This window comes from Marivita sp., assembly GCF_022763305.1.
GTDB lineage: Bacteria > Pseudomonadota > Alphaproteobacteria > Rhodobacterales > Rhodobacteraceae > Marivita.
The window spans coordinates 112,549-170,219 of the sequence record NZ_JALEGT010000041.1; the positions used below are offsets into that span (position 1 = coordinate 112,549).

Genomic DNA, 57,671 nt, shown 5'->3' on the forward strand with positions numbered 1-57,671 from the left:
CCAGCGGGTCAAGAAGCAGTTGCGCACCATGCACTTGTCCATGAAAGCGAATTGCGAGTAGTCGTCTTCGCCCAGGAAAAAGGCCGGGCAGCTGCCCGGCCTGTAGGTGTCAGCCACGATGCCTTAGATGCTCATGCAGACATATTTCATCTCGAGGAATTCCTCGATGCCGTGATGGCTTCCTTCGCGGCCCAGACCGGACTGTTTGACGCCACCGAACGGGGCCACCTCGGTCGAGATGATGCCGGTGTTCACGCCGACGATGCCGTATTCCAGCGCCTCGGCGACCTTGTACACGCGGCTGAGATCCTTGGCGTAGAAATAGCTTGCCAGACCGAAGATCGTGTCATTCGCCAGTTCGATCACGTCATCCTCGGTCTCGAACTTGAAGAGCGGGGCGAGCGGGCCGAAGGTTTCCTCGGTCGAGAACGCCATGTCGCGGGTGGCTCCGGTCACGATGGTCGGCGCGATGAAATTGCCATCGTTGCTGCCGGACTCGTCGCCCAGAATGACCTGCGCGCCCTTGGATTTGGCATCGGCGATATGCTCGCGCACCTTGTCGAGGGCTTCGGGGTTGATCAGCGGGCCAAGATCGGTGTCCGCCTCAAGCCCGTCGCCGACCTTCATCTTGGAGACCCTGTCCTTCAGTTTCTGCGCGAAGGCGTCATAGACACCGGCCTGCACGTAGATGCGGTTCGCACATACGCAGGTCTGGCCATTGTTGCGGAACTTGCACATGATCGCGCCGTCGACCGCCGCATCGAGATCGGCATCGTCGAACACGATGAAGGGCGCGTTGCCACCCAGCTCCATCGAACACTTCATCACCTGATCGGCCGCTTGCCGGAGCAGGATGCGGCCCACCTCGGTGGAGCCGGTGAAGGTGATCTTGCGCACTGCCGGGTTCTCGCACATCTCCTTGCCCACTTCGGAAGCCGAGGACGAAGGCACGATGTTCAGCACGCCCGCCGGGATGCCCGCGCGTTCGGCCAGCACACCCAGAACAATGGCCGACAGTGGCGTTTCCGCCGCGGGACGCGCGACAAAGCTGCACCCGGCAGCCAGCGCCGGACCCGCCTTGCGGGTGATCATCGCGTTCGGGAAGTTCCAAGGTGTGATCGAGCCGACAACGCCGATGGGCTGCTTCATCACCATGATGCGCTTATCGCGCTGGTGGCCGGGGATGGTTTCGCCGTAGATGCGCTTGGCCTCTTCGGCGAAGAATTCGATGAAGGATGCGCCATAGGCGATCTCGCCCTTGGCCTCGGCCAGTGGCTTGCCCTGTTCGGCAGTCAGGATTGTTGCCAGATCGTCCTGGTTTTCCATCATCAGGTCGAACCACTTGCGCAGAACGGCAGAGCGTTCCTTGCCGGTCCACTTGGCCCATTCCTTCTGCGCCTTTTCGGCGGCGGCAATCGCATCGGCCACCTGGGCGCGGGACAGGTCGGCCACTTCGGCAATCGTGTCGCCGCGCGCCGGGTTGTCCACCGGGAAGGTGCCATCATCCCCGTCGATCCAAGCGCCGTTGACATAGGCGCGGGTTTCCAGCAGCGATGGATCCTTGAGAAGGCTGGCAAGGTTTGTTGTCTGGTCGAGCATGGAGTCCCTCCGGATTAAGTGCTGACAAAGGTGGAACACTTGCTAGATGCAATGACAAGTGCAGATCTTTCGGAGCCGTGACGTGGAATTGGACGACGCCTACGCCAACAGCAAGCATATCCCCAACGGGGACGGGTTCCCAGCCATCTGGCGGGCGGATGCGGATTCCTATCGTCAAAGAATGTCGGTGCTGGGCCGCGCCAGGCTGGGGGTCATGTACGGACACGGAACGCGCGAAATCGTCGATCTGTTCCTGCCGGATGGCGTGCCCAAGGGGCTGGTGGTGTTTGTGCACGGCGGGTTCTGGCGGCAGACCGAAGGGGCACTCTGGTCACATCTGGCGCAGGGCGCGGTGGACAGTGGCTGGGCCGTGGCAATGCCGACCTATGACCTGTGCCCACGGGTGCGGATTTCCGACATCACCCGCCAGGTGGCCACCGCCATTTCCGTAATCGCGCGCGAGGTGTCCGGGCCAATCCGTCTGGCCGGGCATTCTGCGGGCGGGCATCTGGTGGCGCGGATGCTGGACTCCGGCGTTCTGCCCGAGGATGTGCGGGCGCGCATTGCCCGATGTGTGCCGATCTCGCCCCTGTCCGATCTGCGCCCGCTGCTGCGCACTTCGATGAACGCTGACTTTAAACTGGACGAGGCGCAGGCCCTCGCCGAAAGCCCGGTTGCGATGGCCCCACCGGACATTCCGGTGACGGTCTGGGTCGGAAGCGACGAACGCCCCGCCTTTCTGGATCAGGCGCAATGGCTTGCCGATGCGTGGGGATGTCCCATCGTCATCGACGCGGGCACGCATCATTTTGACGTCATAAATGGCATGACCCGGTCGGACAGCCCCCTGATGCGGGCAATTCTCGACACCCCGTCTTGACACTTCCCGGATTTCGGAAAGAGCTTCCGACGCGAAATGTCTTTTTCGGACCTCGATTTGACTGAAAAAGGCAGGCTGCGGTGCTGAACCCCGTGCGAGTGTCGCCGGGAAGGAGTCGATGGACATGCGCTATTCTGGATTTCGGGTCATCAAGGAAGCCCTGACCGGCCATCGCGGCTGGGGGCCTGCGTGGCGCGACCCTGACCCCAAACCCGACTATGATTACGTCATCATCGGTGGCGGCGGGCATGGCTTGGCGACGGCGTATTACCTTGCCAAGGAATACAAGCAGGCGAGCATCGCAGTGCTGGAAAAGGGTTGGATCGGCGGCGGCAATGTCGGGCGGAACACCACGATTGTCCGCTCGAACTACTTGCTCGACGGGAACGAGCCGTTCTACGAATTCTCGCTCAAGCTCTGGGAAGGGCTGGAGCAGGACCTGAACTACAACGCCATGATGAGCCAGCGCGGGATCATCAACCTGATGCATTCCGACGCCCAGCGCGACGCCTATATCCGGCGCGGCAACGCGATGATCCTGAACGGCGCGGATGCGCAGCTTCTGGATCAGAAGCAGGTATTGGAAAAGTACCCGTTCCTCAATGTGAAGAACGCCCGCTTCCCTGTCATGGGTGGCCTCTTGCAAGCGCGTGCAGGCACCGCGCGGCATGATGCGGTGGCGTGGGGCTATGCTCGCGCGGCGGACCAGCGCGGCGTGGACATCATCCAGAATTGCGAAGTGACCGGGTTCAGGATCGAAGGCGGCAAAATCCTCGGGGTCGAGACTTCGCGTGGCTATATCGGGGCGAAGAAGGTCGGCGCCTGCGTTGCCGGATCGTCGTCCAAGGTCATGGCCTATGCCGGGATGCGCCTGCCCATCGAAAGCCATGTGCTTCAGGCCTTTGTGTCCGAAGGTTTGAAACCGGTGCTGCCCGGTGTCATCACCTTTGGCGCGGGGCATTTCTATTGCAGTCAGTCCGACAAGGGCGGGCTTGTTTTTGGCGGCAATATCGACGGCTACAATTCCTACGCCCAGCGCGGCAACCTGCCGATGGTCGAGGACGTGATGGAAGAGGCGATTGCCATGTTCCCGATGCTGGGCCGCGCGCGTCTGCTGCGGTCCTGGGGCGGGATCATGGACATGTCGATGGATGGCACGCCGATCATCGACAAGACCCATATCGACGGGCTCTATTTCAACGGCGGCTGGTGCTATGGCGGGTTCAAGGCAACCCCTGCGTCGGGCTTTGTCTATGCCCATCTTCTGGCCACCGACACACCGCACAAAACCGCCACAGCATTCCGACTGGACCGGTTCCACACCGGGCACATGGTCGACGAAAAAGGGATGGGCAATCAGCCCAATCTGCACTGATGATCATCAACCATCCGCTTCTGGGCCCCCGCGATTCCAGCGAATTCGTCTATCTGGGCGATGCGTGCCTGATAAACCGTCCTGACTGGCAGGCCGACGATGCGCTGGACCAGTTCATCGAGTATGGCCACACCCGCGACAACCCGGCGGGGCTTCACCGAGAGCTTTGGTATCACGAACAAGGGGACCGTTCGTGGCTGGTGGTGACCCGCAACACCGTCACGCATGAGATCACGCAGGTGGAACTGGCCCGCGACGTGGCCCGGGCAGAGGGGCGGTCGAAATGAGCCAGAAGAACCGTTTGGACGGCGGGCTGATCGACCGGTCCGAAACATGGTCGTTCGGCTTCGACAGCCAGTACTACAAGGGCCACAAGGGCGACACGCTGGCCTCGGCCTTGCTGGCAAATGGCGTGCGGCTGATGGGACGGTCGTTCAAGTACCATCGCCCGCGCGGGCCGATGACCGCCGGGTCGGAAGAACCCAACGCGATTGTCGAACTGCGCGAAGGCGCGCGGAAGGAACCCAACACGCGGGCGACAACCATCGAGCTTTACGACGGGCTGCGCGCCAATTCACAGAACCGCTGGCCGTCGCTGAAATTCGACGCGATGGAGGTAAACGACCTTCTGTCCAACTTCTTTGCCGCCGGGTTCTACTACAAGACCTTCATGTGGCCCGCCGCGTTCTGGGAAAAGGTGTACGAGCCGATCATCCGCCGCGCCGCCGGTCTGGGGTCGCTCAGCCTTCAGGATGACCCGGATGGCTATGACAAGGGATTCCTGCATTGTGATCTGCTGATTATCGGCGGCGGCCCTGCTGGTCTGGCGGCGGCGCTGACTGCTGGCGAAAGCGGCGCGCGGGTGATCCTCTGTGACGAGGATTTCCTGATCGGGGGTCGTCTGAACCTTGAGACCTATGCGGTCGGCGGCATGACCGGCGCGGCTTGGGCGGCGGAAACCGTCGCGCGCTTGCAGGCGATGCCGAATGTCCGCGTGATGCCGCGCACGACGGTGATCGGCGCGTTCGATCACGGCATCTACGGCGCGGTGGAACGGGTGAGCGATCACCTTGCGGTGCCGGAAGACGGCAAGCCCCGGCAGATCCTGTGGCGCATCACCTCCAAGCGCGCGCTTCTTTGCGCCGGGGCCACGGAACGCCCGATCGTGTTCGAGAACAACGACCGCCCCGGCATCATGCAGGCCAGCGCCGTGCGCGCCTATGCAAACCGCTGGGCCACGACGCCCGCGCAGCAGGTGGCGATCTTTACCAACAACGACGACGGGCACCGCACCGCCTCCGATCTGGTGGCGAAAGGTGTTGAGGTCGTTTCAGTAATCGACACCCGCGTCGATGCGCCGACCTCGTCGGACTATGACGTGATCGCAGGTGGCGTGATCGACCAGACATGGGGGCGGCTGGGCCTCACGCAGATCGAGGTGAAGATGCCCAAGGGCGGCATCCGCCGGATCAAGTGCGGGGCGCTGGGTGTCTCTGGCGGTTGGAACCCGAATGTGCATCTCACCTGCCATCAAGGCGGTCGGCCCGTCTGGAACGAGGCGCTTGCGGCATTTGTCCCCAGTGGAACTCTGCCGCCAGGCATGACCGTTGCGGGTGCTGCAGATGGCGTCTTTTCCACCCATGGCGCGCTGCAGTCCGGCGCAGACGGGGCCAAGGCGATCCTTGCCGATCTTGGTATCAAGGCCACCGACCCTGCCCTGCCCGAGGCCGAAGACACTCCGGTCAAAATCACCCCGTTCTGGCACGTCAAGACCGCCAAACGCGCATGGGTGGACCAGCAGAACGATGTGACCGCCAAAGACATCAAGCTGGCGCATCAGGAGAACTATGTCTCGGTCGAACACCTCAAGCGCTACACGACGCTGGGCATGGCGACCGATCAGGGAAAGACCTCGAACATCGCAGGTCTGGCGATCATGGCCGAGGTTGCGGGCAAGGCGATCCCCGAAGTGGGCACCACCATGTTTCGTCCGCCCTATACGCCAACGGCGATGGGTGTCTTCGCAGGCCGCGCATGGGGCATGGAAACACGTCCGACGCGCCTCACACCCAGCCACGCATGGGCCAAGGAGCAAGGCGCGGTTTTCACCGAAGCCGGGCTCTGGCTGCGCGCGCAGTGGTACCCGAAACCGGGCGAAACCCATTGGCGTCAAAGCTGCGACCGCGAGGTGATGCAGACCAGCAAATCCGTGGGCGTCTGCGACGTGACTTCTCTGGGCAAGATCGACGTGCAGGGCGCGGATGCCGCAGAGTTCCTCAACAAAGTCTACTGCAACGGCATGGCCAAGCTGCCGGTCGGCAAGGTGCGCTATGGCCTGATGCTGCGCGAGGACGGGATTGTCATGGATGACGGCACCGCCGCGCGGCTGGCCGAGGATCATTTCGTCGTCACGACCACCACCGCCAAGGCGGTTCCGGTCTATCGGCACCTCGAGTTCGTACGCCAGTGTTTATACCCCGATATGGACGTGCAGTTGATCTCGACCACCGAAGCCTGGGCACAATTCTCGGTCGCCGGGCCGAATTCCCGCAAGCTTTTGGAAAAGATCGTGGACGACGGCGTGGACCTGTCGAACGAGGCGTTCCCCTTCATGGCCTGCGCGGAAATCACCATCTGCGGCGGCCTGCGCGCGCGGCTGTTCCGCATCTCGTTCTCGGGCGAGCTGGCTTATGAAATCGCTGTGCCGACCCGCTATGGCGACGCGCTGGTACGGCGGTTGATGCAGGCCGGCGAAGAATTCGACGTGGTCCCCTACGGCCTTGAAGCGCTGAATGTCATGCGCATCGAGAAAGGCCACGTGACCGGCAACGAGTTGAACGGCACGACCACGGCGCTGAACCTTGGCATGGGCCGGATGGTATCCAAGGCCAAGGACTCCATCGGATCGAAACTGTCGGAACGTCCGGGCCTGAATGAACCCGACGCGCTGAAACTGGTGGGGCTGAAGCCGGTAAACCCCGAGCACAAGGTGCCCGCAGGCGCGCATCTGATGACCAAGGGCGACAAGGTCACAGCGTCCAACGATCAGGGCTATGTGACCTCGGCCTGCTACTCCCCGAACCTTGGCTGCCACATCGCGCTTGGCTTCCTGAAGTCCGGCGACTCGCGGATCGGAGAAACCATCCGCCTTGTCAGCCCGCTGACCGGCGTCGATCACGAGGTCGAGGTAGTCAGCCCGCATTTCTTTGACCCGGAAGGAGAGCGGCTCCGTGCATGATCTGGCCCCCCTGTGCGCCCTTGGCGGCGCAGAACCGCACACCGATCAGGTGGCAGGTGTCACCCTGACCGAGACCCCCGGTCACGCGCTCGCCTCTGTCGCTGCGCGACTGGGACAGGAAACCGCCTGCGCCGATCACCTTGGCACGCTGCTGGGCGCAGATGCGCCGGGCGTGGGGGCCTGGGTACGGTCGGACCCGATCTCGGCCTTCTGGATGGGGCCGGATCAGTGGATGGTCATCGCCCCCGTCGCCACACACGAAGACCTTGCCGCGCAGTTGATCCAGCGCTTCGGCACCAGCGCGTCGATCACCGAACAGACCGACGCCTGGGTGTGGTTCGACATGCAGGGAGACGGCATCGAACAGGTGATGCAGCTTTGCGCCAATATCGACATCGAAAAGATGCCGGTGGGGGCCGCCGCACGCAGCGTGATCCACTACATGGGGGTCTATGTTCTGCGCAGCGCGCCGGATGCGCTGACGATCCTTGGCGGGCGCTCGTCCGCCGGGTCTTTGCACCATGCGCTGTTGACGGCGATGAAATCCGCGCTGTAGCCACGGCGGAACCTTTTCCAACGTATCGCGTTCCCGTCCCGAACAGGAACAACGGTGCGTTTCGGAAAACATCATGCCCATTCGGCCAGCGTCGGCCTTTGCCTCTGGCGCCGACAGCCTAGCCCAGCGTGCCCGGCCACGGGTTGTTGGACTCACCATTGCAAAGCACGCCCTGATCTTCGTGATCCTCTGCGCACCGCCCGCCATCTGGGCCGCGATCGAGCACGCCTGGGCGATGCTGATCGCTCTGGCTGTGCCGTCTTGCTGCGCGATGGCGATCTTTGCCGCAACCTATCGCATCGCGCTCCCCGAGGACCTGAGGCGGATCGAAGCCATCGTGACCGTTGCCCTGATCCTGCTGATCGGTGCCTTGCTGGCCGTTCCTGCCTTGCTGACGCTCGGCATGCCGTTTCACGCGGCCTTTTTCGAGTCGATGAGCGGTGTCACGACAACCGGGCATTCGGTGGCGAGCGGAACGCAGGATTGGCCTTTTGCAGCGCATTTCCTGCGCGCCTGGCTGCAATGGTGCGGCGGGCTTGTCATGGCAACGGCAGTTCTGGCCCTGCTCATCCCGGCAGGTGTTCCGGCCCAGAGACTGGGACGGGCCGGCATCGACCAGGGGGATCGGATCGCATCGACCCGTGTGCAGGCGCGGCAGTTGCTGACGGTGTACCTTGGTCTGACCGTCATGATGGCTCTGCCCACCATGCTGATCATTCCGGACTGGCGCGAAGGTCTGGCCCTGACGCTGTCGGCCATATCGACAGCGGGCTTCGCACCTCGCCCGGACAGCCTCGCTTCCTACAGCGCGGCGGGTCAGGGCATCGTGATGCTGACCTGCGTTCTGGGGTCTGTGTCCTTGCTGACCTTCGTCCTGATCGGACAGAAGAAATTCACCGAAGCCTGGTGGCTGGGATCGATCCGACGCGTGATGACCGCGCTCGTGTCTCTCTGCGCAGCCTATGCGGTGATCCTGCTGGCGACCGGGATTTCCTCGCCAGCGACGATCTACGCCGAGATGTCCAACCTGATTTCAGGAATGACAACCGCCGGCTTTTCCACCGGACCGATGCCGGCTTATGGACCAGCCCTGATCATCTTCCTGCTGGCCATGCTGCTGGGGGGCGATGTCGGTTCAACGTCGGGCGGGTTCAAGATTGCCCGCTTCGGGATCCTGTTGCGGACCGTGATTCATGCGATGCGCGACGTGCGTCTGCCAAAGCGGGCAGTCAATCCACTGATGGAGAATGGCAAGAAGGTCGATCCGGATGCGCTGATCAGCCTTCTGGCGCTGTTGATGCTGTATTCCGTGACGATGATCCTGCTGTGGCTGCAATGCCTTGCCCATGGTCTACCGGCGCTTCCCGCCCTCTTCGACATCATCTCGACCCTGTCCACCGTCGGTCTGTCGAGCGGCATCGTGAATGCCGATCTGCCGCCTGACCTGATCGTGACCCTGACCTTCGCGATGTGGCTGGGCCGACTGGAATTCATCGCGGTGCTGGTGCTGCTGGCCCCGTCCACCTGGCTGAAAAGGAGCTGACCGATGCGTGTGGTCATTCTGGGGGCGTCGCGGTTCGGCGCTGCCATTGCCGAGAAACTGATCGAGGAAAACCACGAGGTCGTTCTGATCGACAAGGATCGCGACCGGCTGGAAAAGCTGTCCGAGCGACTGGATTGCGGCATGATCGAAGGCGACGGCACCATGCCTTCGGTGCTTGAGGACACCTATCGCGACGAAAAGGATGCCTTTGTCGCTGTGACGAACGCCTCCGAAGACAACATTCTTGCGGCTCTTGTTGCGCGGTCCATCGGCTTTGGCCGCGTGATCCCGCAGATCGTGTCATCTCAGCTGGTCAATGTCTGTCGTCAGCTGGAACTGCATGACGTGATCAACCCGCATGCAACCGTCGCCGAAAGCATTGCCGACGCGCTCGAGGACAAGACCGCGCTGGATCAGGAAGCGGTGCTGCAGAACGAGCTGAGCCTCAAGCGGATCATGGTGCCCGAACGGCTTGAGGGCACTCCTTTCGGCGAGATCGACCTGCCGGACGGTGTTCGCGGCATTGCAGTCATCAGGGGCGAAAGCGAAAGCCTCTTGTCGAATGACCATGAGCTGTCGTCACAGGACTGTCTGCTCTTTGCCGTGGAACGGTCGCGGCTGGAGGTCCTGAACGCGCTTTTCGACGTGACAGGAACGTGAGATTTCCGCTTTGGAACGGTCTGCCGGAACAGGCGTTGGGCGGGTGAAAGGAGACACCCATGACAGCAGAATTTCTTGTACCGCTTCTGGCCCTCATGACCATGCTCGCGTTCATCGTGTTCGCGCTGGTCAGCAAACATCGGACCGAACAGAAACTCGAAGACCCGCACGCGCCAAAATCGCGCCTTGCCGAGGACGCGCCCAACTCCTGAGCGGCGAATTCCAGACCTGAATGCAAGAAAGCGCTCCGACAGTCCGGGGCGCTTTTTTCTTGCGCATGCTAGTCCGGCGAGAATGGCTGGTAGTCGAAGGTAATCGTGACGCCGTGCCGATCATCTTCATCGATCTGGGTCAACTCGCCGTCCAACTGGCTCGCAAAGGCAAGGATGAGGCGCTTGCCAAGCCCCGTTCCGACCTCGGTCCGGGCATCGGGATCCACGCTGTTCTCGATCGTCAAACGGACGCTGGTGCGATCTTCTGTGGTCGTTTCCTTGAGATGCACCTTGAGCCAGAACGTGCCATCCGGCCCAGGACCACCGTATTTGAACGCGTTCGAAAGCGCTTCCGTCGTGACCATGGCAAGCGGGCTGGTCTGGTCGGGCAAGAGCGTCACGGGATCGAGATCCAGTTCGATCTCCACAGGCCCCTGATCGGCAGAGCCCACCGCGTTGACCTGCGCCACGAGATCCCCAAGCAGCACATCAAAACGGATACGCGTCAGGGACGGTTCCTGGTACAGGGCTCGGTGCACCGACGCGAGGCTCGTGACCCGATCCTGAAACTGGCGCAAGGCGGCGACGGCTTCGGGGCTGGCCACCTGGCGGACCTGCATGTTGATGATCGACGAGATGAGCTGAAGGTTGTTCTTGACCCGGTGATGGACCTCTTTGAGCAGCACTTCGCGCTCGAACACCGCGTTTTCGAGGTCGGCCTCATCCCGCAAAAGCTGGTCAGCCATCGCCTCGAACGTGCCGTTGATCGTCTGAATCTCGCTTGGCGCATCGTCGATCCGCTTGGAAGTTTCGACATCCCGATAGGTGGCGAACCGGCGCATCCTGCGGCCAAGATCACTGATATGGCGCAGAACAAGGCGGTTGAGCGAGATCACCGCGACGATGATCCCGACCAGCCACATCAGAAACGGAAACAGAAGCGTCGAAATCGTGAACCACGGTGCACTGGTCCGTTGGAGCGCGGCCCGCCCCCAGCTGCCAAGTGCGTAGACCTCGCCGGGCAGAATGGGAACGACAGAAATCAGACGGGTCTCTCCGGACCGTGCAGTGGCGGTAAAAAAGCTGCCGGCACGGTCCACGAACCCCTCCAGCGCCAATCCCTCGGGCAGGTAATCCTCAAGAGGTCCTTCCGGCGTAAAGCTCGACAGAGTGTCACCGAACTTGTTGAAGGCCACGAGCGCGACATCACCGTTCTTTCCCGTGGCCGAGTCGGACTGGAGAAGCGGTGTCGTTTCGAACGAGATGGTCACAAAACCCTTGAGCGTGTCATCCGGCGCAAATGACGGATAGGCCACGATGATCACCGGAAGGTCCGATGCGGACCCCTGCGGATTGAAGGTGATATAGGGTTGAGGATTGGCGAACAGTTCTTCCGAACGTTGGTCGGGCAGAAAATCGAAGGTGCGGCCCATGCTGTTGCACCGCGACACGGAACCGGCTTCGAGCAACCCGGCGAAGGCCAGTCTCGGATCGGTTGCGCGGACCCTCTGCATGATGACGGTGCAGTCCTCGATGCTCAGATTGGCGGCTCCCAGCGAGTCGGCCAATGTCTGAGCGGTGCCGATCTTGGTAAACAGGGCGCGCCGCTCGGGTTCGACCAACTGGCTGGTACGGGCATGAATGGACGCTTCGATATTTTCGTTCGTGATGTGCAGGGCGCGCCAGCTTTGACCCATCGCCACGAGACCAATCGGCAGCAGCGCCAGAGACAGCAGAAAGGCAATCCGCACGACAAGCCGCTGGCGAAGAGATTTCACCACGCTCTCTCGACTGTCCGAGACTGCGGTATCAGGGTCAGGTGCTGACATGCAGATTATGTCACCGCAAGGCTGTCAACATCCCGGTGCCAAAGGCCTCCGGGGTGCCCGGTTGGTCCCGTGATCGCCGTGTGCAAGGTCCATGGCATGTCAAGTCCGCCCGAGTGCTGTGTGTTTGTTCCCGGAGGCGAACGCCTCACAGGCCGAGTGGTTCCTATCAGATGGGCATGATTTCCGGAATTTCCGTTAAAAAACGGGATTGTCCCGCAGATGGGTGGAAAATGCCACAATCGCTGTCAGACTGGTCATCCGACGTCAGTCTCTCTAACACATGTGTCGACACTTGGACGATCACGGGGTGATCCTTGGCCAAACTCACGCAGAATCCGCATCGCACGTCCGGCAATCAGGAAAAGGTGCTTGAGGTCGCCATCGGGCGTGCCGTGCGGTCGTTCCGCAAGCAGCAGAAGCTGACCGTGGCGGACCTGTCGAAACAGACCGACATCTCGGTTGGCATGCTGTCCAAGATCGAAAACGGCAACACATCCCCGTCGCTGACCACGTTGCAGACGCTCGCCAATGCGCTCTCTGTGCCGCTGACCGCGTTCTTTCGCGGGTTCGAGGAAAAGCGCGAAGTCGTTCACACGCCCGCGGGGCAAGGCGTCACCATCGAACGCGAAGGCACGCGCGCCGGGCATCAATACAACCTTCTGGGCCATATCGGTGCCAACACCAGTGGCGTGATCGTGGAGCCGTACCTGATCGTGCTGACCTCGGAATCCGACACGTTTCAGACGTTCCAGCATGACGGGATCGAGACGATCTTCATGCTCGAAGGCGCGGTCGATTATCGGCACGGATCGAGGATCTATCCGCTGCGCCCCGGTGACACCCTGTTCTTCGAGGCCGACGCGCCGCATGGGCCGGAAACGCTTGTGGAACTGCCCGCCCGGTATCTGTCGATCATCAGCTACGCCCAAAGCTGAAAAATTAGGCACTCGCGATATTCCTGAGGGGAATATTTCATTCCTCTTGTTGTCGGCTTTCACAGGCGGTGCTATCCAGTGCCATCGTCTTGAACCCCGACAAACCAGAAGGAACGCGGGATGTGTGGAATCGTCGGATTATTCCTCAAGGATCGTTCGCTTGAACCGCAGCTTGGGTCGATGCTGACCGACATGCTGATCACCATGACAGATCGCGGCCCCGACAGCGCGGGGATTGCCATCTATGGCGAGGAAAACCCCAATATCTCCAAGCTGACGGTGCAATCCGACACCCCAGATCAGGACTTCGCCACGCTCGAAGCCGATCTTGGCGCCGCTCTTGGCAGCCCGGTGCATCTGCGCCGCAAAGACACGCATGCGGTGCTGCATATCCCGCGCGGTCAACTGACCGCCGCACGCGCGGCCCTTGGCACGGTGAACCCGAACATCCGCGTGATGTCTTCGGGCGACACGGTGGAAATCTACAAAGAGGTCGGACTGCCCAAAGACGTTGCCGCGCGGTTCGACCTGCGGTCCATGTCCGGCACCCACGGCATCGGCCACACACGCATGGCAACCGAGTCCATGGTGACGACAATGGGCGCGCACCCGTTCAACACCGGGCCGGACCAGTGCCTTGTCCACAATGGATCGCTGTCCAACCACAACCGTCTGCGCCGCAAGCTGCAGCGCGAGGGAATCCACATCGAAACCGAGAACGACACAGAGGTCGGCGCGGCCTACCTCACATGGCGCATGCAGAACGGTGCCACTTTGGGCGAGGCGCTGGAAAGCTCGCTGAACGATCTCGATGGCTTCTTCACCTTCCTTGTCGGCACAAAGGATGGGTTCGGTGTGGTCCGTGACCCCATCGCCTGCAAACCCGCCGTGATGGCCGAAACCGATCAATACGTGGCCTTCGGCAGCGAATATCGCGCGCTGGTCAGCCTGCCGGGCATCGAAGACGCCCGCGTTTGGGAACCGGAACCCGCGACCGTCTATTTCTGGAGCCACGATCACACCTCAACCCCAACCGAAAAGGCCGCCTGAGATGCAGACCATCGACATGGCCACCACCCCCCTGCGCGACCTGAACGCCACGCTTCAGGCGCAGGCCGAGGCGACCAACCAGACCGCATGGGAAATCGTGAACCCCAAGGGCAGCCACGCCATCGCGGTCGGGCTTGATGCCCCTATCGAGGTCACGGTGAAAGGCTCGACCGGCTACTACTGCGCCGGGATGAACAAACAAGCCACAATCACCGTCAACGGATCGGTCGGGCCAGGTGTTGCGGAAAACATGATGTCGGGCACGGTCATCATCGACGGCGATGCCTCTCAGTATGCAGGGGCCACTGGCCATGGCGGCACGCTCATCATCAAGGGAAACGCCTCGTCCCGCTGCGGGATTTCGATGAAGGGCATCGACATCATCGTGCATGGCAATGTCGGCCACATGTCCGCCTTCATGGCGCAGTCGGGCAATCTGGTGGTTTGTGGCGATGCGGGCGATGCGCTGGGCGACTCGATCTACGAGGCGCGACTCTTCGTGCGCGGCTCGGTCAAATCGCTGGGCGCGGACTGCATCGAAAAGGAAATGCGCCCCGAACATATCGCGCTCTTGGCCGACCTGCTGGAACGCGGCGGCTGTGACGCCAAACCAGAAGAGTTCAAGCGCTACGGCTCGGCCCGACAGCTTTACAACTTCAACATCGACAACGCGTATTGAGGGCCGGACCGATGAAAGACGACCACAGCAGCGCCCCGCGCACCGTTCCGATCCAATCCGCCACCTTCTCCAACCCGGTCAACGCCGAAATCCGGCGCGCTGCGGCGACCGGCATCTACGACATTCGCGGCGGTGGGGCAAAGCGCAAGGTGCCCCATTTCGACGACCTGCTCTTCCTTGGCGCGTCAATCTCGCGTTACCCGCTCGAAGGCTACCGCGAGGCGTGCGACACATCTGTCACCCTCGGCACGCGCTACGCGAAAAACCCGATCAAACTCGACATTCCGATCACCATCGCAGGCATGTCCTTCGGCGCGCTGTCCGGCGCCGCCAAAGAGGCGCTTGGCCGCGGCGCGACGCTTGCCGGAACATCCACCACCACCGGCGATGGCGGAATGACTCCCGAGGAACGCGGGCACTCCAAGACGCTGGTCTACCAATACCTGCCCTCGCGCTACGGCATGAACCCCGACGACCTGCGCAAGGCGGACGCCATCGAGGTTGTCGTCGGTCAGGGCGCAAAGCCCGGCGGTGGGGGCATGCTGCTGGGTCAGAAGATCACCGACCGCGTTGCCCAGATGCGCAACCTGCCCAAAGGCATCGACCAGCGGTCCGCCTGCCGTCACCCCGACTGGACCGGGCCGGATGACCTCGAGATCAAGATCCTTGAACTTCGGGAAATCACCGGCTGGAGAGTACCGATCTACATCAAGGTCGGCGGCGCGCGCCCCTATTTCGACACAACGCTGGCGGTCAAGGCAGGCGCCGATGTGGTGGTGATCGACGGGATGCAGGGCGGCACCGCCGCCACTCAGGACGTGTTCATTGAACATGTCGGCATGCCGACGCTGGCTTGTATCCGCGAAGCGGTCCGCGCGCTTGAAGACCTTGGCATGCACCGCGAGGTGCAACTGATCGTGTCGGGCGGCATCCGCACCGGGGCTGACGTTGCCAAATGTATGGCACTTGGCGCGGATGCCGTGTCCATCGGCACCGCTGCCCTGATCGCGCTGGGCGACAACGACCCGAAATGGGAAGCCGAGTACCAGAAGCTTGGCACCACCGCCGGGGCCTATGACGACTGGCACGAAGGCAACGATCCGGCAGGCATCAGCACCCAGAACCCGGACCTCGCCGCGCGCCTTGACCCGGTCGAAGGCGGGCGTCGCCTGCGCAACTACCTCAAGGTGATGACGCTCGAGGCGCAGACCATCGCGCGGGCCTGCGGCAAGAACAAGCTCCACAACCTCGAGCCCGAGGATCTGTGCGCCCTGACGATGGAGGCGGCGGCGATGGCCAAGGTGCCGCTTGCAGGAACCGATTGGTGGCCCGGCAAGCCCGGCACGACATTCTAGAACACACCCAAAGGCGCGGCCCCGATGCTGCGCCTTTTTCAATTCAGAAACAGACAACGGGGAACAGATCGCATGACCACGGATCTCGCCAAATTCGCCGCAGACAAGGGCGTCAAATATTTCATGATTTCCTTCACCGACCTCTTTGGCGGCCAACGCGCCAAACTGGTCCCGGCGCAGGCGATTGCCGACATGCAGCAAGACGGCGCCGGCTTTGCGGGCTTTGCCACATGGCTCGACATGACGCCCGCGCACCCCGATATGCTGGCCGTTCCAGACCCGTCCTCGGTCATCCAACTGCCTTGGAAGCCAGACGTCGCCTGGGTCGCATCCACCTGCGTGATGGAGGGCGAAGAGGTCGCCCAGGCCCCGCGCAACGTGCTGCGCCGTCTGATTGCCGAAGCGGCGGACGAAGGCCTGCATGTCAAGACCGGAGTCGAGGCCGAGTTCTTCCTGCTCACTCCCGAAGGCACCCAGATCAGCGATCCCTTCGATACGGCCGAAAAACCCTGCTACGATCAACAAGCCGTTATGCGCCGCTATGACGTGGTGCGCGAGATTTGCGACTACATGCTCAATCTGGGCTGGGGCCCCTACCAGAACGACCACGAAGACGCGAATGGCCAGTTCGAGATGAACTGGGAATTCGACGATGTGCTGAGCACCGCCGACAAACATTCCTTCTTCAAGTTCATGGTCAAATCGGTGGCCGAAAAACACGGCTTCCGCGCGACCTTCATGCCCAAGCCGATCGAAGGGCTGACGGGCAATGGCTGTCACGTCCATGTCTCGGTCTGGGACGCGCCCGGCGACAAGGCGAAGACCAACGTCTTTGCCGGGGACGGCGACGGCCCGACCGGAGAGGTGGGGCTGTCGGAACGCGGCAAGCATTTCTTGGGCGGCATCATGAAACACGCCAGTGCGCTGGCCGCGATCACCAACCCGACGGTAAACAGTTACAAGCGCATCAACGCGCCGCGCACCATCTCGGGGGCCACATGGGCGCCCAACACCGTCACATGGACCGGCAACAACCGCACCCACATGGTGCGCGTCCCCGGCCCCGGCCGGTTCGAGCTGCGTTTGGCAGATGGCGCGGCGAACCCCTATCTCTTGCAGGCGGTGATCATCGCGGCGGGCCTGTCTGGCATCCGCTCCAAGGCCGATCCGGGCAAGCGCTACGACATCGACATGTATGCCGAAGGCCACAAAGTGCGCGGCGCACCGCAGCTTCCGCTCAACATGCTCGACGCGCTGCGCGCCTATGACAAGGACAAGGACTTGAAAGCGGCGATGGGGGATGAGTTCTCCACTGCGTTCCTGAACCTCAAGCGGCAGGAATGGAATTCCTACGTGTCGCACTTCACCCAGTGGGAGAAAGACAACACGCTCGACATCTGACTTTCAGCTTGCCGAAACGCTGAATTCGGGCATTGTGCAGGGTGAATGCATACGATTGCAAAAAGGCCCGCCATGCCCGGCTTCCACTCCGAAAAACAGCTTGTCCGCGACTACTATGCCGCTTTGTCGGGGACCGAAGACAGCGCCAGCGTGGTGGCGCGGTTCTGCCACCCCGACCTGATCTGGCGCGGCTATCATCCCGTCGGCCTCCTGACCGGACCCGAGGCTGTGGCGACGCAGTTCTGGACGCCGATCAAGACCGCGCTGACCTCTCTGCAACGCCGCACCGACCTCTTCTTCGCCGGGCGCAACCACATGGCCGAAGACGGTGCAATCTGGGTCGCGTCGATGGGGCATCTGATGGGCCTGTTCGACCAGCCGCTCTGGGGCATCCGCCCCACCCGCAAGATCGCCATGCTGCGCTTTAGCGCATTCCATAAGGTCGAGGGCGGCCGGATCACCGAAGAGGTGATGTATTTCGACCTGCCCCATCTGATGATGCAGGCCGGGCAAAACCCCTTCGGTCCGCAGACCGGCGCGCATCTGGTGCAGCCGGGGCCGATCACACATGACGGGCTGCTTTACCACGACGCGCCCGAAGCCGAAGGCGTCGCGACCCTGCACGCCATCAACGCGATGGTGGGCGATCTGGGCGACTGGAACCTTGGCCTGCCCTTGGAGGAAGAACTCCGCCGCACCTGGCACGAGGATATGATCTGGTGGGGGGCCGCCGGGATCGGAGCCACCTACACCATCCCGCGATATGCCGAACAGCATTCCGCACCGTTTCGCAAAAGTTTTACCAATCGGTCAAAAACCGGTCACCTCTGCCGGATGGCCGAGGGGCATTTCGGCGGGTTCTTCGGCTGGCCCAACTTCACCGCCGAATTCACCGGTGGATTCATGGGGATGCCTGCCACCGGGAAACGCGTGGAATTCCGGGTGATCGATTTCTACCGCCGCGAGGGGGACAAACTGGCCGAGAACTGGATCTTCATCGACCTGCTGCACCTCTGGGCGCAGCAGGGTGTGGATTTGCTCGACCGTACGGTTCGGATAGGCTGACCGTACGGGTGGGGGCGGCACGACATTTCGGAATGTCGTGCCACGTGTTTTCGAAAACACGTGGCACCCAGCCTTACTGGACCGGGAAATAATCCTCGCACTCGCCATCCCGGTAGACATCCGCCGTACAGCAATGCAGGCCGCCGCCGAACGCATAGGCGTCGCGCAGATCGACCGGGATCACTTCCATCCCCAGCTTGTCCATCTGCTCCATCTGGTAGACTTCGGACGCCTCGACGCAAACCGTCTTGGGGTCAAGCACCAGCACGTTCATCGACAACCATGTGGACGAATAGCACAGCGGCGGCGGCGTGTTGTGCGCGGGCTGGGCCGCGTCGACGATTTCCCAATCGTTCTTCTTGAAGTATTCCCTCTGTTCCTCAGGCAACCGGCGGTTCGGGTTGTTCAGGATCAGACCGGGACGCAGCGGTGTGAAGGTCGCGTCGATATGGATCGGGTACGGGTCACCCGGGAAATTCACCGCGCGGACGCGATGGTCGGGGAAGTGACGGCGCAGCCATTCGATGCCCTTGAGGTTCGTGGTGAATCCGTGCTGCACGATCAGGTCCTTGCCAAAGCGCAGCACGTCGGCGGCGTCGAAGAGAGGTTCTTCCTCAGTGGTGACAAAGAACTTCTCGGCCGTCCACTTGAGGCGCTTTTCGATGCCGATCTTCTCGGACAGGTAATCGGCGTGATAATCCGCATCCGTCAGGCGCGGTTTGGGCGCTGCTTCGTGACGGAAACTCACGTCTTCTTCCCAATATTGCTGCATCAGCGGGCGATAGCAGAGGTATTCGAACCAGCGGCAGCGATAGGACATCGTCGCCTCGAGGATCTCGTGCCCCACGGTCAGCAGCACATCGCGCGGCGGCATGCAGCCGAACTGGCTGTCTGTGTGGAAATCCGGGGTTGTCACGGGCTTTGAGAAATCCGTCGGCGTCGGGCGATCCACCCGAACCCCGCGCTTGCGCAGCATGTCGGCGAAGTTGTCCAAGAGCTCGTTCGCGCGGTCGATGGTTTCCTGCGGACGGCGGCCCCACTGGCCGCGCATGTCGCTGTCCTCGGGCACCTTCGCATCCAGCGCGGGTTCTTCCGGCGGGATATGGCAATCGTCGGCGCGGCCCACGATCACGTGGCGCAGCGTGTCCCATTCGTTCCAGCTTTTGACCTGGGTCTTGTCGGGCGACCAATTCATTCGGTTCTTCCTTGATTGGGGGGTTACGTCCGGATCACGTATTCCTTGCGGGTAGTTTCGATGACCTTCCATGACCCGGAAAAGCCCGGGCGCAGGATGAAGCTGTCACCCGCCTTCAGCTCGTATTCGGTGCCATTGGCATCGGTGATGATCGAATGGCCGGAGAGGATGTGGCAGAATTCCCATTCATCATACGAGATGCGCCAGTGGCCGGGTGTGGATTCCCAGATGCCACAGTAAAGACCGTCGCGGTCTTCGTGGTTCCATGTCGTGAATCTGGGCGTGCCCGAAATCACACGGTCGGCGGGTGGCGCGTCTTCTTCGGGTTCGACCGATGTCAGGACGCGCAGGAACAGATCGGACATGTCAGGCTCCCGGTATATGATTGCGCTAGGGATGCGCGAGGCTTGGCACAGCGGCAAGCCCAAAGACGACGAAAGGCGTCGCAGAGGGACGCCTTTCGGGTTTTTTACCGGATGGTCAAATTCCTCAGTTGCCGAAATTCGACAGCGCGTCGAAGTCGATCGCCTCCATCGCCTGCATCATCAGCGCCTCATCGCCGCCTTCGACTGTGACCAGGATGCGATTGTTGACCAGCGCCATCGCCTGACCGTCATTGATCGCAACGCGCTGACGGCCCACCCGTTCGACCTTCATGCCCATGGCGGCCGCATTGGCGACCATCGCGCCCATGCTGGCCACCATCGCGTTGTCGGCCATCATGGTGATCGAATAATACTGCGAGCCGTCCGGCGCACGGTATTCCGCGCTCGCCCCCATGCCGCCGCCCATCATGGCAAGACCGGCCTGCATTTCGGTTTCCACGTCACGGGTCCAGCCATCAGGCGCCGGCGGCAGGAATTGCTGGAAGGCCTCGGCGCGCAGAGCCATCAATTTCTGGCGCACGAAATCCAGTTCTTCGAGGGCATAGGTGATATCGCCATCGTTATAGGCTTCGATGGCCGATTGCAGCGTGTCGGAAATCTCGTCGGCCTGAGCAGAGAGCGGCAGAGACAGAGCCGCGACAAGGGCGCAGGTTGTAAATCGTTTCATGTCAAAGTCTCCATTCGGATGTCTTGGCGACCCGGCAAAGCGCCGCGCCTTGCACACCTTTAAGCGCGATCTTCGCTTCCCTTTCAACCGGGGTTTTGCGATTGTTCCGGCAGACCCGGTTCGGCGCGCCCAACTTGCCATTGATGTCGGCCCGGATGGATTGATTGGAGGATTTGGAATGGCGGATTTCGACACACAGGTGCGCCAAAGCCAGGCACAGGTGGCCGAAGCACAGGCCAAGATCGCGGAGTTGACCAGCCGCATCGAAACGGCCCGCGCCAAGATGAAGGATGGCTCGGATGTCACCTTCGACATCGAGAACGCGACGCTGGAAGATGTCCATGCTCATACAGATGTGATGAACGCGAATATCGCGGAACTGATCATGGGGCTGGATGACGTGACCGCCGCGTTTTCCAAGGATTTCGACGAGATGCGGTCGAAGACAGGCTGGGAAAGTTTTGTCGGCATCTTCTCGAAGGGCAAGTCGGAATCGATGCGGCAGGAGCGGATGAAGACCGCGTCCATCGACGACAAGCTGCAGGATCTCATCGCCAAGTCGGACGTGATCGTGACCTTGCTTCAGGGCCAGTTGAACCTGCTGAACGAGCAGAAGGACAAGGTCGAGGTGAACCTAGCCGAAACTTTGGACGAGCGTGAAGCGACGGTTGGGGAACTGGAGACCGTGCGGGCCGAGATTCTGGCGATGGACCCCAAGATCATCGAGTTGGAAAACAAGATCAGCGTCGAACAGGATGCCGCTACCCGCACCAAGCTCGAAACCGAACTGGCCGAGTTGAACGCCGCCTATAACGCGATGGTGCAGGACGAGCAGGTCAAACTGGCCAAGAGCCAGACGCTGGAGCGCTATATCGAGAAGGGCAAGACCTGGATCGACAGCCTTCAGAACCAGGCGGCGACGCAGATGGTTCTGATCAACAAGCTCCAGACCGACACCAAGCAGCGCGTGGTCCTTTATGATGCGCTGTCGAAGTCCTTGAAGACCGCCCAGCAGCAGGACATCGCGCACCGGATCAACGAGATCGGGGTAAAGACCGATCAGGAGGCCCAGACCGCGATGGCCGGGATCGGGGCGGCGACCAATCAGAAGATGGCCGACATGCTGGAAAGCCACGAAGACCACATGGTCTTTGCCCGCGAAGTGCTTGAGGCCAAGGCAAAGGCGGATGAACGCTTTGCCCGCCGGTTCCAGGCGATTGTCGAGAAACACGACAAGAACCTGTATGGGGCGTAAGTGAAGCGCGTCTTCGATCGGCTGATCTATCTTGTAATCCTATGCCTGATTGTATTGAGCGTAGCGTTTGCACTATACCATGACGGCATGATTTCTCCGCATGTCGGAACGGTCATTGAAGTGGCTTATGTACCATCTTTCTTAGTATTCCTTGCGCTCCTTGCGATTAATGCTCTCCTGAAACTCTTCGCAAGACCAAAAGTACGCACCAAGCGACCATCAGATGAGAACAACGCACGTCAGAAACCGTTTCCGGCGCAAGAAGAGGTCGTCCTTCCTATTTGGGTCGATGCTTTTAAGTTTCTACGATGGGGGTTCATCATAATCGGAGTAGGTTTTTCATTCTCGCTGCAAAACAATTATCCTCTGATGCTAGGGCTGGCGTGTTTTATTGCGACCAGCTGGTTCGCCAATAGAGCTTCACGGAAAGCAGACCCAGCCCTGGCAAATACCGTGTTTCCAAACGAGAAAAAGAGCCGTATTGCGGTCTGCTGCGGACGGGGAAATGATAGCGGGGACGGTGGTGACTGATAGCACAAACGACCATCGCGGGATTCCTGACACCCAGGCCAGCCGCCGGTATTTTGCGAAGTTCGAGACCATCCTCGCCCATCTGGGCCGGGTCGCGGCGATGCTGCATGTGGAAAAGCGGCTGACCAAGACCGAGGTCGAGGTGCTGACGCGCTATGTGATTGCGCTCAATCTGACCTTCCGGGCGCTGTCGATGAAGTACCTGCTGGTCGGGCGGGACACCGGGCAGTTTTTCGGCTCCCTGACCATGGATGTGAAGGACAGCGGGTTTCCAACGGCGACGGAATTGCTGGTGATGGCGAATGACGCCGCGCAGGCGGATCAGCATTTGCGGACCATGCCGTCGGTCGATGCGTTGAAGGACCAGATGGTGACCGAGATCATCGGCGATCAGGCGATCCCGACGCGGCTGCAATTCACTCTGAGCCAGCGGCTCTACTATGAAGAACTGACACGCGGGAAGCTGTTCTGGGCGAGGAACGATCCGCAATGCCTGTGGCTGTCAGGGACCGAGCCAAGGCGGCGGTATCTGCTGCATTGGGGCGTGTATGACAGCCAGGTGAACCTGCCGACGATCTACCTGATGGAGGTCGAGGACAGCGGGCGCGAAGCGCTTCCCAAGGACGACCGGCGCTGGCCCGAGGTGCAGGCGCATCTGATGGCGCAGTCACTTGGGGGGCTGAAGCTGCTGACCATCGCGCAGGGGTTTGACGAGACATTTGACGACCTGCACCCGAAACGGCTGCGGCGGTTCCATATCGGGCCGATGTATTCGCAGACCTTCACCCAGCAATCCGGGCCGATCCATGATGTGCTGGAACAGGCCCGCGCGCCCGAGGGGCAGGATTGGGCACTGGCCTGGACGCTGGAAGAGCTGGAAAGCGAGCGGGTGCGACAGGAGAAATCGGGTTGGTTCTCGAAGGTGGACCGCGAGGTGTTTGCGCTGGACCCGTTTGCAGGGCGCGGGGCCGAGACCGGGACAACGGCGACCGAACGTATGGTCATCCTGCCGGAGCGGCCGTTTCAGGCGCTGGCGGAATTGAACCCGCCGGGCTTTGCCAGCGTGCGGAAGTTCGTCGTGAACGATGCGGGGCGGGTGTTGAGTTATTGACCGTCGCGCTTGCGTTTGCTGCGGGAGCCTCCGGCGGGAGTTTATTTGGCAAGATGAAGCATAGGAGCGTCGCAAGATGTCCGTAACGTCCGATTTGATGGAGCTGCGCGAAGAGGCGATCCGCAAGAATTATGCGACGGCCAATGCGATGCTTGAGGGGTTCGATCACACGCCGCGGGTGGCGACAGCGTCGGAGCCTGCGGCGGTGGAGCGGTCATCAGGGATTGGCACACGGCGGCGGTTTCGCTCGACCACGCCGGGGTTGGTGACACGGTCGACGGCGCGGCCCGAGGGGGTGCATCTGCTGGAGCGGATCGCTGGAGCGGACGGGGATGACCCGCTGGTGTCACCCGCGCAGGCGGCGGTGATGCATGGGCTGCGGCGGGCATTGGGGATTGCGCTTGCGGTGGGGGAGGCGTTTTCCGACGCGACGCCCTTGGGCGAGATGAAGCGGGCGAATTTGCAGGGGTCGTTGGGCGCGGATCGGAAGGCGGAGTTTTCTGCTTTGCTTGAGGGGGAGGCGCTTGCGGTTGGGTATGTCTTCGCCAATGCGACGGCGTTTTTGCTGGCCGCGCAGGCGTCGGAGGTGACGGTCGATGTGGGCGAGGTTCATGAGGTTCTGACCGACAACGCGCAGCTTGCCCTGCATGGGGCGTTGTGGGAATTGGATCAGAAGCTGGCACTTCATGCGTCAGATGAGCCGCGCATGGTGGCGACGGTGTTGGCCTTTGCCGAGCAATTGATGGAGCGGATCGCGTTGCGCGCCCAGAACGGGGCGCGGACGGGGGCGTTCACCTCGGCCAATTGGCGGGTGGAGGCGGATGATCTGACGCTCCGGGGCTTCACGCCTGCGACCAAGGCCAAGGGCACCACGCTCACCATGCAGTTCAAGAAACCGCATCAGGTGGTGGGCAACCATATCGCCAAGTACCAGGCGATGCGGCTGGCGAAGATGCTGATGGCCTATGACTTCGAGCGGCGGTTAAACCCGTTTGCCGAGCTTGGCGGCTTCATCTTCACCTTCATGGGGGACGGCGCGCCGGGGACGGGGAAGACGACGCTCATCCAGATGATGACGGGGATGATCCACGAGTATTGCCAGAACGCGGGTTACACGTTCCGGTACCAGAACTTCGGCATCGACAATATCGACAGCTATCAGGGCAAGTCGGGGCAGAACGCGAAGGCGTTCATCAACAATATCCTCGACCCCGGCGTGATCGGGTTCGGCACCATCGACGACATCGACCAGATCGCGGGCAAGCGGGGGGATCGGCAGTCCAGCGCGGGTCAACAGGAGGTCACGGCGGTGTTCATGGAGGCGTTTGCCGGGGCCAATACGGTGGTGCGGGGGAACTGCACCTTCGGGATGTTCTCGAACTTCCCCGAGAACGTGGACGATGCACTGCGGCAGCGGGCGGGGGCGCGGTTCCTTGTGGACGGGCCGCAGACGCGGGAGGATTACATCGACATCCTTGCGCTGCTCATGGGCAAGAAGCACGACATTCCGCTGGGGGACCACGAACTCTACGCCGCGCAGCAGATCCAGAAGGCGGTGGCGGCGTCGTTCGAGTCTCACAACCGGCCCAAGGAACCGGGATTGATGGAGGTGTTCGACCGGGTGTCGTCGCAGATCGGCGAACTCAATACGATTGCCAAGATGGGCACCTACCTCAAGGCCATTCAGGAGGCCGATCCGCGCTTTACGGGGCGCGCGATCAAGAACATCACCGACGCGGTGAAGGTCCGCGCGATGGATTTCGAACTGCCGGACGAATGGATGGAGCAGCCGGAGCTGTTCCTGTTCCAGCCCTATGATCGGAAGGCGGCAATGATCGAGGAGCTGCGGCGGCCGATCACGGTCGAGATGGTGATCCAGGAGATCAACCGCTACGCGGATTCCGAGTTCAGATACGCGGACAAGTCGGATGAGGTGGCGATCGAGGCCATGGTGCGCGACTTTGGGCGGACGGAAGAGGCGAAGCGGCGGTATCTGAAGGCGAAGGGGTGACGCTGTTTTCCATTTTCACGTTTGCCCTGATACTTGGCCTTTGCTTTGCTCTGCCTTCCGCCCTCCCGGTGCCTCATGACACAGCATGGAAAGGTTTGAAACGCTTTGCTGTCAGCGCACTTGCGATTGGGATTATACTTGGACTTGCAAACTGGACGTATTTTCGTATTTCGGTCGAGCCAGTTTTGGGACGTAGTTTCTCGTCCAATATGATCTTCACTTGGGTCGGAACTTCCATACTTTGGGTGCCTCTCCTCACTGTTCGCGTCATCCAGATTGCTGTTCGCGAAAGGCAAAGCTTGGAGGGAAACGGGTGAGGCTGACCAAATTTTTTGCCCTTTTGATCGTTCCACCCGTTCCCGTGGCGTACGCCATCTCCGGGAGCATATGCCAACGATGGTCGTTTGAGGCGCAAAATTGCTTACATGCGAGCGATCAATTTGGTGAAGTTTTTGGGTCCTTCCTTCTGATCTTTGGTTTCATTTGGTTGCTATTTCTATCGGCTTTTCTTTTGGTAAATTTTTTGGTTGGAAAGATGAGAAAACGTTAAAAATGATTTATTTGAATGAATGGGAACATAGGACAGTAGCGCAAAACGCGGCGAAGCCGCGACGCGCCCGACCCGCCCCCCAGGGCGGGCGCGTTCCGCACCCACCCTCGGGCCGGGCGCATCGCTTTGTGCTGTATGGTAAAGGCATCAAATGACTGTTGGGTTTATCATCGCGTCTGTCGCTTGGGCGTCCTTGGGGACGCTCTTCGTATGTTGGAGTGTTTCCCGCAGCCTGCCTGTGCCTGACGGCGCGTTGACCTTCATTCGTTTCGTTTTCTGGTGGAGCATATCTGCCTTTGTCGCTTGGGCAGTGTATCTGGCGACATCTCTCGTTCTTTTGCCTGCCGGGCTTCTTAGCCAACTGATGAACACGTCTGAGGGTATAAGCATCTTTGCGGGAGGTTTGCCTGTAATCGCAGGTCTCGCATACGGAATCTATCGCCAAGCGTTCGCACGTCACAGGAGCGGAGTAGAACCATGAACCGCCTCATCCAATCCGGCCTGATGTTCGGCAACCTGATCCATGTCGCCTCACCGGCGCTGGTGGAGCGGTACAACCGCGCGCTCAAGCATCTGACGGACAAAACCACGGCCCAGACCGATTTCCACATCGACATTTCCGGCTTCTCGCCCGAGATCGGGGACGAGTTGGACGATCCGCTCTACCTCAACCACAACGGGGTGAACCGGCAGTTCATTCTGCTGACGACGCAGCAGAAGACGGCGCCTCTGCTCGATGCGAAATTCTCGACCTCGCGGGATATTCTGCGGCAGTTCATCGAGGCGAATGAGAGCCAGTTGTTCGCGCTGACCGCCAAGGATGCGGTGGCGGGGGAGTTGGTGAACACGGTGTTCGACGTGTCGAACCCGGAGCGGCTGTTCGATATTCACACGATCCGGATCGAGGCGGACACGACGAGCGGCACGGTGCGCGATGCGGAAAAGCTCGGCGCGCTGGTGGATCGGTTCAAGACAGAGCCTGACGGCTGGCACGATGATGTGCTTATTGCGGAGATGATCACCCTCGCGAAACGCACGGGCGATGTGGTGCGCAATCCGGTGCGCCTGCGGCAGATGGAGTTCCGGCAGGAGAACTTTCACACCAGCCATTTCGGCGGGATCTATGTGTTCCGGCAGGTGGAGCATCCGGCAGCGATCTGTGCGGGGAACGTGGTGCCGGGCATGCCGATTGCCTATACGTTCGGGCTGGAGCAGCGGAACAAGGTGGCGAAGTTTCTCGACTTGAACGGGTTAGTGGAGCCCATCGTGAAGGCGCGGGGGATCGATGCCTCGGCCATTCTGCGGCAGAAGATGGATTTCATCGTGGTCGACATCGCGCAGGAGGCGGAGATCGACCTGACGGGGGCCACACGGCGCGACATTCGCGGGCTGGCGCGGCGGTATTCCGAGCGGCTGCCCCCCGAATGGCACGCCCTGAACCAGCTGGTGCAATGGGCGGATGGGGATGCGAAATGGCCCCGGATCGCAAGCGACCATCCGGCCTATTTCTACACGCTGCGGGCCAGTGACACGAAGGACGCCACACTGGTGAACATGCTGCTGTCCAAGCTGTCGCCCAAGGACATCCGGCAGCTTTACATCTGCCACAAGGAGGCGTTCTACGCCGCCTATCGCGGTTGGACCGACACGAAACGCGCCTATGTGGTGGATTTCCTGACGCGCGAATACGTCGCCGACAAGGCAGGCGCGCGCGAGGCTTTGTTCGGCCATGACGCGCCGCTTGAAGAACCAAAGCCCGTGCGCGAGGATGTCATCGCGCGCGTCGGACCCTGGGGCGCGGTTCGGAGGTAACGCATGTTTGCACTCGCACGGTTGCTGGTGATCGGATTTCTCGTCCTGAGCGTGGTCTATATCTGCCTCTCGCTCTATTCACGGGCGGTGCGGCGCGACAAGCTGGAAAAGGAATGGGACGAGGAGATCCAGCAGGGCGACCGCGACGCCTTTGTCGAGGCGGGATTGCGCGAATACGACGGGTCGCTGCGGCGCAAGCTCATTCTGGGGGTGTATATCGTGCCGCTGACGGTTATCTCTGTCATCATCTACTTGACGAATTTCCACTGAGGGGACGACGCCGTGGGGTATATCAAATGGGCCTTCATCCTGACCTTCTGGGTCCTGTTCGCGTCTTTCCTGCATTACACGCTGCCGCAGCATGACATCGCGCGGATCACGGAAACTGATGTGCGCCGGATCGATCCGGGCGAAAACCGCTGGTTCTGGGCGCAGGCCGACATCGGCAGCGACGGCACATTGGGGAACCGGGACGTGTTCTTCATCTCGACCGTGCGCGACAACGGGCGCGTGATGGTCTACCGCAACGAGGACACCGGCTGGAGCTGGCCGCCCTATTTCAAGTTCGACACGTCGAACCTGCAGGCCGAGGCGGCGGACCTGCGCAGCACGGCGGCGAACCCGCAATGGGTGGTGATCAAGCATTACGGCTGGCGGAACGAGTTCTTCACCATCTTCCCGAACGCGATCAGCGTGCGGCCCGTGGACGGGCCGGATGTGCGGATCATCCCGTGGATCAATATCGTGATCCTGACGACGTTGGCCGCGCTGTTCTGGGCTGTCTGGGTGCGCTGGCGGCGGTTCCGCATCGCGCGGATCGACCCGGTTCTCGAAGACGTCGAAGAGGGGTTCGAGTCCGTCGGTGATGGCATCGCACGCCGCCGCAGCGGGTTCCGGCGGTGGCTCGACAGCTGGAAGTCCAAGTAACGCGCTTGCCAAAGCGGTGCGGTTTCGGTCAGTCTCGTGCAAACGCATGCAGTGAGGAATGATGGCAGGCGCGCGACCCGAACAGGCGGTTCTGACCCGCGATACGGACATGTCCAAGACCGAAGAGACACGTCGGGTCATCGAAGGCATGGTCGATTTCCCGCATGTCCTGGCGCAGCTTGGCGTTGACGTGTTCGGTGGCGAGGGCTGGGAAGCCTATGATCGCGGGGAAAAGACCCCGCCTGCCCCATGACGACGACGCGCAAGATCACCTCTCTGGATGTGGCGAAACGCGCCGGGGTCAGCCGGTCTGCGGTAAGTCGGGTGTTCACGCCCGGGGCTTCGGTCAGCGAACGCACGGCGTCCAAGGTGCGCGAGGCGGCCAATGCCTTGGGCTACAGGCCCAATGTCCTGGCCCGCGCGATGCTGACCGGGAAGAGCAAGATCATCGGGCTGGTGGTGGCCTATCTCGACAACCATTTCTACCCGACCGTGCTGGAACTGCTGTCCGAGGCTTTGGAGCGCGAAGGCTATCACGTGCTGGTTTTCATGGCCGCCCACTCTGCGGACGATGTCGAGGACGTGGTGAGCCAGATCCTCGATTATCAGGTCGACGGGCTGATCCTTGCCTCCGTGTCCCTGAGTTCCGATCTTGCCAATCGCTGCCGCGCGTCCGGTGTGCCGGTGGTGCTGTTCAACCGCAAGCTCGAGGCCGAGGGCGAATTGGCGGTGGTGTCGGACAACCGCATGGGCGGGCGTCTGGCGGCGGAACATCTGATCTCGCTAGGGCGCACCCGGATCGGGCATATCGCGGGCTGGGAAGGCGCCAGCACGCAGCGCGACCGCGAGGCCGGGTTTATGGAAGGCCTGCGTGCTGCCGGGCTTGGCCTGTTTGCCCGCGAAGTCGGCGACTACCGCTTGCCGCGCGCCAAAGAAGCAGCACGGCGCATGTTCGACACGCTGGACAGGCCCGATGCGGTGTTCGTGGCGAATGACTACATGGCCTTCGGCGTGATGGATGTGCTGCGATCGGAACTGGGTTTGCGCGTGCCGGACGATGTGGCGCTGATCGGGTTCGACGATGTGCCCAGCGCCGCTTGGCCCGCCTATGGCCTGACCACCATCCGACAGGATGCCGAAGCGATGGTGACAACGACGGTAGAGGCTTTGCTGTCGGAAATCGGCGGGACGGATGTGACATCCCCGGCCCCGTTGCCTGTTACTCTGGTGCGCCGCACCACGGCGTAGCGGTCAGAGATCACCTGTCGCCAGCAGGATCTGTTTCCAAATGGTCGTCTCGTCGATCAACGTCCATTCACGGCGCAGGCCGTGTCGACCGAATTCGGCATGAGTGATGCCCATGATGTAAACCTCGGCTCCGGTGGGTGTGCCGAACATGCCCCAGCCGGAATGCTTGCCGTGCAGAGACCAGCGGACCGCAGCACGGGGCGCACAAAGGGGGTCTTCCATCCCGATCCGATGATCGACGGAAAACCGCGCGTCCGGGAAGGCCGCGTGCAGTTGCATCCAGAACCGGTCGGCATCCGTCCAGCCCGCGCCGGTTACATGTCCGGGATAAGCCAGTTCAGCTGCGCGGTCATAGCTTTCAGGGATCACGGAGAATTCGGCATTGGCGATCCGCGTGAGGATATCTGCCAAAGCATGACCCCAAACGGAGTCATTGCCGCGGCCGGTGTAGGGACCGGGTTGGTCATTGGCCGGGGTCATCGGTTTGACGCAGGCTTCCGGCCCGCCTTCCCGCGCGATGAGGTCTCGGGTCCAATCGACCACATCCCGTCCCATCTGGCGGACAATCGCGCCCTGATCCCGCACCAGCCATTCATCATGGACACCGTTTTCGCGGCACCAACAGTCCGCAAGGATGCGATAGGCCAGTTTGCGCCCCGTCGGTGCGCCGTACATGCCCGGACCGTCATGTGTGGCGGTGCAGTAGAGCCGATGCGAGGACAGAAAGCTGTCCTCGCCGGTGGCACACCAGATCACCTCCTCGCCCAGAAGCTGGCGATCCGGAAATTCGGCCAGCGTGGCCTTGGTCGCAGCGATGATCCCGGTATTACCCTTGATCACAGAGGCTGGGGACCGCACCACAAGCTCTGGGCCGTAGTACCGGTGCAGCGTGTGAATGCCGCGGTCTTCCCAGATGTCCTTGGTGATCCCGAGAATGTAATCGGGAACATCCTTCCAGCGCGCATCAAACCCCGGAAGGAATGGCATGGATCACCGCATCCCGTAATAAAGGCCGACAACGTGTTCCGCTTCTGCAAAGAACAGCCAGCGGGAGACCAGAACGCCGGCGATATGGCTGATCAGGGCCAGCAGGCCGAAGATATGCGGATAGGGCAGCAACAGCAGGAAGACGGGAACGACCAGCATCAGCACCAGTGCGATCATCCGCAGCTTCTGCGCATGTCTGCGGCCGACGGTGTAGACCATCTCGTTCAGCAGGTAGTTGGTGCCGGTATGCGGCGGCTCGAAGGCGCGGACCTCACCGATATTGCCAAGGCCGGTCGCGGTCTTGAGATCGGTGCCGCTTTCCTTGAACCGCGTGTCGCCGGTTTTCCACCAGAGCGCCTGCAGGCCGCCCGCCACCAAGAGCAGGACCAGACCGATGGTGACCCGACCCGAAAGCAGCGCCCCGCCTGCAATCGACAACGACAGGAACAGGGCCGAGGTCAGCGCGGTGTTCCAACGCGGCACGGTCTTGAGCTGGGCGTAGATCATCGAGGTGGTGTAGACGGTCGCCAGCGAAAAGGCCGCACCGATCCAACCGAGGATGGACACCTGCGTATCGAAGAATACCAGCAGGAAGGCGTAGATCCCCATGATCACCAACGCCGCAACGGCGCACCACGCCTCGCGGCTGAGCCAGCTTGTCTGCCATTGAGTGAACGCCTTGATCGCCCGCTCGGGACGGCCAAGGTGGAAGGTCGAGGAGATCAGACCTCCGACCGCCAAGGCATAGGCAATCGCGAAGAACGCGAAGGCGACCCAACCGGTTGGCGCTGTGGGGTCGATGCCAAGCCAGAAGAGCAGACCCAAGCCCAGACCAGAGAACGTGCTGAAGGCGATGATGGACGGAGCCGGGTGCATCAGAGTTTCTCCAGCGTCTTGTCGAGCCATCCAAGAAAGCCCTTCGGCTCTTCCACCACGGGGGCAAGAAGCGGGGCGAGGATGTCGATTTCTTCGTTCAGCCGGTCCTTGGGACGCGGCGGCAGGTATTTGTTGACGGGCTTGGTGCCCTGTTCCGGCATCAGGTCCATCCCGCCGCGTTCGGCAACAAGCTGGCTGACCTCACTATCCGGATCACCCAGATCGCCGAAGTGACGGGCATTCGACGGGCAGGTGCGCACGCAGGCGGGCACGCGGTCTTCCTCGGGGAGGTTCTCGTTATAGATGCGATCCACGCAAAGGGTGCATTTCTTCATCACCCCCTCGGCCTTGTCCAACTCACGGGCACCATAGGGACAGGCCCAGGCACACAGACCGCAGCCGATGCAGTCTTTCTCGTTCACCAGAACGATCCCGTCCTCGGTGCGTTTGTAGCTGGCCCCGGTCGGGCAGACGGTCACGCAGGGCGCGTCTTCGCAATGCAGACAGGATTTCGGGAAATGGATGAGCTGTGCTGGGCCGCTTTCCGGCTGGACCTCGTAGGAATGAACCCGGTTGAGGAAGGTGCCGGACGGGTCCGCGCCGTAGGGATTCTGATCCGACAGGGGCGCGCCGTAGTTTTCGGTGTTCCAGCCTTTGCAGGACACGACACAGGCATGGCAGCCGACACAGGTGTCGAGGTCGATCACCAGACCCATCTTGCGCTCGGTCTTTTCGGGAAGCTGCGTCATGCGGTGCGGTCCTCCGTGATCGTGATGATGGGTGCTGGCGCGAACCCGATCGGCTGTTCGGCCTCTTTGTCCCAGGTTGCGACGAACCAGATGAACGATCCTGCCATGCCGATCAGCACGACAGCGATGGCCAAGAGCGTGGCTTTCACGGCAGTGCTCATGACTCCACCTTCCAGCGCAGTTCGTCTGGTCCCTTGCCGACTGGAGATTTCAGTTCATCGAACACCGGGTGGGATTCAGACGGGCCATCGACCTTTTCGATCTTCACCCGCAGGTCAAACCACGCCGCCTGCCCGGTGATCGGGTCTGAGTTCGCCCAGCGCAACCCATCGCCTTTCGGCGGCAGCAGTTCGTGGATCAGGTGATTGAGCAGGAAGCCCTTGGTCGCCTCGGGCGCATCCTTGTCGAGCGCCCATGCGCCTTTGCGTTTGCCGATGGCGTTCCACGTCCAGACCGTGTTTTCGTTGAGCGCCGCCATGTGCGCGACGGGCACAGTGATATTGCCATGGGCCGAGGTCACACGCGCCCAGTCGCCAGTGTTGAACCCGCGCTTTTCCCAGAGCTTCGTCGGCAGATAAAGCGGATTTCGGCCATGGATCTGGCGCAGCCATGCGTTCTGCGTGCCCCAGGAGTGGTACATCGCCATAGGCCGTTGGGTCAGCGCGTGGATCGCGAATTCCTCGGTATCGACGCGGCTGTCCTCGAACGGGGCGTACCAGATCGGCAGCGGGTCGAGCGTTTCCTTGATCCGCTCACGCAGATGATCCGGTGGCTGGCGGTCGCCATGCCCTTCGGCGGCCAGTTGGAACTTGCGCATCGGCTCAACGTAAAGCTGGAAGATGTAGGGCGCCGCCGCATCGTAAAGGCCGATTTCCACCGCCCAGTCCTGATAGGCTTTGTTCCACGGTTTGTAGTACAGCCCCTCTTCGGGCACATGCGCCATCCAGAACCCGCCATTGGCGATGTAGCTGTCAAGCTGCGCCTCGTTCACGTCGCCGCGCCCGCCGGTCAGACCGTTCTCGCCCATGCGCCACCCTGCAAGCGGGCCAACACCGGGGCGGCGCTGGTGATTGGTGATGTAGTCGGCGTAATCGGCGTATTTCTGACTGCCGTCCTCGTTCACGAAACCGGGCAGGTCGAGCTTTGCACCCAGTTCGCACAGCACGGATTGGAACCCGCGCACATCGCGGTCCGGCTCCACCACAGGCCAACGGATCGCATCCGCTGCCGCGTCCGCCTCGCAGATCGGACGGTCGAGGAGCGAGATGCAGTCGTGCCGTTCAAGATAGGTCGTGTCGGGCAGGATCAGGTCGGCATAGGCGACCATCTCGGACGAGTAGGCATCGGAATAGATGATGCGCGGGATCACGTAGTCGCCGTTCTCATCCTTGTCGGTAAGCATCTTCATCACGCCCGACGTGTTCATCGTCGAGTTCCACGACATGTTCGCCATGTACATGAACAGCGTGTCGATCTTGTAGGGATCGCCTGCATAGGCGTTCGAGATGACCATGTGCATCAGGCCATGGGCGCTCATCGGGTTTTCCCATGTGAACGCTTTGTCGATGCGTGCAGGCGTGCCGTCTTCCTTGAGGCAGAGGTCATCCGGCCCATGCACAAAGCCCAGATGCGGCCCGTCCAGCGGCTTGCCCGGCGTCACCTTGCAGTGCGGCTTGGGATGGGCTGTTGCGGGCTTGGGGTAAGGCGGTTTGAAGCGGAACCCGCCGGGGGTTTCGACCGCACCCAGCAGGATTTGCAGCACATGCAGCGCCCGGCAGGTCTGGAAGCCGTTGGAATGCGCGCTGATCCCGCGCATCGCGTGGAAGCTGACCGGGCGACCCAGCATCTTGTCATGCTTTTCGCCCCGGAAATCCGTCCATGGCTGGTCGATCTCGATGGCCTCGTCAAAGGCGACGCGGGCAATCTCGGCCGCGATGCGTTTGATCTTGGTGGCGGACACGCCGCAGGTTTCTGCCACAGCCTCAGGCGCGTATTGCGGATCGAGATAGCGCTCGGCCATCAGGTGCATGACGGTCTTGTGCGTGATCCCGGCATGGCGGTAGCTGGCGGCAAGGTCGGGTTTGACGCCGGGCTGATCGAACGGGGTCAGCTTGCCCGTCACCCGGTCCATGACCAGCGGCTTGCCGTTGTCATCCTTGAGGAACAGCCCGTGTTCCGGCGATTTCGTGTCGCCATTCACCAGAACCGGCGCGTTGGTGTAGCGGGCAAGGTAGTCGAGGTCGATCTTCCCGGCCTTCATCAACTCATGCACCAGCGACAGGATGAACAACCCATCGGTGCCCGGCGTGATGCCAACCCAGTCATCGGCAATCGCGTTGTAGCCGGTGCGGATCGGGTTGACGCCGATTACCTTGGCCCCGCGTGCCTTGATCTTGCCAAGGCCCATCTTGATCGGGTTGCTGTCGTGATCCTCGGCCACGCCGAAAAGCATGAACAACTTGGTGTGGTCCCAGTCGGGCTGACCAAATTCCCAGAACGCGCCGCCCATTGTGTAGATACCGGCGGCAGCCATGTTGACGGAACAGAACCCGCCATGGGCTGCATAGTTCGGCGTGCCGAAATTCTGCGCCCAGAAGCTGGTGAAGGATTGCGACTGGTCGCGCCCGGTGAAAAATGCCAACTTTTCGGGGGCTGTGTCGCGGATCGGTTTGAGCCAGTCTGTTGCGATCTGCAGCGCCTCGCCCCATGAGATCTCTTCGAACTCACCCGATCCTCGCGGGCCCACGCGCTTCAACGGCGCACGCAGGCGAGATGGTGCGTTGTGCTGCATGATGCCCGCGCTGCCCTTGGCACATAGGACACCCCGGTTCACCGGATGGTCCCGGTTGCCTTCGATATAGGCGACCTTTCCGTCCTTCATATGCACGTTGATCCCGCAGCGGCAGGCGCACATGTAGCAGGTGGTCTTGCGCACCTCATCCGAGACTTTCGGTGACAGGTTCAGCTCTGGCTGGACGTGGCCCATATCTATCCTCCCTGATCCGCCGGGTGTCGCCCCGGTCGGAGTTGGCGACAGTGTTCATGTTTCTGCGCCGATGGTAAAGGCGCATTATGCAAGCGCTTACATATCCGTCTTATCGGGCGTCAAGAGGCACCCAATCGCGCGGCTCCGGCCCGTTGTAGAGCGTGAGCGGACGGATCAGGATATTGCCGCGTTGCTGTTCGATGCACTGGATCACCCAACCCGGCATCCGCCCGATGGCAAAGATCGGAACGTAAAGGTCCATCGGGATGCCGTGCAACTGGTAGATCACCCCGGAATAGAAATCCACGTTCACGTTCAGCCCGTGGCGGCTGTAGGGCTTCATCGCCTCGACGACCGCTTGCAGGATCTCATACCATTCCGGCGCGCCCATCTCTTCGCCCAGCTTGCGGACCCCTTCGCGCATGTGGCGCGCACGGGGGTCTTCGGCCCGGTAGACGCGGTGGCCGAAGCCGGTGACAGCCTCGCGATTGGCGCGTTTGGTCTTGACGTACTCCGCCGCTTTGTCCGGAGTGCCGATCTCCTTGACCATCTTCATCACGTCTTCCGCAGCACCGCCATGCGCGGGACCCGCCAGTGTGCTGAGCGCGGTCACGATGGCCCCGTGCAGGTTCGCCTCGGTCCCGACCGTCACCCTCGCGGCAAAGCTGGAGGCATTGGCCCCATGTTCGGCGTGCAGGACAAAATCCACATCGGCGAGACGCGCTGCATCCTCCGAAGGCTTTTCGCCCTTGAGCATCCAAAGCCAATTGGCGGCATGGCTCAGGCTGTCATCCGGTGCGACGGGATCACGTCCATTGCGGATCGCCTCATGCGCCGCGACCAGCGTGGGCACTTGTGCGGTCAGTCTGATGCCGTTGCGCAGAAAGGCCTCTTCCCCGGTCTCCTGACTGTCCGGCTCCAATGCCGCCAGCGCCGAGACTGCGGTGCGCAGCACATCCATTGGATGGCCATCCTTGCACACGCGAATGATGTCGAGAACCGCATCCGGCACCGACCGCGCCGACCGCATCTCGGCATCGAAGGCTGCAAGCTCTGCCGCGTTTGGCAACTCGCCCTTCATCAACAGGTGGCACACTTCTTCGAACGTGGCATGTGTGGCCAGATCGTGAATCGAATAGCCGCGATACTGCAGGGTACCGGCTGCGCCGTCGATGTCGCTCACACCTGACCGTTCGAAATAGACCCCCTTCAAACCACGGTTGATCTTGACGTTCTCGGTCATTGAAGGCTCCTTTGCGGCCGGAAGTGGGAGAGAGATATGAGCGTTCTGGACACGGCGCGTGCCATTGCAGCAGGTTCGAAGACACGGGTGGTGTTTCCTGAACTGGACGATCCCCGTGTTGCGGATGCAGCGCAGCGTCTGAATGACGACGGGCTGTGTTCCGTGTTGGATGTCTCGGCTGATCCAACAGAAGCGCAGGTTGCCGCCCTTGTGGCCGCCCGCGGGATGAAAGAGGCGATGGCCCGCAGGCTTTTGCAGAAACCCCTGTATCGCGCGGCGGCCATGGTCGCGGCAGGCGAGGCCGACGCGATGGTTGCAGGGGCCGACAGCCCGACGCGGCGCGTGATCGAAGCGGCCAGCATGGCGATCGGTCTGGCCGAGGGCGTGACAATCCCGTCGTCGTATTTCCTGATGGTCTTCCCGGATGGGCGCGAATTCGTGTTCGCCGATTGCGCAGTAAACGTGGCACCGGATGCAGCGGCGCTGGAAGCCATTGCGCGGGCTTCGGCTGACACGGCAAAGGCGCTGTTGGGTGACGCGCGGGTCGCGCTCTTGTCGTTTTCCACCGGAACCAGCGGCGCAGGCGACAGCGTGGACCGCGTGCGCGACGTGGCCGCGGCCACCGGCTTTGTCGGACCAGTGCAGGCCGATGCTGCCTTGAACGCAACGATTGCCGCGAAGAAGGGGCTGGGCAGCGGCGATGCCAACGTGCTCGTCTTTCCGTCACTCGACGCGGGGAACATCGCATACAAGCTGTGCCAGGAATTGGCGGGCGCGCAGGCCATCGGGCCCTTCCTGCAGGGTTTCGCGAAACCGGTCTGCGACCTCAGCCGGGGTGCCACGGTGGATGACATCGTCGCCTCCACGCTGGTGACCATCGCCCTTGCGCAGCGCACCTGACACGTGAATGTCATGCGGCCTCCAACAAGGCCACGGCATCCAGCGCGATCATGCGCTCTTCTTCCGCCGGGATGACCCAGACCGAGACCTTGGAGCTGTCCGCATGCAGGCGCGGACCCGAGCGGTGGTTGAAATCCGGATTGATCCGGACACCGGCCCATTCCAATCCGCGCAGGATGCGCGCCCGAACCCCAACCGCGTTTTCGCCGATGCCGCCGGTGAACGCGATGGCGTCGAGACCCTCCAGGGCCGCGATCAACGACCCGGCATGGCGCAGCGTCCAGTAACAGAAATGCTCGACCGCAAAGGCGCTTTCGGCAGACGGATCCAGCATCAGCTTGCGCATGTCGGACTTACCACCGGACAGACCCAGCAAACCGCTTTCGTGATTCAGGATCGCCTTTGTGCGCTCCAGCCCATTTTCCTCGACCAAACGCAACACAGCGTTCGCGTCGATCCCGCCGGAACGGGTGCCCATCGTCAGGCCATCCAGCGGTGAATACCCCATCGTGGTGGCAATCGACTGTCCGTTGTGGATTGCGCAGAGCGACGCACCGTTGCCGAGATGAAACGCCAGAAGGCGCGAGGGCAGCGCCTCGCCGGACACTTCAGGCAGGCGACGCACGAGAGATGCGTAGCTGAGACCGTGGAAGCCATAGCGGCGGATGCCCTTGGTCTCCATCATCTTGGGGATGGCATAGCGCGTGGCCACGTTCGGGTTGGTCGCGTGGAACGACGTGTCGAAGCTGGCGAATTGGGGCAAGTCGGGAGCAAGGCGCGACAATGCCTCCATCGGGGCAAGGTTGTGCGGGTTGTGCAGCGGCGCCAGCGGCGTGCAGTTGGCAATCTCGGCGCGAACCTCGTCGGTGACGCGCATCGGCCCGGTGAGCTTGCGACCACCATGTACCACGCGATGCCCCACCGCGCGCAGGGTCTCGGGCGTGATCCCGCGCTCTGACAGCGCCTTCAGGATCGCCTCCAACGCCGCGCGATGATCAATCAACGGAACATCGCGCGTTTCGTCACCGATCCGCAGGGTGGACGCCCCGCCGATGGCCTCGGCCATGCCCGACAGGGTCTCGTTCAGAGCGTCATCGAACAGCGCAAACTTAATCGAGGACGACCCCGCATTCAGGACCAGAATTGGTCCGTTTTCTGCGGGGTCGGTCATGTTACGCGACCTTCTGCGGGCGCATGTCTGCCGGGTCGATGCCAGCGACGGCCACGGGTGTTTTCATCGCATCGCGGCGGAACGGCTCGCCCAGTTCTTGGTTGATCATGGCTTCGATCAGCGTGGTCTTGCCGTTTTCCATCTGGTCCTTGATCGCGGTGTTCAGCGCATCCCGCAGCTCGTCCATCGTCCGGGCGACAACACCTTGCAGGCCACAGGCCTTGGCGATGGCAGCATAGCTGACGCCCTCATCCAGTTCGGTGCCGACGAAGTTGTCATCATACCAGAGTGTCGAGTTCCGCTTTTCCGCACCCCACTGATAGTTGCGGAACACGATCTGGGTGATCGCGGGCCATTCCGGGCGACCGATGGCGGTCAGTTCCGTGACCGCGATGCCGAACGCCCCGTCACCGGCAAAACCGACCACCGGAACATCAGGGCAGGCAATCTTGGCGCCGACGATGGAAGGCAGGCCGTACCCACAGGGGCCAAAAAGACCCGGCGCAAGGTATTTGCGGCCCTCTTCAAAGGTCGGGTAGGCGTTGCCGATGGCGCAATTGTTGCCGATGTCGGACGAGATGATCGCCTCTTTCGGAAGAGCGGACTGAATCGCGCGCCATGCCATGCGCGGGCTCATCCAATCCGGCTTGGCCGCACGGGCGCGTTCGTTCCACGTGGTGCCCGGATCATCCTGTTCGTGATCCATGCTGGACAGCTGCTGCGCCCAGGTCGATTTCGTTTTCGCGATATGGGCTTTTCGGTCCTCACGGCCCTCATCGCCCGCAGTGTCGGACAGGCGTGCAAGAATGCCCTCGGCCACTTTTTTCGCATCGCCGACGATGCCGACGCTGACCTTCTTGGTCAAACCGATGCGGTCCGGGTTGATGTCGACCTGGATGATCTTGGCGTCCTTGGGCCAGTAGTCGATCCCATAGCCCGGCAAGGTCGAGAACGGGTTGAGGCGGGTGCCGAGGCACAGGACGACATCCGCGCCCGAGATCAGCTCCATCGCGGCCTTCGAGCCGTTGTATCCCAGCGGACCGGCGAAGAGCGGATGCGAGCCGGGGAAGGCGTCGTTGTGCTGATAGCCGACACAGACCGGCGCGGTCAGCCGCTCTGCCAGGGCCATCGACGCGGGGATGGCACCGGCAAGGACGACACCGGCGCCGTTCAAGATGACGGGGTTCTTGGCGGAAGACATCAGGTCAGCGGCCTGCTGGATCGCGGCATCACCCCCCGAGGGGCGCTCGAATTCAACAACTTCGGGCAATTCGATGTCGATCACCTGGGTCCAGAAATCGCGCGGCATGTTGATCTGCGCAGGAGCCGAGGCGCGCTTGGCATTCAGGATCACACGGTTCAGCACTTCGGCAACGCGCGAGGCGTCGCGCACTTCTTCCTGATAGGCGACCATGTCTTCGAACAGCTTCATCTGCTCGACTTCCTGGAAGCCACCCTGCCCGATGGTCTTGTTGGCCGCCTGCGGCGTGACCAGCAGAAGCGGTGTGTGGTTCCAGTAGGCAGTTTTCACTGCTGTCACGAAATTGGTGATCCCCGGGCCGTTCTGGGCGATCATCATCGACATCTTGCCCGACGCGCGGGTGTATCCATCGGCCATCATGCCGCCCGAGCCTTCATGCGCGCAGTCCCAGAAGGTGATTCCCGCTTTCGGGAAGATGTCGGAGATCGGCATGAAGGCCGAGCCGATGATCCCGAACGCATGTTCGATCCCATGCATCTGGAGGACTTTGACAAAAGCTTCTTCGGTGGTCATTTTCATGGTGGCTCTCCCTGGGAAGGGCGCGGGACAATTGCCCGGCGCGGTTGGGCGGACAGTAACGGTGAACACCCCTTACCAATAGGGCCACTTTGGAACACGACTTATAGCCAATTCACCAGTCCATTGCGGATTTCCATGCAGCCCGGACAGGGACGGAGACATCTATTTGCTGCATTCCGGCGCCATTTGTGCCGTTATTTGATTGCAGTATCCGGTGCAAACCCGGATATCGGAAACGTCACTATCCGCACAGCACGGGACATGCGGATCGGATCACACGCCCGACAGGGCGGCAAAGGCAAGGCACGGAATGCCAAACGCGTTGGCACTACTCGCACTGGTCGTCTGGCCACTGGTGACAGTTGTTCTGTTTCAGAAACTGCCGCCCGGGCGTGCCGTGATCGCGACGCTGCTCATGGGATTTCTGTTCCTGCCTGAACCACCGGCGGGCTTCGACTTTCCACTCTTGCCGCCGTTGACGAAACACACGATCCCCGCGCTGAGCGCGTTTTTCATGTGGTATTGGATGTACCCGCACGACTTCAGACCGTTGCCCCGGTCTCCCGTCGCGGTCAGCCTGCTGCTACTCTTCATTTTCTCGCCGATCATCACCGCGCTGACCAACATGCATCCCGTGGTCTGGGGGGATTTCGTCATACAGGCGATGACCATCAAGGATTCCATCGGCTTTGTGATTCAACAGATCCTGCTGGTCATTCCATTCCTGCTGGCGCGCCGTTTTCTGACGCGGGCCGAGGACCAGCGCGACCTGATGTATGCTTTCATGATCGGCGGGCTTGTCTATTCCTTTCCGATGCTGGTGGAGATCCGCCTGTCGCCACAACTCAACCTGTGGATCTATGGCTATTATCAGCATGATTTCGTCCAGACGATCCGCTTTGGTGGCTTCCGACCGATGGTGTTCCTCTATCACGGGATCACTGCCGCGTTCTTCCTGTTGCTGTCGATCCTTGCCGCGTTCGCATTGTGGAAAACGCAGAAAATCAAGTCAAAATGGATGCTATTCGGCGCTGCGGTCTACCTCACGGGGGTTCTGGTGCTGGCCAAGTCTCTTGGCGCTTGGCTGTTCGCAGCGGTGCTGATCCCCAGCATCGTTGTGCTGGGCACCCGCTGGCAACTGCGTCTTGCCGTGTGCATCGCCGCGTTCGCCATCACTTATCCCGCACTCAAGGGTGTCGGCCTTGTGCCCGAGACAGCGATCCTCGAAGCAGCGGCCAGCATCGACCCGGACCGGGCTGCCTCGCTCGAGTTCAGGTTCATGAACGAGAACCGACTGTTGGACCGGGCGCAGGAGAAACCGCTGTTCGGATGGGGCAACTACGACCGAAACCAGATCATGAACCCGGCAAACGGCGTGATTGAAACGATCACGGATGGTCGATGGATCATTGTCATTGGCCAGTTGGGATGGCTTGGGTTTCTTGCCGAATTCGGCGTGCTCGTCCTACCGGTCTTCCTGCTTTGGCGCGAGGTCCGGCATCGGGCTGCGGATGATTATTCGCTCCTGATTGCGCCTCTGTCGCTCATGCTTGCCGTGAACGTGTTCGAACTGCTGCCCAACGCGACGCTGACTCCATTGACATGGCTGATGGCCGGCGCCCTGACGGGATATGCCGAGGCCCTGCGCGATGGGCGCGGCGCCTATGAACCGAAGGAGCGCCTGGCCTGGCGCACGGTCCTTTAAAAATGCGCGACACCATGACCACCGGATCATCACATCGGCCCAGAGTCCTGGCCATCGCCGAGGCAGCGAACCCCGAATGGGTAAGCGTGCCGCTGGTCGGATGGTCTCTGGCACAGGCTTTGCGCGAGGTCGCGGATGTCCACCTCGTCACGCAGATCCGCAACCGTGACGCGATCCTGCGGGCAGGGCTGGTAGAGGGTCGGGATTTCACGGCCATCGACTCCGAAGCAGTGGCGCGTCCACTCTGGGCGGTGGCCGAAAAGCTCCGCATGGGCGAAGGCAAGGGCTGGACGACGCTGCAGGCGTTCAATGCGCTGATGTATCCATGGTTCGAACATCTGGTCTGGAAGCAGTTTGGTCCGGCGATCAAATCAGGCCGATATGATATCGTGCACCGGATCACTCCGTTGAGTCCCACAATATCATCCCCCATGGCCCGCAAGGTGGACCGCGCGGGTGTGCCGTTCATTCTTGGTCCGCTCAACGGCGGTGTGCCCTGGCCGAGGCAGTTCGACGCGGAACGGCGCGCCGAAAAGGAATGGCTCAGCTATCTGCGGAGCGCCTACAAACACCTGCCCGGTCGCGTCAGCACGCTGAAACACGCCTCGGCCATCATTGTCGGGTCACACCACACCCGAAGCGAGATTCCTTCCTCGTTCCAGGACAAGACCGTCTACATCCCGGAAAACGGGATCGACCCGGCACGCTTCAACCAGACCGCCCAGCCAACCGGAGATGTGCTGCGCGCCTGTTTTGTCGGGCGGCTTGTGCCCTACAAGGGCGCGGACATGCTCATCGCGGCGTCTGCAGACCTGTTGCGCTCCGGGCGCATGACGCTCGATATCATCGGCGATGGGCCCATGCTCGACAGCCTGATTGCACTGGCGGAGCGTCTTGATTGCCGGACCGGGTTGACCTTTCATCGCTGGATTCCCCACGCCGAGGTGCAATCCATCCTCAGCCGGTCGCATATCCTCAGCTTTCCGTCGATCCGCGAATTCGGCGGCGGTGTCGTGCTTGAAGCCATGGCGCTGGGTGTTGTGCCCGTGATCGTGGACTATGCCGGTCCGGCCGAACTTGTGACCCCGGAGACTGGGTTCAAGGTGCCCTGTGGCAGCCGGGATGAGATCATTTCCGCGTTCCGCGAGACTCTGACCCGTCTGTCGGCCAACCCAGCCGCGCTGGCCCCGATGGCGCGGACGGCCAAATCGCGCGTGGAAGATTACTTCCTGTGGTCGCGCAAGGCCGCACAGGTCGAACATGTCTACAATTGGACGCTAAACAGCCGGATTTCCGAGAAACCGGACATTTTCAGGGCGGAATTGCGACAGGTTCCCGCAACAATCACCGGGACCACGTAACACACTGTTTCCGGATTCCCGATTGCTCCGGATGGCACTTAAGGGGTACAAGAACAGAACGGTGGGGGCCGTTGCTGCAGAAGTCTATCACCGTGCCAAGCCGCTCGCGCCTTCGACTGTCCGATGTTCTTGTGTTCAAGGACTCGGAATCCGCGCGTTCCGAAATGCGGCAGTTTCTTCTGGCCATGGCCTGCTTCGCCTTCGTCCTCGCCGCTCTGGGCGCAGGACAGGTGGGCACGGATGCGTTTGCCAAGGACATCATCCTGGTCTTCTGCGGCGGTTGGTGCGCAAACCAGCTGATCCGGGGACCTGACATTTTCAAGTCTCAGGTGATCTGCGTCCTGCAAGCTTTCTTTGTCGGGGTTCTTTGCTGCGCCGTCGTGCTGTTCATCGTGGGTTGGATGATCTTCCTGCCCGAAGAATACGAGCACTTGGGCCAAGCGCTCTTGATGGCTGCGACATTCAGCACGAATTTCGGTTTGGTGTTCTTTCCATTCGACACGGGCATGCGCTTCGATGGCCTGTTCGATCACCTTTGGATCCCCGCACTCATCGCACAGTGCGGCCTGATCCTGACCCTGATCCACCGGTTCCTGTCTCACAAACCGATTCAGCTGATGGTGGCCCTGAGCGGTCTGGCGGGGGTTTCGCTCGTCCTGTCGCTGATCGAAAGTCCGATGGTGCAGATCCTGCCGATTGGCGGGTTGTGGGCATTTCTGTTCGGCGCTTTGCCCTTCATCATCACGAACCGGTTTCGCGTTCTTGAATTTGCGACTTTGATCGGGGTCATCAACTTCGTGGCCGGTGTTCTGGCGATCACCGCTGCGGGCGACACGTTGCTCGCCCGGGCACTCGTGGCCATCGGGCTGGCATTTCTCTACCTCGGAAGCCGCCCACGCACATCGCATCCAGAGATGTCGGACTTGCGGCGCCGGTGGTTCGGGATGGTGCTCCATTCATTCCTCTGGGCTGTGCCACTGACGCAGCTCTACGGCGCACTCAACGTCTCGGACCAAACGTCTGGAGGCAATGTTCTCTTGCTGATCATTCCGTGCCTGCTCTTCTCGATCTTTTCCTGGACGGTTTGGCAACATATCGAAGAGCGTCGAGGCTCAAATCAATGGGTGATCAGTGCTGCGGTCGCCACTGTCCTGTTCGTCAACGGGCTGATCGGACTGACCACACAAGGCCTCCAGGTTCGGTTTCCGGATGGGGCGCAGGCCTACATCCATGCACTGGAAGGCAGCGATCCGGCTTTCAGGTGCCCGCGCGACATCGACGGCCCTCTTGCTGGCCTTCCCGTCTGTCGGCTTGGTCCAGACGGTCCACCCAAGGTCCTTGTCTGGGGAGATCACCAGCTCGACGCCATTCGAAGCGGCTATGCCGAGGCCGCGCGCCGGGCTGACGTACCGATCTTGCTGATTGCCCAGAACGACTGTGTGCCCCTTGATGGCCTTCAGAGCCGCTTTTCCGCCGGTATCGGGTTCTCAGGACAGGATTGCGACCAACAGACCGCGCAGGTTCTGCAAGCCTTGTCACATCTGAGGTCAATCCGGCAGGTCACCTTGGTTGCGGACTGGGCCTATTATCTCGAAACACCGCGCACCGAGCTGTTTGATCGCGCAACGGTCCGCCTCGGCCCCATCGACGGCAGCCCCATCGATGTGACACGTCAGTCAGAGTATGTGGCAAATGCGGCAAAACGCACGCTGACGTCACGGACCGACAGAGGTCTTCGGGTGTCGGTTCTGCGGCAGGTGCCATCCCATCCGCAATTCGATGCCGAGATGGCTGCACGGGCCAGCCTGCCCGGTGTCGGTCTCTATCTTGGGATGCCGAAACTGACGACATCGGTGTCCCTCGACGATGCAACGCGACGGCATTTCGACATCGATGCCCTGTTCCGCGGGTTCGCGACCAAGGGGCAGATGACCTATGTGGACACGTGGGATGCCTTTTGTTCGCACACTCGGTGCGACGCACGTGGTGGACTGTCGAGCGATTACATCACGTCGACCCGGCTCAGCCAGAGCGGTGCCTTGTCCCTTGCTCCGATACTCGCGACCGATCTTGAGCGCGCTCTGACGCACGCCCCGTACAGGCGCGGCGCAGGCAGCTGATCAGGCCGCCTGCGGTGCCATCAACTCTTTCCAGCGATGACAGGCCACATCATGGCCGGTTGCATCGCTTTCCAGCTTCGGTTCGACCTGCTTGCAGTGGTCAATCGCAAACGGGCAGCGCGTGTGGAACTTGCAGCCCGAGGGCTGATTGGTGGGTGACGGGATTTCACCCTTAAGCTTTTGCGCCGATCCCCGATCATCCGGATCAAGCGACGGAATCGCCGAAAACAGCGCCTTGGTGTACGGGTGGCGCGGCGCTGCAAACAGCTTGCGCGTCGGTGCCGTTTCCACCAACCGACCCAGATACATGACCGCGACGTGGTCGCAGGTATGCGCCACCACCGACAGGTCGTGGCTGATGAACAGGAATGTCAGGCCCATGTCCGACTGGATTTGCTTGAGCAGGTTCAGCACATCCGCCTGAATTGACACGTCCAGCGCCGCGACGCTTTCATCCGCCACGATGAACTTGGGTGCCGAAACCAACGCCCGAGCAATCGAAATGCGCTGCCGCTGCCCCCCGGAAAACGCGTGGGGAAAGCGCCGCAGGTGTTCGAGGTTCAACCGGCATTTCGCGGCGATCTCGCGCACGCGGGCGTCGGTTTCCTGCCGGCTCTTCGTCAGCTTCATCACCTCGAGCGGCTCGGCAATGATGTCGCGCACGGTCATGCGCGGGCTGAGCGCGGCGTAGGGATCCTGAAAAATCAGTTGCGCGCGTTTGCGGTAATCCCTGAGCTGGTCCTTGGTGATCTTCTCAAGATCGTAGTCCACTTCACCGTCGCTGTAATGCGCCCCACCGGCCGTGATTGGCGCGGCTTTGAGAAGGGCACGTCCCAGCGTCGTCTTGCCGGACCCGCTTTCCCCGACAAGGCCAAAGAACGACCCCTTCTCGATGTCGAGGGACACGTTGTCCACCGCCTTGAGGATCTGCTTGTTGAACAGTCCGCCGCCGATGGGAAAGCCGACGGACAGCCCTTTGGCCCGGATCAGAACATCGCTCATGCGGGCACCTCTTCGTAGATGTGGCAGGATACCTTGTGGGTCGCGTCGATCCGTCGTTCGGTGGGTTCAACCGCCTTGCACACATCGCCCACCACCTTGGAGCAGCGGGTGTGGAACACACATCCCGTGGGCCGTTCCAACGGGGACGGGATGTCTCCGGGCACGGGCGTCAGGGGTGAATCCAGATCGTCCAGCTTGGGCAGCGCGGCCAGCAGACCTTGTGTATAGGGATGTTTGGGATTGCGGATCACCTCGCGCACCGGGCCTTCTTCGATCATGCGACCCAGATACATCACGTTCACCTTGTCGGCCGTCTGCGCCACCACACCAAGGTCATGTGTGATGAACACGATCCCCATGTGGAACTCGGCCACCAGATCCTTCATCAGGTCGATCACCTGCGCCTGAATGGTCACATCCAGCGCCGTGGTCGGTTCGTCGGCGATCAGCAGTTTCGGCTGTGTGGACAGGGCCATCGCGATCATCGCGCGCTGACGCATCCCGCCGGACAGCTCGAACGCGTATTGGTCAAACCGCTTGGCCGCGTCCGAAATGCCGACGCGATCCAGCATTTCGATGGACCAGCGCTTGGCCTTTTCGTTGCTGTAATCGCCATGCAGCTGAAGCTGCTCGACCATCTGCTTGCCGATGGTGATGGCCGGCGCGAAACTGGCCATCGGTTCCTGAAAGATCATGGACACCGCGCCACCGCGTACGATGTTCAATTCGCGATGCGTCTTGAGCGATAGAACATCGACCGGCCCCTTGTCGGTATGCAGGGTGATCCGGCTTTCAGGCGAATAGACCGCGTTCTTGGCGTTCAAATGCATCAGTGCCTTGGCGGTCACGGATTTGCCCGATCCGGACTCTCCGACCAGCCCCATCACCTCGCCCTTGTTGAGCGAGAAACTGACATTGTCGACAGCGGTGATCAGCCCCTCGTCGGTGCGGAACTTGAGTGTCAGGTTCTGTACGTCGATCAGGGCCGTCATTTGTTGTTATCCGAATACGGGTCTGCCGCGTCGCGCAAGCCGTCACCGACGAACACGAACGCCATCACCAGTGCGATGAAGAAGATCACCGGGATGAAGTACCATTGATAGTTGAGAAGCACGTCGGCACTTGTCACGTTCTGCAGCATGACGCCAAGGCTGTTCACCGGATCCTTCAGGCCAAGCCCGATAAAGGACAGCGCGGTTTCCGACAGCACCATGTAAGGGAACGAGATCACAAGATCGACGATGATGTAGCTGGTGAAACTGGGCAACAGGTGCCGCCGGATCACGTGGCCCGAGGACGCTCCGCACAGCTGAGCCGCAAGCACGTATTCCTGATTGCGTTCGGTCAAAAGGTGCGTCCGCACCCGGCGCGCCAGTGTTGGCCATCCGATGAGGCCAAGAATGAGCGATATGTAGAAGAACCGTTCCTCGGCCGATAACTCGGGCGGCATGAACGCCGCCACTGCCATGAAAAGCGGAATGGCCGGCACCGTGCGCACCGCGTCGGTGATCATCTGCAGGACAGAGTCGATCCACCCGCCGTAATACCCCGAGATTCCCCCGATCACGAGGGCGAGGACAAAGGCGATCAAGACACCGATGGTGCCCACCTGCAATGAGGTCCAGATAGCATGGAACGTGCGCGAAAAGATGTCCTTGCCTGCATCATCCGTACCAAAAACGTGCACAAACCCGTCCGGTGCACCGAACAGATGCGTGTCCATCGGAATGAAGCCGAAAAGCTTGTACTCCCACCCTTCGACGAAGAAGTAGATGTAGTGCCGTTCGTCTTCGTTGACGGTCGTCACCCAGCGGAAATTCGTCGCCATCGACCGTTCGCGTTCCACCGCATGCACGAAGGGGCGCAGCGAACAGCCGTTCACATCGCAGAACATCGGGATCTGCGGCGCGCCGTTGGTGTATTCGTCGTTCTTGCCCGCAATCGTCGGATTGTAGGGCGAAATGAACGGCGCAAAGATGCCCGACAGGATCAGGAACAGCAGCACACTGGCCGCGATCATGGCAGAACGCTGTTTCTTGAACCGCGCCCAGATCAGCTGACCTTGCGAGGCCGTGAAATATGCCTCTTTCGACCGGCGTTCCACGGCTGCGTCAGTTTCCACGACCTGCACATCCGGACCGGTGGTCTGCGCCATGTTGGGCTTCATGGGATCGGGTGTCGTCGTCATGGCGTCACCTCACGATGCTCTTGCGGACGCGCGGATCAAGCACCGCCAGCAACACGTCCGTCAGGAAGTTCAGCGTCACGATGGACGCGGTCAGAAGAAAGATGATCGCCCCGGCCAATTGCTGGTCGTTCGACCGCGCCAGTGCCTCGATCAAAAGCGACCCGGCCTCCGTCAGCGTCAGGATCAACGCCACGATGGGCAATTCGTTGAAGATACGGTTGAGGTCAAAGCCAAGGCTGTTGACGATCGGGCCCAGCGCGTGACGCGCCGGGTAGTTCCACAAAAGCTTGCGCCCATGCACCCCCCGCGCCGATGCCGCGGTGACGTAAAGCTTGCCGATCTCGTCCGACATCAATGCCCGCACGGTCTGGAGTGCAAACGCGGTGGCGGACCAGCCAAGAATGAAAATGGGCAACCACGCATTGCTTAGTAGGTCCAGAACCCGGTCCATACTCCAGGGGGCATCCCTGTATTCGGCCGAGAACAGACCCGTCAACGTGTCCCCGAAATAGACGGTCGAGAACAGCATGATCATCAGCGCCAGCAGGAAGTTCGGCATCGCAAGGCCAAGATAGCTGAACAGGCGCAGCGAATTGTTCAGGACCGCATTGTCAGACGCCGCGGCGATGATCCCGACGGGCAAGGCAATCGAATAGGCCAGCAAAAGCGAAGCAAGGCACAGCCCCAGAGAGATCCAGAACTTGTCCCCCAGAAGCTGCGCAATATCCACGCGCAAGATACAGCTATCGCCGAATTCACCTTGGAACGCATTGACGATCCACTTGCCCCAGCGTTCGAGGAAGGGGCGATCCAGACCCAGACGGATGCGCTCGTTTTCTATATCGGCGGCAGAGATCCCGGACCCTTGGGTGTTCTTGAAGGCAAGGTAGCGCTCTGCGCAATCGCCCGGCACAAGCTCCATGAGCGAGAACACCACCAGCGAGACAATGATCAGCGTGATCATCGCAAGCACGGCGCGTGTCACCACAAAGCGCGCAAAATTCAACATGAAGCATGCCCCTGCATGGCGTCTGCGCCCCCGGTTGATCCGGTGTGTCGGTCAGGCCGCCGTCATTCTTGAGAAAGGATGCGGGCGGCACAGACCGCCCGCATCAGGATCAGCAGACCTTATTCGTCCAGCCACCACTGTGTCGCGCGGTACGGATAGGTCCGGTAGTATTCGTAGGACCAGGTCTTGAACTCGGTGAAGTTCTTGAGGTTGTTGCTGGCATAGATCGGTTCCGGCGCTTTCACCGTGCCGATCATGACCAGATTGCTCACGAAGTTCTCGACCAGACCTGCGCCCAGTTCGTTGGACTCTGCGGTGCCCGGAACAGCCGACTGGAACGCGTCGATATCGGCAGCGAGTTTCTTGGCCCATTCCGGCGGCTCAACACCAGATGCACCATTGCTGTCCAGCCATTCCGCCCAGAGCATCCCGGTGCGGTGTTCGAAATAGGTTCCGAACGGCGGACGGAAGAAGCTGTTGAGACCCAGATGGATCGCCAGCGGCGCACCGTACTGCCACAGGCCCACATCGAGGTTGTTTGCGGATTGTGCCGAGCGATATTCATCCGGCGTCACTTCCTTGACCTGCGTCTGCACGCCCACATCGGCCCAGTTCTGGCCAACCAGTTCCACAACCGCACCGGCGATGCCCTGGGTCGAGAACTGCATGTTCAGAGTGATCTTCTCGCCATTCGGAAGCTCGCGGAAGCCGTCACCATCGGTGTCGACCATGCCGATCTCGTCCAGCAGCGCCTTTGCGGTGTCCGGATCGAACTCGGCCTTGTAGCTTTCCCAGCTCGGATCAACGAAATCCGGTGCCGGGTTGAACGGTGCGATCTGGCTGGGCGTGCCCTGACCGAAATACGCGATCTCGTTCAGCTCGTCGCGGTTGATGGCGATCGACATGGCTTCGCGGAAGCGAATGTCATTGTAAAGCGCGCGCTTGGCTTCGTCTTCGATGGTGAAGTTGAAGCTGAACGCAGGCATGCCGACCGTCGGCTTGAGCTGGATCGAATAGTTGCCCTTTTCCTGATTTTCCAGAAGCAGCGGCGCGGATTCAAGACGCACGGACTGCGATTTGTAATCCACTTCGCCGTTCACCAGCTTGAGGATCCGCACTTCGTTGTCGTTGATGTACAGCTCGTCCTGCGTCGAGATGTAGGGAAGCTGCTGACCAGTCGTGTCGACCTGGTGGAAATAGGGGTTCGCCACCAGTTTCCGACCTTCGGTCGTGTCGGTGATGTAGATGTGCGATTCCAGCGTCGGCACGGTCGCCTTGGGCAGACCATCGACGATGTCGGCACGCGACAGCATCGGGGTCGGCGTGTCGGTCCAGTCCGAGTTGCCGTAATAGGCCAGGATCGCGTCATAGCCGTTCTCGAAACCCAGCGATTGCGCATAGCTGTCGGCATCCGGGTTGATGTCCGGATGGAACTGGCCAAGGAAATGCTTGGGCTGGAAACCCTGCGCGTAGGATGTCGCGAAGTGGGTCAGCAGACCGGGCTTCGGCGCGGGCAGATTGAAGACCACCGTCACATCGTCAGGTGCCTCAACCGTCATGGTCTCGCCACCGACGGTCACGTAGTCGCGCACCTGCTCGAAGATGTTGGTGTCGAGCATGATATTGTCATGCCAGAACTTCACGTCCGCCGACGTATAGGGCGCGCCATCCGACCACTTGTGGCCTTCGCGCAGCGTGAAGGTCAACTGGGTGTAATCGTCGTTCCACGACCACGACTTCGCCACGTTGGGAACGATGGTCTGAAGGTCATCGGAATAGCGCACGAGGTTGACGTGACGCACCGAAAGGAAGTCGGAGGTGCCCGCTTCGGTCGCGTTGGACAGGGCGTTCAGTTCGCCACCGTATTGACCGATGCTGTCATAAGGAACAACAACAAGCGGCTCGGACGGCAGACGCTCTGCCAGCGGCGGCAGGTCCGGGTTGCCCTTGATCTGCGCGTTCAGTGCTTCGATATCCGGGTTTGCCGAAAATTCCATCGAGCAACCGGCGGCTTCCTGGAAAGCGCTCAGTTCGTATTGCTGCGGAAATTCACCGGAAGGCACACCTTGCATGTCCGCAACCGTGATGCCCGGGCAGTTGGCATAAGCCGCCGCCGGCAAGGCAATCAGGGCAACGCCTGAAAGTAGGATTTTCTTCATTTTCTCTCCTGTTGGTTCCAAGTGTGATGGGGGCTGTTCCCCCTTTTTGCGCCGATCGCTTGTGCAATCAGTCATTCCGGGCGTCCACGGACCCACGCGTTTGGTCTGGCAGATGTCGTCGCGCGGTGGACTGGAGTCTGGCCTGGCATCTCCTTCATGTCGTCAGCCCTCGACCGAACAGCCGGGCTTTATATCTCTGGCAACCATGACAGATGCGTGACAGGACCAGTTGGGCATAATTCATGAGGCCACTTTCACGCCGTCATCGGTAATCATGGTTCTCGAAAACGTGCCATCGGTGTTAACCATTCGATGGCAAAGCATAAGCTGCATCAAATCAAGCATTGTCTGCGCATATGCTGAATTTTTTGTCAGATTTTGGTCTTCAAGCCCGTCGGAGACATCCATCAGGATGGGGGGAAGCCCTCCGGCAAATTGTACGAATCGCAGTGAGTCCTTGCGCATCACGGAAAGATTCGCGGCATCAATCGATATCCCGTGGTCCCTCTGCCAGAGCGTCGGCGCCAGTGGATCGCCAAAATCCAGCTCTGACACCGAGACCGTCCGCCAGTCTTCGGGCGTCGTTCCGTTCAGGAAGGGCACGAGGCTTCGGCCATCCATCGAATGCGGAATGTCGAGGCCAAGGCAATCAAGAATGGTCGGCGTGACATCAATGGATTCCGTCGGCTCTGTCACCGTGATCCCGCGGACAGTCGTGTGCGGGTGCCGGATGATGAGCGGAACGTGGAACGCGGCATCATGAAACGTCGTTTTGCCCCCAAGCCCGTAATCCCCCAGCATCTCACCATGATCGGCGGTCAGCACGATCAGCGTGTCGTCATATTGCCCGCTGTCCTTCAGCCAGGCGATCAGCCGACCGACATGGTGGTCGACTTCGGTCGCTAGACCGAAATAAAGCTTGCGGATCATCCGTGTCGTGGCATCCGACGCCTCGAGTTCCGGGAAACCGACAACGGTTGAGGCCACATTCGCCTTTCGACGCGCCGTCGTGACAAAGGGATGCCACCCCGGTTCAGCCGCTTCCTTCGCCGAGGGAAGATGGGTTTCATCGTACATCTGGTTATACGGCGCCGGGGCCACGAAAGGCGGGTGCGGCCGGATATATGTGACCAGGCCGAACCAGCCCGGCGGTCGCTGACCCAGACCGGCGATCACCTGATCCGTCAGAAAAGCGGTGTCGCTATGTTCCGCCGCATACATCGCGGGCGAATCCGGAGTGTCGCCAACCGGTCGATACATCTCGGGATAGGGCGGCACATCATAGCCCGCCGCGCGCAGATGCTCTTCCCAGGCGCGGGAATCCCCCTCGAGCCGCATCCGAACCACTTCTTGGAAACCGGGGGCCAACTCCTCGTAGGAAAACAGCCTTGGATCATCCGGCGGAAGGAATCTCGGATCCTGAGACGTGTCGGTATACCCGAACAGCAGCGGGTCGAACCCGTGCTGACGCGTCACGGTGGCAAGGTTCGGAACATCCCGCTTGAGCGGTGTCCCGTTGCGCCGGGCTCCGTGGTTCGATGCATATTGCGCCGTAAGCAGGGACACCCGCGATGGACCGCAGGGCGAGGTGACGGAATAATGGTTCCGGAACGATACCGCATCCTCTGCCAGGCTTCGGATGTTGGGCATGTCCAGATGCTCGGCAAGCGCTCCGAACACGCAATCCGCGCGCAACTGGTCGATCACGATAAACAGCGTATTCGGCTTTGACTTGGACACGGCGCTTCCCAGGATTGGGCCGATCATGACAAGCGGACACCATATGTAAAGACAAGTGATTTATATACATCCATAGGCCAAACCTATGGATTACGCCAGCAGCGTCTTCTGCACCGCCTTGATGAAGCCTCGGATCAGCGGAACATCCCGCCGCGCGGACAACGTCACCAGAGATTCAGACATGCCGATATCGACATCGTCGAAGGGAATGGCCTTCAACCGACGGTCATGACCGAATTCGGCCTCACTGATGAACCCGATCCCGGCACCCGACGCCACCACCTCGCGCATCGCTTCACGACCTTCGACCTCGATGGCGGGGATCAGGTCGAGCTTCAGCCGCTCCGCCTCTTCCTCGACCTGCGCTCGCGTCCGCGATCCCACCTCGCGATAGATCAAGGGATACCGCCCCAGATCGCGGAAGCGCAGTTTTCGCGTGCCCTGCAGCAGATATCCCTTCGCAACCAAGGCAAGGATCGGCGTGCGCCCCAAGTCGATGCTGTCAAGATCCGGTGCCGAGATCGAATTGCCGACGACACCGATTTCCGCCTCATAATTCCGCAAGCGGCGCAGCAGGTCCTCGGTATTGCCGGTCCGGATGCTGACGAACACCTCGGGACTGGCCGCACGGAATCGTTGCACCGCCTCCGTGATGTGCATCGCGGAATCCGCCATAATGCGCAGATGACCAGACAAGGCGGTTCGGTTTTCATCAAAAAGTGCGCTGATCCGTTCCTCCACCTCAAACATCTCGCTGGTCAGTCGGAACAACGCCTCGCCCGCATCCGTCATCCGCACCTGACGCGCTTCGCGGGTGAACAGCAGCACGTCATGCCGCTGCTCAAGCTGGCGTACCTGATCCGACACCGAGGGCTGCGAAATATTGAGCGCACGCGCCGCGCGGGAGAATCCGCCATGCAAAGCGACATGGTGAAAGGCACGTAACTGGCTATAGCGCATGGTGGCTCCGGACGGGGGCGACTCTCCATAAGCTTAACCTATCAATCAATAGAGAACAAAGATTTTACATATGCCTGACCGCGCCGCATATCCAAGGCCAGAACAGCTTTGGAACCGCACCATGTCTGCCACACCGCTGCCTGCCCCGGAACTCGGGGAACCCTATCTTCTGACCCCCGGCCCGCTGACCACCGCCTATGCGGTCAAACAGGCGATGCTCAAGGATTGGGGCAGTTGGGATGATGATTTCCGCGCTATGACGCTCGCGGTCCGCTCCCGTTTGCTGGCCCTGATCGGCGATGGCGCGTCTGATTACGACTGCGTGCCGATCCAGGGATCCGGCAGCTATTGCGTCGAGGCGATGCTGGGCAGCTTCGTTCCCCGCGACGGCAAGGTTCTCGTGCTGTCGAACGGTGCCTACGGGCTGCGCGCCGCGCAAACGCTCGACTATCTCGGTCGGTCCTGCCACCTTCTCGACAAGGGCGACTACCTGCCTCCACGCGGCGACGAGGTTGCAGCCATCCTCGCCGCTGATCCAACCATCACCCATGTGCTGGCGATCCATTGCGAAACCTCAAGCGGCATCCTGAACCCGGTCGAGGAAATCGCAGAGGCCACCCAGAAAGCCGGGCGCAAGCTCCTGATCGACTCCATGTCGGCTTTCGGTGCCCTGCCGCTCGACCCGGTCAAACTCAACTGCACCGCCTTTGTGTCCTCGGCCAACAAGTGCATCGAGGGCGTCCCGGGCTTTGGTTTTGTCATCGCCCGCAAAGACGAGATCGAAACCTCTAAAGGCAATTCGCATTCCCTGTCGCTCGACGTGCACGCGCAATGGGCGACAATGGAGAAAACCGGCCAGTGGCGCTTTACGCCCCCGACCCATGTGGTCGCGGCCTTCCTCAAGGCGCTCGACTTGCACGAAGCCGAAGGCGGTGTGCCCGCCCGTGGTGCCCGCTATACAAAGAACCGCGATGTGATGGTGCAAGGGATGCGCGATCTGGGGTTTGAAACCCTGCTCGCCGACCGCTGGCTCAGCCCGATCATCGTGACCTTCTTCTGCCCCGCCGATCCGAACTTTACCTTCCCCGGCTTTTATGACGCCATGAAGGCCCGCGGGTTCATCATCTATCCCGGCAAGCTGACCGTCGTGGACAGTTTCCGCATTGGGGTGATCGGGCAGATGGACGAACACGTGATGCGCCGTGTGGTGGACGCCGCCCGCGACGCCCTGACCGATATGAAAGTAAGCAGCGCAGCTCCGCCCGCCGCCGCTTTGGAAGAACGCAAGAAACTCGCCGCCTGAAGGAAGAGATATGCCGATTAAGAACTCCGTGGTCGCCAATGACCGCACCTACCCCGCGCCCAAGACCTGCGCGATTGCGATCTGTCTGGATGGCTGCGAACCCGAATACCTCGAGGTGGCGATTGCAGAAGGGCTGATGCCGACGCTGAAGCGCATCCGCGACACCGGAACAGACCGTCTGGCTCATTCGGTGATCCCGTCCTTCACCAACCCCAACAACATGAGCATCGCCACGGGCCGCCCGCCCGCCGTGCACGGCATCTGCGGCAACTTCCTTTACGAGCCGGAAAACGGACAGGAAGTCATGATGAACGACGTCCGCTTTCTGCGCGCGCCAACCGTATTCTCCAAGTTCTACGAAGCGGGTGCGCGGGTCGCAGTCGTCACGGCCAAGGACAAGCTGCGCGCGCTGCTGGGGGCTGGTCTGAAGTTCGACGAAGACCGCGCCATCGCGTTTTCGTCCGAACGCTCGGGTGACACGACCAAGGCGGAGCACGGTATCGACAAGGCGTCCGACTGGCTCGGCATGCCGGTGCCAGAGGTCTATTCCGCCGACCTGTCAGAATTCGTCTTCGCCGCCGGTGTGAAGCTGCTGAAAGAGTGGAAACCGGACGTGATGTACCTCTCCACCACCGACTACATCCAGCACAAGTTCGCGCCTGATGAACAGGGCGCGAAAGACTTCTACGCGATGTTCGATAAGTACCTGACCGAACTTGACGCCATGGGCGCGGCCATCGTCGTTACCGCCGATCACGGCATGAAGCCAAAGCATGACGCCAACGGCGACCCGTCGGTGATCTACGTGCAGGATCTGCTCGACGAATGGCTGGGCGAAGCTGCCGCGCGGGTGATCCTGCCGATCACCGACCCGTATGTCGTGCATCACGGCGCGCTGGGGTCGTTCGCCACGGCTTACCTGCCCGCGAGTGCCGATCAGGCCGACATCATCGCCCGCCTGCGCGCTTTGCCGGAGATGCTCGAAGTTGTGGACAAGGCCACCGCCGTTCAGAAATACGAACTCCCCGCCGACCGCATCGGCGACATCGTCATGATCTCGACCGAGAACATGACCATCGGCACCTCTGCCCACCGCCACGACCTCGCCGCGCTCAAGGAACCGCTGCGCAGCCATGGCGGGCTGACCGAACAGGAAGTGCCCTTCATCGTGAACCGCAAGATCGACCTGCCCAACGCACCGACCCTGCGCAATTTCGATGCGTTTTTCTATGCCACCACCGCAGCCGCGCTCGAAGAGGTGCCCGCATGACCGAAATCCGTCACGAACAGATGCGCATCGGTGGTGAAAAGGTCGACACCGAAGCGCGGCTCGAGGTGCGTTATCCCTATACCGACGAGGTG

Annotated in this window: 51 protein-coding genes (2 of these 51 only partly in view); 31 read left to right on the forward strand and 20 right to left on the reverse strand. The window is 61.2% G+C overall.

The window, feature by feature from the left end; translation table 11 throughout:
* Nucleotides 1–61, forward strand: the 3' end of a protein-coding gene (locus tag MRY75_RS07845) for a hypothetical protein (protein WP_292306684.1). Its footprint begins 260 nt before the window's first position; 61 of the gene's 321 nt are visible here — the last part of the coding sequence; its start codon lies off the left edge, out of view; the stop codon is at nt 59–61.
* Between the two features lie 62 nt (nt 62–123).
* Here the strand turns inward: MRY75_RS07845 and MRY75_RS07850 are convergent, their stop codons facing one another.
* Nucleotides 124–1,599 carry an NAD-dependent succinate-semialdehyde dehydrogenase gene (locus MRY75_RS07850; RefSeq protein WP_292306685.1) on the reverse strand — a complete coding sequence of 492 codons (1,476 nt, stop codon included), beginning with the start codon at nt 1,597–1,599 and terminating at the stop codon, nt 124–126.
* 82 nt (nt 1,600–1,681) lie between these two features.
* On the opposite strand from MRY75_RS07850, the gene MRY75_RS07855 reads away from it, so the two are divergent.
* The 8 genes from MRY75_RS07855 to MRY75_RS07890 all read left to right on the forward strand — a co-directional run bounded on the left by MRY75_RS07855 (nt 1,682) and on the right by MRY75_RS07890 (nt 10,063).
* Complete coding sequence (locus MRY75_RS07855) at nt 1,682–2,479, forward strand: alpha/beta hydrolase (RefSeq protein WP_292306687.1); 798 nt, start codon at nt 1,682–1,684, stop codon at nt 2,477–2,479.
* A gap of 124 nt (nt 2,480–2,603) precedes the next feature.
* On the forward strand, nt 2,604–3,854 hold the full coding sequence (locus tag MRY75_RS07860) for a sarcosine oxidase subunit beta family protein (protein WP_292306689.1): 1,251 nt from the start codon (nt 2,604–2,606) through the stop codon (nt 3,852–3,854).
* A complete protein-coding gene (locus MRY75_RS07865) occupies nt 3,854–4,141 on the forward strand; it encodes a sarcosine oxidase subunit delta (RefSeq protein WP_292306691.1) in 288 nt (95 codons plus the stop codon). Before MRY75_RS07860 ends, MRY75_RS07865 begins: the two co-directional genes overlap by 1 nt.
* Nucleotides 4,138–7,092, forward strand: coding sequence for a sarcosine oxidase subunit alpha family protein (locus MRY75_RS07870; RefSeq protein ID WP_292306693.1), 2,955 nt, complete (start codon nt 4,138–4,140; stop codon nt 7,090–7,092). Before MRY75_RS07865 ends, MRY75_RS07870 begins: the two co-directional genes overlap by 4 nt.
* The gene (locus MRY75_RS07875) at nt 7,085–7,648 is read left to right on the forward strand and encodes a sarcosine oxidase subunit gamma (RefSeq protein WP_292306696.1); all 564 of its coding nucleotides are present in this window, start codon (nt 7,085–7,087) and stop codon (nt 7,646–7,648) included. Before MRY75_RS07870 ends, MRY75_RS07875 begins: the two co-directional genes overlap by 8 nt.
* Before the next feature lie 73 nt (nt 7,649–7,721).
* Nucleotides 7,722–9,191, forward strand: coding sequence for a potassium transporter TrkG (locus MRY75_RS07880; protein ID WP_292306698.1), 1,470 nt, complete (start codon nt 7,722–7,724; stop codon nt 9,189–9,191).
* A 3-nt stretch (nt 9,192–9,194) separates the two neighbouring features.
* Nucleotides 9,195–9,851: a TrkA family potassium uptake protein gene (locus MRY75_RS07885; protein ID WP_292306700.1), complete on the forward strand. Its 657-nt coding sequence runs from the start codon at nt 9,195–9,197 to the stop codon at nt 9,849–9,851.
* Between the two features lie 59 nt (nt 9,852–9,910).
* The gene (locus MRY75_RS07890) at nt 9,911–10,063 is read left to right on the forward strand and encodes a hypothetical protein (protein ID WP_292306702.1); all 153 of its coding nucleotides are present in this window, start codon (nt 9,911–9,913) and stop codon (nt 10,061–10,063) included.
* 68 nt (nt 10,064–10,131) lie between these two features.
* Here MRY75_RS07890 and MRY75_RS07895 read toward each other — a convergent pair whose 3' ends face one another.
* Complete coding sequence (locus MRY75_RS07895; protein WP_292306704.1) at nt 10,132–11,841, reverse strand: sensor histidine kinase; 1,710 nt, start codon at nt 11,839–11,841, stop codon at nt 10,132–10,134.
* Between the two features lie 365 nt (nt 11,842–12,206).
* On the opposite strand from MRY75_RS07895, the gene MRY75_RS07900 reads away from it, so the two are divergent.
* The 6 genes from MRY75_RS07900 to MRY75_RS07925 all read left to right on the forward strand — a co-directional run bounded on the left by MRY75_RS07900 (nt 12,207) and on the right by MRY75_RS07925 (nt 18,377).
* Complete coding sequence (locus MRY75_RS07900; protein WP_292306705.1) at nt 12,207–12,827, forward strand: XRE family transcriptional regulator; 621 nt, start codon at nt 12,207–12,209, stop codon at nt 12,825–12,827.
* Between the two features lie 120 nt (nt 12,828–12,947).
* A complete protein-coding gene (locus tag MRY75_RS07905; protein WP_292306707.1) occupies nt 12,948–13,877 on the forward strand; it encodes a glutamine amidotransferase family protein in 930 nt (309 codons plus the stop codon).
* Between the two features lies 1 nt (nt 13,878).
* Nucleotides 13,879–14,556, forward strand: a complete 678-nt coding sequence (locus MRY75_RS07910; RefSeq protein ID WP_292306708.1) for a GXGXG domain-containing protein — start codon at nt 13,879–13,881, stop codon at nt 14,554–14,556.
* An 11-nt stretch (nt 14,557–14,567) separates the two neighbouring features.
* Complete coding sequence (locus MRY75_RS07915; RefSeq protein WP_292306710.1) at nt 14,568–15,911, forward strand: FMN-binding glutamate synthase family protein; 1,344 nt, start codon at nt 14,568–14,570, stop codon at nt 15,909–15,911.
* Between the two features lie 72 nt (nt 15,912–15,983).
* Complete coding sequence (glnT, locus tag MRY75_RS07920; RefSeq protein ID WP_292306712.1) at nt 15,984–17,312, forward strand: type III glutamate--ammonia ligase; 1,329 nt, start codon at nt 15,984–15,986, stop codon at nt 17,310–17,312.
* Between the two features lie 72 nt (nt 17,313–17,384).
* Nucleotides 17,385–18,377, forward strand: coding sequence for a nuclear transport factor 2 family protein (locus tag MRY75_RS07925; protein ID WP_292306714.1), 993 nt, complete (start codon nt 17,385–17,387; stop codon nt 18,375–18,377).
* 73 nt (nt 18,378–18,450) lie between these two features.
* Here the strand turns inward: MRY75_RS07925 and MRY75_RS07930 are convergent, their stop codons facing one another.
* The 3 genes from MRY75_RS07930 to MRY75_RS07940 all read right to left on the reverse strand — a co-directional run bounded on the left by MRY75_RS07930 (nt 18,451) and on the right by MRY75_RS07940 (nt 20,625).
* Complete coding sequence (locus MRY75_RS07930; protein WP_292306715.1) at nt 18,451–19,572, reverse strand: serine/threonine protein kinase; 1,122 nt, start codon at nt 19,570–19,572, stop codon at nt 18,451–18,453.
* Between the two features lie 23 nt (nt 19,573–19,595).
* Nucleotides 19,596–19,937 carry a cupin domain-containing protein gene (locus MRY75_RS07935; protein WP_292306717.1) on the reverse strand — a complete coding sequence of 114 codons (342 nt, stop codon included), beginning with the start codon at nt 19,935–19,937 and terminating at the stop codon, nt 19,596–19,598.
* A gap of 124 nt (nt 19,938–20,061) precedes the next feature.
* Nucleotides 20,062–20,625, reverse strand: a complete 564-nt coding sequence (locus tag MRY75_RS07940; protein WP_292306719.1) for a hypothetical protein — start codon at nt 20,623–20,625, stop codon at nt 20,062–20,064.
* A gap of 178 nt (nt 20,626–20,803) precedes the next feature.
* On the opposite strand from MRY75_RS07940, the gene MRY75_RS07945 reads away from it, so the two are divergent.
* From MRY75_RS07945 to MRY75_RS07985, 9 genes are all read left to right on the forward strand, one after another.
* Nucleotides 20,804–21,880, forward strand: coding sequence for a hypothetical protein (locus MRY75_RS07945; protein WP_292306721.1), 1,077 nt, complete (start codon nt 20,804–20,806; stop codon nt 21,878–21,880).
* On the forward strand, nt 21,881–22,411 hold the full coding sequence (locus tag MRY75_RS07950; protein ID WP_292306723.1) for a hypothetical protein: 531 nt from the start codon (nt 21,881–21,883) through the stop codon (nt 22,409–22,411).
* Entirely contained in the window at nt 22,404–23,522 is a 1,119-nt protein-coding gene (locus MRY75_RS07955; protein ID WP_292306724.1) for a hypothetical protein, read from the forward strand. The genes MRY75_RS07950 and MRY75_RS07955 overlap by 8 nt, the downstream gene beginning before the upstream one ends.
* A 76-nt stretch (nt 23,523–23,598) precedes the next feature.
* Nucleotides 23,599–25,533: an ATP-binding protein gene (locus MRY75_RS07960; RefSeq protein WP_292306725.1), complete on the forward strand. Its 1,935-nt coding sequence runs from the start codon at nt 23,599–23,601 to the stop codon at nt 25,531–25,533.
* A 1,027-nt stretch (nt 25,534–26,560) separates the two neighbouring features.
* Nucleotides 26,561–27,895: a DUF6638 family protein gene (locus tag MRY75_RS07965; protein WP_292306727.1), complete on the forward strand. Its 1,335-nt coding sequence runs from the start codon at nt 26,561–26,563 to the stop codon at nt 27,893–27,895.
* Nucleotides 27,896–27,898: 3 nt separating this feature from the next.
* A complete protein-coding gene (locus MRY75_RS07970; RefSeq protein WP_292306729.1) occupies nt 27,899–28,165 on the forward strand; it encodes a hypothetical protein in 267 nt (88 codons plus the stop codon).
* A gap of 12 nt (nt 28,166–28,177) precedes the next feature.
* A complete protein-coding gene (locus MRY75_RS07975; protein ID WP_292306730.1) occupies nt 28,178–28,822 on the forward strand; it encodes a DUF1523 family protein in 645 nt (214 codons plus the stop codon).
* A gap of 61 nt (nt 28,823–28,883) precedes the next feature.
* Nucleotides 28,884–29,075 (forward strand): hypothetical protein, encoded by a 192-nt coding sequence (locus MRY75_RS07980; RefSeq protein ID WP_292306732.1) that lies wholly within the window; start codon nt 28,884–28,886, stop codon nt 29,073–29,075.
* A complete protein-coding gene (locus tag MRY75_RS07985) occupies nt 29,072–30,070 on the forward strand; it encodes a LacI family DNA-binding transcriptional regulator (protein WP_292306733.1) in 999 nt (332 codons plus the stop codon). Before MRY75_RS07980 ends, MRY75_RS07985 begins: the two co-directional genes overlap by 4 nt.
* A gap of 3 nt (nt 30,071–30,073) precedes the next feature.
* Here MRY75_RS07985 and MRY75_RS07990 read toward each other — a convergent pair whose 3' ends face one another.
* The 6 genes from MRY75_RS07990 to MRY75_RS08015 form a co-directional block, all read right to left on the reverse strand.
* Entirely contained in the window at nt 30,074–31,057 is a 984-nt protein-coding gene (locus MRY75_RS07990; protein ID WP_292306734.1) for an ester cyclase, read from the reverse strand.
* Between the two features lie 3 nt (nt 31,058–31,060).
* Nucleotides 31,061–31,933 (reverse strand): DmsC/YnfH family molybdoenzyme membrane anchor subunit, encoded by an 873-nt coding sequence (locus MRY75_RS07995; RefSeq protein ID WP_292306736.1) that lies wholly within the window; start codon nt 31,931–31,933, stop codon nt 31,061–31,063.
* Nucleotides 31,933–32,682 (reverse strand): 4Fe-4S dicluster domain-containing protein, encoded by a 750-nt coding sequence (locus MRY75_RS08000; protein WP_292306737.1) that lies wholly within the window; start codon nt 32,680–32,682, stop codon nt 31,933–31,935. Before MRY75_RS08000 ends, MRY75_RS07995 begins: the two co-directional genes overlap by 1 nt.
* Nucleotides 32,679–32,843, reverse strand: coding sequence for a hypothetical protein (locus tag MRY75_RS08005; RefSeq protein ID WP_292306739.1), 165 nt, complete (start codon nt 32,841–32,843; stop codon nt 32,679–32,681). The genes MRY75_RS08000 and MRY75_RS08005 overlap by 4 nt, the downstream gene beginning before the upstream one ends.
* Complete coding sequence (locus tag MRY75_RS08010) at nt 32,840–35,668, reverse strand: molybdopterin oxidoreductase family protein (protein ID WP_292306742.1); 2,829 nt, start codon at nt 35,666–35,668, stop codon at nt 32,840–32,842. Before MRY75_RS08010 ends, MRY75_RS08005 begins: the two co-directional genes overlap by 4 nt.
* A 109-nt stretch (nt 35,669–35,777) precedes the next feature.
* Nucleotides 35,778–36,911 (reverse strand): citrate synthase, encoded by a 1,134-nt coding sequence (locus MRY75_RS08015; protein WP_292306744.1) that lies wholly within the window; start codon nt 36,909–36,911, stop codon nt 35,778–35,780.
* 36 nt (nt 36,912–36,947) lie between these two features.
* Here MRY75_RS08015 and MRY75_RS08020 point away from each other — a divergent pair, with 36 nt between their 5' ends.
* Nucleotides 36,948–37,811 carry a phosphate acyltransferase gene (locus MRY75_RS08020; protein WP_292306746.1) on the forward strand — a complete coding sequence of 288 codons (864 nt, stop codon included), beginning with the start codon at nt 36,948–36,950 and terminating at the stop codon, nt 37,809–37,811.
* 10 nt (nt 37,812–37,821) lie between these two features.
* Here MRY75_RS08020 and MRY75_RS08025 read toward each other — a convergent pair whose 3' ends face one another.
* Nucleotides 37,822–38,982, reverse strand: coding sequence for an acetate/propionate family kinase (locus MRY75_RS08025; protein ID WP_292306748.1), 1,161 nt, complete (start codon nt 38,980–38,982; stop codon nt 37,822–37,824).
* Nucleotide 38,983: 1 nt separating this feature from the next.
* Nucleotides 38,984–40,762 (reverse strand): sulfoacetaldehyde acetyltransferase, encoded by a 1,779-nt coding sequence (xsc, locus tag MRY75_RS08030; protein WP_292306750.1) that lies wholly within the window; start codon nt 40,760–40,762, stop codon nt 38,984–38,986.
* Nucleotides 40,763–41,084: 322 nt separating this feature from the next.
* Here xsc and MRY75_RS08035 point away from each other — a divergent pair, with 322 nt between their 5' ends.
* From MRY75_RS08035 to MRY75_RS08045, 3 genes are all read left to right on the forward strand, one after another.
* Entirely contained in the window at nt 41,085–42,467 is a 1,383-nt protein-coding gene (locus MRY75_RS08035; protein ID WP_292306751.1) for a hypothetical protein, read from the forward strand.
* Between the two features lie 14 nt (nt 42,468–42,481).
* Complete coding sequence (locus MRY75_RS08040) at nt 42,482–43,828, forward strand: glycosyltransferase family 4 protein (protein ID WP_292306753.1); 1,347 nt, start codon at nt 42,482–42,484, stop codon at nt 43,826–43,828.
* 71 nt (nt 43,829–43,899) lie between these two features.
* Nucleotides 43,900–45,948 (forward strand): SGNH hydrolase domain-containing protein, encoded by a 2,049-nt coding sequence (locus MRY75_RS08045; RefSeq protein ID WP_292306755.1) that lies wholly within the window; start codon nt 43,900–43,902, stop codon nt 45,946–45,948.
* Here MRY75_RS08045 and MRY75_RS08050 read toward each other — a convergent pair whose 3' ends face one another.
* From MRY75_RS08050 to MRY75_RS08080, 7 genes are all read right to left on the reverse strand, one after another.
* On the reverse strand, nt 45,949–46,950 hold the full coding sequence (locus MRY75_RS08050; protein ID WP_292306758.1) for an oligopeptide/dipeptide ABC transporter ATP-binding protein: 1,002 nt from the start codon (nt 46,948–46,950) through the stop codon (nt 45,949–45,951).
* On the reverse strand, nt 46,947–47,942 hold the full coding sequence (locus MRY75_RS08055) for an ABC transporter ATP-binding protein (RefSeq protein WP_292306760.1): 996 nt from the start codon (nt 47,940–47,942) through the stop codon (nt 46,947–46,949). The genes MRY75_RS08050 and MRY75_RS08055 overlap by 4 nt, the downstream gene beginning before the upstream one ends.
* Nucleotides 47,939–49,105 carry an ABC transporter permease gene (locus MRY75_RS08060; protein ID WP_292306831.1) on the reverse strand — a complete coding sequence of 389 codons (1,167 nt, stop codon included), beginning with the start codon at nt 49,103–49,105 and terminating at the stop codon, nt 47,939–47,941. Before MRY75_RS08060 ends, MRY75_RS08055 begins: the two co-directional genes overlap by 4 nt.
* Before the next feature lie 37 nt (nt 49,106–49,142).
* Nucleotides 49,143–50,147 carry an ABC transporter permease gene (locus tag MRY75_RS08065; RefSeq protein ID WP_292306762.1) on the reverse strand — a complete coding sequence of 335 codons (1,005 nt, stop codon included), beginning with the start codon at nt 50,145–50,147 and terminating at the stop codon, nt 49,143–49,145.
* Nucleotides 50,148–50,266: 119 nt separating this feature from the next.
* Nucleotides 50,267–52,306, reverse strand: a complete 2,040-nt coding sequence (locus MRY75_RS08070; protein WP_292306763.1) for an ABC transporter substrate-binding protein — start codon at nt 52,304–52,306, stop codon at nt 50,267–50,269.
* Between the two features lie 240 nt (nt 52,307–52,546).
* Nucleotides 52,547–54,073, reverse strand: coding sequence for a sulfatase-like hydrolase/transferase (locus MRY75_RS08075; protein WP_292306765.1), 1,527 nt, complete (start codon nt 54,071–54,073; stop codon nt 52,547–52,549).
* Nucleotides 54,074–54,136: 63 nt separating this feature from the next.
* Nucleotides 54,137–55,006, reverse strand: coding sequence for a LysR substrate-binding domain-containing protein (locus MRY75_RS08080; RefSeq protein ID WP_292306767.1), 870 nt, complete (start codon nt 55,004–55,006; stop codon nt 54,137–54,139).
* A 121-nt stretch (nt 55,007–55,127) separates the two neighbouring features.
* Between MRY75_RS08080 and MRY75_RS08085 the strand changes: the two genes are divergently transcribed.
* The 3 genes in view from MRY75_RS08085 to phnY are tightly spaced (at most 10 nt apart) and all read left to right on the forward strand, a layout consistent with a single transcriptional unit that may run on beyond the window.
* Entirely contained in the window at nt 55,128–56,309 is a 1,182-nt protein-coding gene (locus tag MRY75_RS08085) for a 2-aminoethylphosphonate--pyruvate transaminase (RefSeq protein ID WP_292306768.1), read from the forward strand.
* 10 nt (nt 56,310–56,319) lie between these two features.
* Complete coding sequence (gene phnA, locus MRY75_RS08090; RefSeq protein ID WP_292306770.1) at nt 56,320–57,579, forward strand: phosphonoacetate hydrolase; 1,260 nt, start codon at nt 56,320–56,322, stop codon at nt 57,577–57,579.
* Nucleotides 57,576–57,671: the 5' end (the start) of a phosphonoacetaldehyde dehydrogenase gene (gene phnY / locus MRY75_RS08095; RefSeq protein ID WP_292306773.1), read on the forward strand. The gene runs 1,344 nt beyond the window's last position; the window shows 96 of its 1,440 coding nt (coding positions 1–96); the start codon lies at nt 57,576–57,578; its stop codon lies beyond the right edge, outside the window. The genes phnA and phnY overlap by 4 nt, the downstream gene beginning before the upstream one ends.

Excerpts from the sequence above, each read along its gene's own strand:
- MRY75_RS07850 (WP_292306685.1), bottom strand. The coding sequence starts at position 1,599 with ATGCTCGACCAGACAACAAACCTTGCCAGCCTTCTCAAGGATCCATCG.
- MRY75_RS07860 (WP_292306689.1), top strand. The coding sequence starts at position 2,604 with ATGCGCTATTCTGGATTTCGGGTCATCAAGGAAGCCCTGACCGGCCAT.
- MRY75_RS07865 (WP_292306691.1), top strand. The coding sequence starts at position 3,854 with ATGATCATCAACCATCCGCTTCTGGGCCCCCGCGATTCCAGCGAATTC.
- MRY75_RS07870 (WP_292306693.1), top strand. The coding sequence starts at position 4,138 with ATGAGCCAGAAGAACCGTTTGGACGGCGGGCTGATCGACCGGTCCGAA.
- MRY75_RS07880 (WP_292306698.1), top strand. The coding sequence starts at position 7,722 with ATGCCCATTCGGCCAGCGTCGGCCTTTGCCTCTGGCGCCGACAGCCTA.
- MRY75_RS07885 (WP_292306700.1), top strand. The coding sequence starts at position 9,195 with ATGCGTGTGGTCATTCTGGGGGCGTCGCGGTTCGGCGCTGCCATTGCC.
- MRY75_RS07890 (WP_292306702.1), top strand. The coding sequence starts at position 9,911 with ATGACAGCAGAATTTCTTGTACCGCTTCTGGCCCTCATGACCATGCTC.
- MRY75_RS07905 (WP_292306707.1), top strand. The coding sequence starts at position 12,948 with ATGTGTGGAATCGTCGGATTATTCCTCAAGGATCGTTCGCTTGAACCG.
- MRY75_RS07910 (WP_292306708.1), top strand. The coding sequence starts at position 13,879 with ATGCAGACCATCGACATGGCCACCACCCCCCTGCGCGACCTGAACGCC.
- MRY75_RS07915 (WP_292306710.1), top strand. The coding sequence starts at position 14,568 with ATGAAAGACGACCACAGCAGCGCCCCGCGCACCGTTCCGATCCAATCC.
- glnT (WP_292306712.1), top strand. The coding sequence starts at position 15,984 with ATGACCACGGATCTCGCCAAATTCGCCGCAGACAAGGGCGTCAAATAT.
- MRY75_RS07925 (WP_292306714.1), top strand. The coding sequence starts at position 17,385 with ATGCCCGGCTTCCACTCCGAAAAACAGCTTGTCCGCGACTACTATGCC.
- MRY75_RS07930 (WP_292306715.1), bottom strand. The coding sequence starts at position 19,572 with ATGAATTGGTCGCCCGACAAGACCCAGGTCAAAAGCTGGAACGAATGG.
- MRY75_RS07935 (WP_292306717.1), bottom strand. The coding sequence starts at position 19,937 with ATGTCCGATCTGTTCCTGCGCGTCCTGACATCGGTCGAACCCGAAGAA.
- MRY75_RS07940 (WP_292306719.1), bottom strand. The coding sequence starts at position 20,625 with ATGAAACGATTTACAACCTGCGCCCTTGTCGCGGCTCTGTCTCTGCCG.
- MRY75_RS07945 (WP_292306721.1), top strand. The coding sequence starts at position 20,804 with ATGGCGGATTTCGACACACAGGTGCGCCAAAGCCAGGCACAGGTGGCC.
- MRY75_RS07960 (WP_292306725.1), top strand. The coding sequence starts at position 23,599 with ATGTCCGTAACGTCCGATTTGATGGAGCTGCGCGAAGAGGCGATCCGC.
- MRY75_RS07965 (WP_292306727.1), top strand. The coding sequence starts at position 26,561 with ATGAACCGCCTCATCCAATCCGGCCTGATGTTCGGCAACCTGATCCAT.
- MRY75_RS07970 (WP_292306729.1), top strand. The coding sequence starts at position 27,899 with ATGTTTGCACTCGCACGGTTGCTGGTGATCGGATTTCTCGTCCTGAGC.
- MRY75_RS07980 (WP_292306732.1), top strand. The coding sequence starts at position 28,884 with ATGGCAGGCGCGCGACCCGAACAGGCGGTTCTGACCCGCGATACGGAC.
- MRY75_RS07985 (WP_292306733.1), top strand. The coding sequence starts at position 29,072 with ATGACGACGACGCGCAAGATCACCTCTCTGGATGTGGCGAAACGCGCC.
- MRY75_RS07990 (WP_292306734.1), bottom strand. The coding sequence starts at position 31,057 with ATGCCATTCCTTCCGGGGTTTGATGCGCGCTGGAAGGATGTTCCCGAT.
- MRY75_RS07995 (WP_292306736.1), bottom strand. The coding sequence starts at position 31,933 with ATGCACCCGGCTCCGTCCATCATCGCCTTCAGCACGTTCTCTGGTCTG.
- MRY75_RS08000 (WP_292306737.1), bottom strand. The coding sequence starts at position 32,682 with ATGACGCAGCTTCCCGAAAAGACCGAGCGCAAGATGGGTCTGGTGATC.
- MRY75_RS08005 (WP_292306739.1), bottom strand. The coding sequence starts at position 32,843 with ATGAGCACTGCCGTGAAAGCCACGCTCTTGGCCATCGCTGTCGTGCTG.
- MRY75_RS08010 (WP_292306742.1), bottom strand. The coding sequence starts at position 35,668 with ATGGGCCACGTCCAGCCAGAGCTGAACCTGTCACCGAAAGTCTCGGAT.
- MRY75_RS08015 (WP_292306744.1), bottom strand. The coding sequence starts at position 36,911 with ATGACCGAGAACGTCAAGATCAACCGTGGTTTGAAGGGGGTCTATTTC.
- MRY75_RS08020 (WP_292306746.1), top strand. The coding sequence starts at position 36,948 with ATGAGCGTTCTGGACACGGCGCGTGCCATTGCAGCAGGTTCGAAGACA.
- MRY75_RS08025 (WP_292306748.1), bottom strand. The coding sequence starts at position 38,982 with ATGACCGACCCCGCAGAAAACGGACCAATTCTGGTCCTGAATGCGGGG.
- xsc (WP_292306750.1), bottom strand. The coding sequence starts at position 40,762 with ATGAAAATGACCACCGAAGAAGCTTTTGTCAAAGTCCTCCAGATGCAT.
- MRY75_RS08040 (WP_292306753.1), top strand. The coding sequence starts at position 42,482 with ATGACCACCGGATCATCACATCGGCCCAGAGTCCTGGCCATCGCCGAG.
- MRY75_RS08050 (WP_292306758.1), bottom strand. The coding sequence starts at position 46,950 with ATGAGCGATGTTCTGATCCGGGCCAAAGGGCTGTCCGTCGGCTTTCCC.
- MRY75_RS08055 (WP_292306760.1), bottom strand. The coding sequence starts at position 47,942 with ATGACGGCCCTGATCGACGTACAGAACCTGACACTCAAGTTCCGCACC.
- MRY75_RS08060 (WP_292306831.1), bottom strand. The coding sequence starts at position 49,105 with ATGGCGCAGACCACCGGTCCGGATGTGCAGGTCGTGGAAACTGACGCA.
- MRY75_RS08065 (WP_292306762.1), bottom strand. The coding sequence starts at position 50,147 with ATGTTGAATTTTGCGCGCTTTGTGGTGACACGCGCCGTGCTTGCGATG.
- MRY75_RS08070 (WP_292306763.1), bottom strand. The coding sequence starts at position 52,306 with ATGAAGAAAATCCTACTTTCAGGCGTTGCCCTGATTGCCTTGCCGGCG.
- MRY75_RS08075 (WP_292306765.1), bottom strand. The coding sequence starts at position 54,073 with ATGATCGGCCCAATCCTGGGAAGCGCCGTGTCCAAGTCAAAGCCGAAT.
- MRY75_RS08080 (WP_292306767.1), bottom strand. The coding sequence starts at position 55,006 with ATGCGCTATAGCCAGTTACGTGCCTTTCACCATGTCGCTTTGCATGGC.
- MRY75_RS08085 (WP_292306768.1), top strand. The coding sequence starts at position 55,128 with ATGTCTGCCACACCGCTGCCTGCCCCGGAACTCGGGGAACCCTATCTT.
- phnA (WP_292306770.1), top strand. The coding sequence starts at position 56,320 with ATGCCGATTAAGAACTCCGTGGTCGCCAATGACCGCACCTACCCCGCG.